Source organism: Caballeronia sp. GAFFF2, from assembly GCF_023631485.1.
Lineage (GTDB): Bacteria > Pseudomonadota > Gammaproteobacteria > Burkholderiales > Burkholderiaceae > Caballeronia.
The window spans coordinates 341104-398774 of sequence record NZ_JALQDA010000035.1 but is presented as its reverse complement, the minus strand read 5'-3'; the positions used below and the strand labels follow the sequence as shown (position 1 = coordinate 398774).

Sequence of the window (57671 nt, the reverse complement as noted above, 5' to 3'; positions counted from 1 at the left end):
CGTTCATCGTCGCGCTGCCGGCCGATTCTCCGCTGACGCAATCGGAAACCATCACGCCCGCGCAACTGCGTGGTCAGTCGTTCGTGCTGCCGGAGCAGGAGTCCGGCACGCTCGAGGTTGGAAGACGCGGGCGCTTCGAGCCGCAAATCGCCGGACAGCCGGGCACGCTGTCGGATGTGCTCGCGCATGTGTCGCTCGGCGGCGATGTGGCGGTCGTGCCACGATCGCTCGCGCAATGCGTGACGGTGCCGGGCGTTGAGTATCGCGAGATCGCGGGAAAGCCGGTGCCTTCAGAAGTCGCGGTGGTGTATCGGCGGTTCGAGAAAGGGGCGGCGGTAAAGGGGTTTTTGGAAATGGCTTCGAAGGCGTGAAGCGCATTTCCGGTTGCATTGTTGGCTTTGCTTGGATGATCGATACATATCAATGGGATTGGCCGATCGGGTTACTTTTCTGATCAGGCGTCAAGATCGAAAACTGGCTCGACGGTCCCGCTTGAGACGCGCGTCCTGACGCAAGAGCCTTGCGGCCTCACGCTTTCCTAACTCTTCGCGCCCAGACTTTCCCTCACACGCTGCATGACAGGAGGGGAAAATGAAGATCGAACCGACACCCATCGCAGGCGCATCGCTCGTCGACATCGACATCGACATCGACATCGGGCGCGACGCACCCGTGATCGATACCGCGCCCACCTTGCCCGACACGCAAGCGACGGCCATGTCTTACGAAGCGCTGCTGCCCTATCTGCTGTTGCCGATCGCAGGCGCTTACTAAGCGAACAAGCCATGTTCGAACGAGACGGCGTCACTTACGCGTTTCACCACGTCTGCATTCCGATCGCATTGCCATGAAGCCGTCGTAAAGACGCTGAACGAGGAAGACTCGGCGCGCCGCACGGTCGTGCATCGCGCTTGACCTGTGCTTTTTCAGCGCCTATACAGGACGTTCACCGCGCGCATCGCACGATGCCGCCTCGATCGAGACCGGAGTCCAGAGTGACGATAACCACAAGATTCAAGCCGCCAGTCCCGCTGACTTTCACATTGCCGCTCGCCCTGAGTCTCGCGCTCGCGGCCTGCGCAACCGACTCTTCCGCTCCGCCACCGCCCGGCACCGTCACGACGACGCTGCCATCGGGCGGCGTCTACAAAGGGACAATCGACAACGGTCAGGCCGATGCCACGCTGCTCGTGCTCTTCGATGGCTCGGCGTATCTCTTCTACGGCACTCCGAACGACACGCGCGGCACGAACCTGTCGGGCGTCGCCATCGCCACGGGCGGCACGCAGACGAGCGACGGCAAGTTCGCGAGCACCTCGGCGTTCGACTATCGCGTGGGCCGGGCGCCCGCCACCGCCGCCAACTTCAGCGCAAACTTCGCGCAAGCGCCGGCCGTAAGCGGCACGGTCGCAAGCAAGAACGGCGGCGCGGGCCTCGCCTTCAACGTGAATGCCGCGCCGATGCTCGACACCGGACCGAGCCTCGCCAACGCGGGCGGCCTTTACAGCGGCCGCGGAATGTCGCTCGGAGGCGCGACGACCACGCGCATCACCGTCGCCGCCGATGGCTACGCCGCCGGCACGACGAGCGCCGGTTGCATCTTCAAGGGAACGGTGGCGCCGCGTCCCGGCGCGAACGCCTACGACGTCTCGGTGACGTTCGGCCCCGCGCCCTGCCCGCTGCCCGACGCGACCGTCAAGGGCGCCGCCGTGCTCGACGGCCCGCGCCTGCTGGTCGCGCTGCCGAGCCCCGACCGTGCCAACGTCTTTCTCTTCGATGGCAGGAAATAGCTGCCGACGCTTTTTATCAGCGCGTGAAAAAAACCGGCTCGCTGCTTGCAGCGGGCGATTCGTATTCTAAGATTGTTGCTACCGTAGGCAGCGGCGTCGTGATACGCGTGCTTGGTCGAGGTCCGCGTGACGCCGTCTCCTTCGGCGAGAGTCATCAGTCGTGTTGTTCAGTGAGGTTCAATAAGCCGTAACAACAAGGAGACAACCAGATGAACGCAACGCTCAAGCTTTTGCCGTTGGCGGTCGGCGCCATGCTCGCCTGCCTGCCGTATGCGAACGCCGCGCAAGACAATCTCAATTCGCTGTCCAACTTCAAGCAGACCGGCACGAGTCAGGCCGAAAAGGTGCCGCAAGGCGGCCAGACCGCCGACGCGCTGCGCGAAAATCTCAAGCAAATCAAACTGCCGCCAGGCTTCAAGATCGACCTGTATGCAATCGTGCCGGAAGCGCGGCACATGGCTATCGAGCCTTCGACGGGCGTGGTGTTCGTCGGCACGCGCAAGAATCGCGTATGGCAGGTGACGGATCGAACCAAGAGGCGCGTCGCGGATGACGTCGTTCAATTCGCCTCGTCGGTCACGTTCAAGGTGCCGAACGGCGTCTGCTTCTCGCCGGATGGCGTGCTTTACGTGGTCGAGCAGAATCGCGTGCTCGGTTTCCCGGCGGCACAGTTCTTCGGCGACGGCGGGCCGGACGTGGCCGCGGCGGTCGTCGTGCCGCAAGGCAAGCTGATCCCGGCGACGTTCGAGAGCTTCAATCACGGCGCGCGCGCGTGCCGTATCGGGCCTGACAAGAAGCTATACATCGCGCTTGGCCAGCCGTGGAACGTGCCGCCGAAAGACAAACTCGCCGATATCGACAAGAACGGGCTCGCGGGCATCATCCGTCTGGATCAAGACGGCAAGAACCGCGAAACCTACGCGCACGGCGTGCGTAATTCGGTCGGCCTCGACTTCAATCCGAAGGACAAGACGCTCTGGTTCACCGACAACCAGGTCGACGGCATGGGCGACGACATTCCTCCGGGCGAACTGAACCGCGCGACCAAGGCGGGCGAGAACTTCGGCTTCCCGTGGTACGGCGGCGGCAAGGTGCGGACCGTTGACTACAAGGATCAGAATCCGCCGGCGAACCTGGTGTATCCGCAAGTCGAATTCGCGGCGCACGCGGCCGACCTCGGCATGTCGTTCTATAACGCGAAGACGTTCCCGGACAAGTACCAGGGCGGCATCTTCGTCGCGGAACACGGTTCGTGGAATCGCACGAAGCCCATCGGCGCACGCATCATGTACGTGCCCGTCAAGGACGACGGCACGGCGGGCGAACCGGAAGTCTTCGCGGATGGCTGGCTCACTTCGAGCGGCGAGTACATGGGACGCCCGGTCGATGTCCAGGTATTGCAGGACGGCTCGCTGCTGGTATCCGACGACTATGCCGGCGCCATCTATCGTATTTCGTATTCGGGGTCGAAGTGATGCGGCCGGCGCAGACAGCCGTGGTGGCAAGCCTGATGCTGGCGGTATCCAGCGTCGCGCTCGCAGCGGGCGATATCAAGGCGGGGCGTGCGAAGGCGGCACAGTGTCAGGCGTGCCACGGGCTCGACGGCATGTCGAAGCTGCCGGAAGCGCCCAACCTCGCGGGGCAGACGGAGGAGTATCTCGTGAAGGCGCTGACCGACTTTCACACGGGCGCGCGCCAGAACGAAATGATGTCGATGGTCGCGAAACCCTTGTCCGAGGCGGATATCGCCAATCTCGCGGCGTACTACCACAGTCTCGGCAAGCAATGACCGAAGCAGACTTGCTTGACGATGCCCTTCCCCAGCGCAAATTTTTTGGTTTGGCGCTTGACTTGGGTGGGTAAGGGTTTATACTAAGCCTTGTCTCCTCCATGTCTCAACCGATATGGATTCAAGCCCGCTCAATGCAGCGGGCTTTTTTTTCGCCGGCTTGCGACGCTTACGCACGTCTCACCGCCGAAGCGCACCCCCGCGCGCCTCGTTCCCCGCATTGACTGTTGGTCTCCCCTGCGCTTTTCCGCGCGGTGAATTTACGTTCGTATCGAACCTCGAACCTGTTGGCCCCGCTCGCCTGGACGCCTTCGCGTCTCATCGTATGTGGTCTCCCCAGCGCTCCCCGTGCGCCGGTTGGGGTTTTCGTTTCCAGGGCGCCCCCGGCCCTGGTTGTCCACAGATCTTCTGCACAAGCCTGTGGATATCGTTATGGAAATCAGTGCAACGTGTTGATTCCAAACCGCTAACCGTGAGCGCCTTTGCATCGTGCGGCGCGCCTCGATTAGTGTCAGTCTGCGTCTGTCACGCACGACGCCAGCATCGTCGTCACGCGATTCAATTCGCTGCTGAAGAAAGTGTGCGGCGCGGTCGCTACGCTGAGTTCGTCGGCGGCCGAGCGCGGCATCGCGAATACAATCGTGCCCGTTGCCACGAGCGCGACGATCATCGATAAGAGCCAGGAGAAGACGTACATCGCCAGTTACCTCGTCTGTCTGATTTGCGCTCGCAAACGTGAGCGCCTGATGAGCAGATTAAGGTTCGATGGCGTTCTGCACAGCCCCGCGGATGGGGGGACGTGAAGGAGGGACGACGTGCGCCCGCCTTCACGCGTCGAGCCGGAAGGCTGTTAGCGCGAGCCGAACGGCCGCATATCCGGCGATGGATCGGGCGACACGCCCTGCGCGACAGCCGCGTCGTCTTGCGCGCGCATGGCTCGCTGGAAACCATCGCGTTCGCGCAATCGGGACCAATAGCGCGCGATCGGCTCCGCGAAGCGTTCGTGCAAACCGATATGCTCCGCGAGCATCAACGCATAACCAATCGAGATATCCGCGGCCGTGAACCGCCCCGCGCACAAAAAAGCCTCGCGCTCCAGCAGCGGCACGAGCGTGCGCAGACGCGCATGAAACCACTTGGCGTAATCCTCGGCGACTTGCGGCTGACGGCGCTCGGGCGGCTCCAGACGCGTGTAACGCAAGACGAGCGTCTGTGGAAACGTGAGCGTCGCCTCGCCGAAGTGCAGGAAGTTGAGATAGCGGCCGAAGTCCGCTTCGTGCGCAGCGACATCCAGCGCGCCGGGCGAATAACGCGCCGCAAGATACTGACAAATCGCAGCCGATTCGGTCATGAAAAGCGCGTCGTCATTGAAGGCCGGAATCGTACCGAGCGGGTTCACTTGCATGAACTCGCGCGCCACCACACGCGGCGGAAACGGCAGCATCTTCAGTTGGTACGGCACGCCGATTTCCTCGAGCGCCCAAAGCGGCCGGAACGACCGCGCGCTCACGCAATGATGCAGCGTGATCATCGCGTCACCCGAGCCATGACGGCTTGCGCTTTTCGAGGAAGCTCTGCACGCCCTCGCGCCCTTCGTCCGATGCCCGAATGCGCGCGACGCGTTCGGCCGTATCGGAGATCAACGAATCGTCGATGACCTTGCCCGCGAGTTCCGACACCAGCCGCTTGCACTCGCCCACGGCGTTCGGGCTGTTGGACGCGATGTTGTTCGCCATTGCATCGACGGTTCGGTCGAGCTCGCCGCTCGTCGTCAGTTGATGCACGAAGCCGATACGCAGCGCTTCCGTCGCATCGAAACGCTCGGCCGTCACGAAGTAGCGATGCGCGGCGCGCGCGCCCATCGCGCGAATGACGTAAGGCGCGATGGTCGCGGGCATGAGCCCGAGCTTCGCCTCCGATAGGCAAAAGTTCGCGCTGTCCACGCTCACCGCGATATCGCACGCGGCGACGAGGCCCATGCCGCCCGCGTAGGCATCGCCCTGCACGCTGGCGATCACCGGCTTCGCGCTCGTGTAGATGGTGTTGAGCATGGTCGCAAGCCCGAGCGCGTCCGCGCGGTTTTCCGCCTCCGAATAACCGGCCATGCGCTTCATATAGTTGAGGTCGGCGCCCGCGCAAAAGGCCGGGCCGTTCGCCGCGAGCACGATGACGCGCACGCTCGTGTCGTCGTTGAGCGCGCGAAAGGCGGCAGTCAGTTCGACGATGGTCGCGTCGTCGAAGGCGTTGCGTACATCGGCGCGATCCAGCGTCACGCGGGCGACGTGTCCCGTCACCGAGAGCTTGATGCGTTGCAGATTCATGGCGTCGGACATGTCCTTGTCTCCTTATGCTTGCCACCGAAAGTTGAGCCGTGCTCAGTTCCAGGCGGATGATTTGCAAAGTTTCGGCGAACATCGCGGCGGCGGTCAATCGATTTTCATGAGTCTCACTCACACGAAATCATCCGAGGAGACCCATACTCGTCATGTGATGCAGCGAGCATGCCCGAACGCAATATAGTCGTATATATTACGGTGCTCGCCGGATTCCATGACCGCGCGAAGATCCAAGACCAGCAGCGCGCAATCCGGTGCAGCCAATAAAACAGAACCCAAGGAGCTTTACGTGAAGACTCGTTTGTTGCGCACTTTGCTTTCGTTGGCGGTGGGCTTCGCCGCTTCGTCGGCGTTTGCAGGCGAAGTGCAGATTGCCGTGGCGGCCAATTTCACGGCGCCCGTGCAGGCCATTGCAGCGGACTTCGAAAAGGATACCGGCAACAAGGTCGTCGCTTCGTTCGGCGCGACGGGTCAGTTCTATGCGCAGATCAAGAACGGCGCGCCCTTCGAAGTATTCCTCGCCGCCGACGACACCACGCCCGCCAAGCTCGAAAGCGAAGGCATGACGGTGCCGGGAAGCCGCTTCACTTACGCGACCGGGGCGCTCGCGTTGTGGTCGGCGAAGGAAGGTTACGTCGACGACAAAGGCGAAGTGCTGAAGAAGAACCAGTTCACGCATCTGGCGATCGCCAATCCAAAAGCCGCGCCGTACGGACTTGCCGCCACGCAGACGCTCGACAAGCTCGGGCTCACGCAGGCGGTGGCATCGAAGATCGTCGAAGGGCAGAGCATCTCGCAAGCGCAGCAGTTCATCGCGACGGGCAATGCCGAACTCGGCTTCGTCGCACTCTCGCAAATCTACAAGAACGGCAAGATCACGAGCGGTTCGGCGTGGATCGTGCCGGAATCGCTGCACGAGCCGATCAAGCAAGACGCGGTCATTCTCAACAAGGGCAAGGACAATTCGGTCGCGAAGCAGTTCGAGGATTACCTCAAGGGACCGAAGGCCGCCGAGGTGATCCGCTCGTTCGGCTATCAGCTCTGATTGTTCGCGATGCCGCTCGATAGCGCCGATCTCCAGGCCATCACGCTGACGCTCGAACTGGCGTCGCTGGCGACGGCGCTTCTGCTCGTCATCGGCACGCCTGTCGCGTGGTGGCTATCGCGCACGCGCTCGCGGGCGAAGGGTGTCGTCGGCGCGGTGGTGGCGTTGCCGCTCGTGCTGCCGCCTACCGTCATCGGCTTTTATCTGCTCGTGCTGATGGGGCCGAACGGTTACATCGGCAAGCTCACGCAGGCGTCGGGCATCGGCCTCTTGCCCTTCACGTTCGCGGGGCTCGTAATCGGCTCGGTCATCTATTCGATGCCGTTCGTCGTGCAGCCACTGCAGAACGCGTTCGAAGCCATCGGCAGCCGTCCGCTCGAAGCCGCCGCGACCTTGCGCGCGGGACCGTGGGACACGTTTTTCACTGTCGTGTTGCCGCTTGCGCGGCCGGGCATCATCACCGCGACGATCCTCGGTTTTGCGCACACGGTCGGCGAATTCGGCGTCGTGCTGATGATAGGCGGCAATATTCCCGGGCGCACGCGCGTGGTTTCCGTGCAGATCTTCGATCACGTCGAAGCGCTCGAATACGCGCAGGCGCACTGGCTCGCGGGCGGCATGGTGCTGTTCTCGTTCATCGTGCTGTTGCTGCTCTATTCGAGCCGTCGATCGGCGGCGGTGCATGCCTGAAATCTCATCGACCGGTCAAGCCATCGAGGCGCGCTTTCTCGTCGAACAAGGCCGCTTCACGCTCGATGTCGATCTGCGCTTGCCGGGACGCGGCGTGACCGCGCTCTTCGGCCATTCGGGTTCCGGCAAGACCACGCTGCTGCGCTGTCTCGCGGGACTCGCACGGCCGCGCGCGGGAAGGCTCGTCGTCAATGGCGAAGTGTGGCTCGATACCGACCGCAACGTTTTTCTGCCGACGCACAAGCGTCCGCTCGGCTACGTTTTTCAGGAAGCCAGTCTTTTCGCGCATTTGAGCGTGCGCAAGAATCTTCGCTATGGACTCGATCGCGTGGCGGCACGCGAGCGACGCGTCGACCTGGAACAGGCGGCGGAACTGCTTGGCATCGGGCATCTGCTGGAGCGCGATCCGGGCGGATTGTCGGGCGGCGAACGCCAGCGCGTGGGCATTGCGCGGGCGCTGTTGACGAGTCCGCGTCTCTTGCTTCTCGACGAACCGCTCGCCGCGCTCGATCAGAAACGCAAGCTCGAAATCCTGCCGTATCTCGAACGTCTGCACGACGAACTCGATATCCCCGTGCTGTACGTGACCCACGCGCCCGAGGAAGTCGCGCGCCTCGCGGATCACCTCGTTCTGCTCGAAGCCGGCCGCGCGCTGGCGAGCGGCGCAATTGCCGATACGCTCGCGCGGCTCGATCTGCCGCTCGCGCTCGCCGACGATGCATCGGTGGTGCTGGAAGGCATCGTCGCCGATCACGATGCGCGTTATGGTTTGCTGTCGCTCGCGCTGCCGGGCGGCCGCGCCTCGCTCACCGTCGTGCATGCGCCAGTCGAACGAGGCCGCGCGATGCGTGTCGCCGTGAAAGCGCGCGACGTAAGCCTGATCGCCGGCAATGAACTGCACACGTCGAGCAGCGTTCTCAATCTGCTGCCCGCAGTCGTGTCCGACATCGCCGACGATGCGGACCCCGCGCAAGTCGTCGTGCGCCTCGACGTGGACGGCTCGCCGCTCCTCGCGCGCATCACGCGTTATTCGCTGGACCGGCTAGGGATTATCGCGGGCGTGCGGGTCTGGGCGCAGGTAAAGGCCGTCTCGCTGCTCGCCTGATCGCGGCGCTCTTTCAGCGCGGCGTATAGCAGCAGCATGATGGTCTTGCCGTCCGCGATTTCTCCGCTGTCGATCATGGCCAGCGCTTTCTCCAACGGCACCTCGATCACTTCGATTTCCTCGCCTTCGTCCTCCACGCCGCCGCCGTCACTGACGCGCATGGAGCCGTCGTATTCGCCGAGATAAAAGTAGAGTTTCTCCGTCACCGATCCGGGGCTCATGAACGCCTCGAAGATCTTTTCGACGTGCTGCACGCGATACCCGGTTTCCTCCTCGACTTCGGCGCGGATGCGTTCTTCCGGCGTCGAGTTGTCGAGCAGGCCACCAGGCGCTTCGATCAACATGCCGTCGTGGCCGTTGACGAAAGCCGGCATGCGAAATTGGCGCGTCAGGAGCACGTGGCCGTTATGCCGGTTACGCAGCAAGATGGTCGCGCCGTTGCCGCGATCGTAGGTCTCACGGCTCTGGCGCTGCCACGTGCCGTCGCGGCGCAGAAAGTCGAAAGTCACCTTTCTCAGCACGTACCAGTCGTCGGATAAAACAGCGGTATCGAGCACGCGTATTCGTTCCTTGGTCTCAGTCATTGCAGTCTTCCATGGCGTGGTGGTGCCTTCCATGGTAACGTGCAGTTTCGTGCAATTACAAGCAAAATCGTGCAACGATCATGCTCACGAGTCAACGCAAGAAAACAATCCTCGACGCCCTCGCGCGCGACGGTCAGGTGCTCGCCAGCGAGTTGAGCGCGAGCTTCGGCGTGTCGGAAGACACGGTGCGCCGCGATCTACGCGAGTTGGCTGCGGAAGGTCTGCTGCAACGCGTGCACGGCGGCGCCCTGCCCGCTTCTCCGGCCGTGGCGCCGTTTGCGCGTCGGCAGGAAATGGAATCGGAGGCGAAGCGCCGTATCGCGCGGCGCGCCGTGGAGATGATCGAACCGGGGCAAATCGTGATAGTCGATGGCGGCACGACTTCGGCCTTGCTCGTACAGCAACTTCCCGCGAGCCTCGCGGTTACGATCGTCACGCATAGTCCGAGCGTGGCCGTCGCGCTCGCCGAACACGCGACGGTGGAAGTCGTGCTGATCGGCGGCAAGCTTTTCAAGCATTCCATCGTCACGGTCGGCGCGGCGGCCGTCGAAGCGATGTCGCATATCCACGCCGATCTGTATTTCATGGGCGTCACGGGCGTTCATCCCACTGCCGGGCTGACCACCGGCGATTTCGAGGAAGCGCATATCAAGCGCGCGCTCGCGGCGCGCGCGGCGGAGACCGTCGTGCTCGCGTCTGCCGCCAAGCTCAACGCGGCATCGCCATACCGTATCGGCGATATCGAGCTTGCACAGACGGTCATCGTCGAAAGTGCGACGGATGCACGTCTCACCGATCCCATCGAACAAGCAGGCGTAACCATCCTTCGCGCCTGATCGATGCCGCAACTTGTTACGGGGTAACGCGCCGAAAGATTCATCGGGAGAGCCGTAATTGAATTTCCTCCGCAACTGGAATAGCGTAGAAAAATACGCCAAACGCGGTCCGGGCAGGAATTGTCCATGCTGTACGGGTAACGGGTCAGGCGAAATTTTTTGGAGAAATGTCGTGAATCGCGTGAAGGCTCTCATCGCGTTGTCGGCGCTTGCCGCGGCGGGTTTCGCCGCCACGGCGCACGCGGGCGGTCACGTCGGCGTGTTTATCGGCGGACCGCTGTACTACCCGTATCCGGTCGCGCCCGTGCCGTACTACTATGCGCCGCCGCAGGTCATCGTTCCGGCGCCCGCCGCGCCGACCACTTATGTCGAGCAAGGCCAGCCCGACCAATCACAGGCTCAGGCTCAGTCGGGCGGCACCTGGTATTACTGCGAGGGATCGCGCACGTACTACCCGTATGTCAAGCAGTGTCCCGGTGGATGGCGCGAAGTTCCGGCGCAACCCCCGCCGCCATCGAATTGAACCGAAGCTGGCTTTTATGAATACTCGCAGGCTCGTTATTTTTCTCGCGCTCTCAGGCTTGGGTCTGTCCGCGTGCACGGTCATGCCGACCGGACCCAGCGTGATGGCGCTGCCCGGCACCGGCAAGACCTTCGACCAGTTCCGCGCGGACGACGCGTCGTGCCGTCAGTTCGCGTTTCAGCAAACGGGCGGCGTCACCGCAGATCAGGCCGCGACGAACAGCGCGGTGGGGAGCGCCGTGGTTGGGACCGCCATCGGCGCGGCAGCGGGCGCGGCGTTCGGCGGTGGCACGGGCGCGGCTATCGGCGCAGGCGCGGGATTGTTGACCGGCAGCGCGGTCGGCATGGGTGCGGCGCAAACGTCGGGCTACGGCGTGCAGCGCCGCTACGACTACGCGTATCTGCAGTGCATGTACGCAGCGGGCGATCGTGTTCCGGTCGCAGGTCCGTTGCGCACGGCGCCACCGAACGGCGCGGCGTATTACGCGCCGCCACCGCCACCTCCGCCGGGCATGCCACCGCCTCCTCCGCCTTCGAGCTGACATCGACACGCGCCGCTTGAGCCTTCCTCAGCGGCGCTTTTTTCACGAAGGCATCGCAGCTCAGAGACGCGGTTTCCATTGATCATCGTCGGGGCGCGCCAGTGCCGGCGCCACGATTCCCGGCGCCACGAGCAGTCCGGTCACCCAGCCGATATAAAACCGCAGATCGCTGAAGAACTCGGCTGTGTCGTAAAGGCGAAACGACTGCACGTGCGCGAGCCATAGCACGCATTGCACCGCGCCCGAGAGCACGAGCCACGCAAGCGCGATCACCGCGAGTGCCCGTGCGCAGCGGCGAAACGTGTCCGCATCCCACTGTTCGCGCACGATGATGCATCCCGAGATCAGCACGAGAATCGCCGGAATCACGCTCGTGACCAGCACGTGCGTCTGCCATTCGAAGAGCACGCCGGTCAGGTAGCTGAAGATCACGGCGAGCCCGGCTGCGGTCCACATCATCCAGACTGCCCCGCGCGCCGACATCCACGCAATCGTGATGACGAACGGGATCGCCGCCCATTGCAGCGCCTGTCCCACCGCCTTCGCGAGGTTCTCGCTGGCCTGTTCGTTCGAATGGCTCGCCGCTACATACACGGTGATCGCTTCGTGCACGCACACCGCGACGACCGCGAAGCTCAACGCTTCGCACGCGGCGAAGGCGGGCGATTTCTCCGCGCGATGCACGTGTCCCTGCAACCCGCGCAAGCGCTCCAGCAGCGGCTCGACGAAGAACGCGAGAATCGCGCCGATGAGCAACGCGGCGGCGGCATCCCTGAAGGAGAAATGTCCGAAGAGCGAGAACAGCCCTTGCCAGAGAAACTCGGGCGCGGCGGCGCACACCGCCACCCACAGCGCAAAAAAGAAACCGTTCGAAGCGAGTCTGAACGGCATGATGACCTCGATGGTCGATGAGCGCTGCGTTAGAGAGGAGCTTGCGGCAAATCGGCGGCCACGACGCGCGCCGCGATGGCATTTCGCACGCGCTCGCGCAGCCCGGGCGGCATGCCGAAACCTTCGTAGGCGAGCGCTTGCGCCACGGTCACGACCTTCATCTCTTCATAGCGCCGCCCGCTGCCGATGAGCGCCTCGAACGCATTGGCGCGCTCGTTGATCTCGATGGGATCGGCATCGACGAGCAGAACGGCGTGAGCCAGCACGGCATGGCGCGGTTGCTCGTCGAGGGACGACGACACGCGCCGCCAGTATTGCGCCGTGCCGGCTATCTTGCGCGCATCGTGGCCGGGACCCCAGGCGAGATTGAAGCGGCCATCGCAGAACGAGCCTTCGACCGTTTGCCAGTGCGTGAGCACGCCGAGGGTGTTGAGCGCATCCGCGATGATGCCGCACAGATGCAGATAGACCGGCTCGGCAAGCGCGCCCATCGGCGCGTGCACTGGATACGCGAGACTCAGATTGAGAATGCCGGGACCTTGTGGAACCAGCCCGCCGCCCGACAAACGCAGCCAGACGGGACAGCCGCGTCGCGCGAATTCATCGCGAGCATCGGCCAAAGGCGCATAACGCTGATAACTGCGCGGCACGATCAGCGAGCGCGGCGCTTCCCACAGATGCGCCACCGCATCGCCCGCTTTCGCGCGGTCGAGCAGCGCTTCCTCGGCTTGCAGCGGATCGCCGGGCAGCGTTTCGAAATCGAGCAATTCGAAGGGCATGGAGTGGATGTCAGGACGCGCGGTGACAGCGACATCGCACATAGTAGCGAAGAAGCGGGCGCGCGGCTGAGAACGCGCCGCCGCGACGGCGCGTTGCCTCGACCCTGCGCGCGATCAGACGCCCTTGCCCACATGCTCCTTCAACAACGCGTTGACCTCGTTGGCCTTCTCCATCTGGCTCATGTGCCCGGCATCGTCGAATACGCGCACGGTCGCATGCTTCGGCGCGTTTTCGGCATGCGCGGCCGGGATGATCTGGTCTTTCGCGCCCCAGATCACGAGCACCGGCTTGCCGCTTTCCGCAAGCTTTCTTCCGGGCTGACCGCTCTGGCTGCCACCGCCGAAGAGCGCGCCACCGAGCGCAGTCAGTGCTTCGCTCACGCCATCCAGACGCTTGTACTTGAGCAAGTCGTCGAGCATTTGGCGGCTGACGAGCTCCGGATTGGCGAACAGCAGCTCGACCACTGGCTTCAGTTCGCGACGCGATTGCGCGCTCACGAAACCCTCGGTGTACGCGTTGTTCACTTCATCGCCGAAACCGGAGGGCGACACGAGCGCGACCGATTGCACGCGCGCGGGCGCATCGACGGCGAGTTGCGCGGCGATGCCGCCGCCCATGGAGTGCCCGACGAGATGCGCCTTTTCGATATCCACCGCGTCCATGAAGTGCGCGACGAAGCGCGCGAGATCGGCGAGCGTCGTGCCCGGCACCTTGGGCGTCGATTGCCCGTGGCCCGGCAAATCGAGCGCGAACACGCGATTGTGTTCGGCGAGCGCGTCGAGATTGAAGAGCCAGTTGTCGAGATCGCCGCCGAAGCCGTGGATGAACAGCACCGCGGACTTGCCCGCATCGTCGCCGCCGCGCGCGGCATAGCGCACGCGAATGCCGTCGACATCGACGAAGTGATACGCCGACGCCGCTTCGTCGCCCTCGCCTTCCTCGTCCGGCGGCGTTTCGTAGGACGACACGTAGGCGTCGATATCGGCGTCGCTGACCTCGGCCGGCGCGAGCACGCCGAGGAGCGCTTTCACCGGCAGCGTGTCGCCCGCCGACGCAACCCTGCGGCGCAACGTACCCGCGTCGGGCGCTTCCACCGCGTTGGCGATCTTGTCGGTTTCGACATCGAGAATCGGCATGCCGACGGCGATCTGCGCGCCCTCTTCCACGAGCCACTCGTTTACCGTGCCTTCTTTCATCGACAAGCCCCATTTGGGCATGACGATCGGTGTGATTGCGGGCATCAGTGCTTTCCTCCTTTCATCGTTTTACGCGCGGCGTCGGCGATTTGTGCAGCGCTCGGAATGTACAGATCTTCGAGCGTTGGCGAGAACGGCACGGGGGTGTGCGGCGGCGCGACCATTTCGATGGCTGCTTTCAGCGCGCCGAACGCTCGCTGCGCGACTTGCGCCGAGATATCCGTGGCGATGTTGCAGCGCGGACTCGCTTCATCGACGACGACGAGTCTTCCCGTGTTCTCGACCGTTTCGAGCACGGTGTCCATATCGAGCGGCGACAGCGAGCGCAGATCGACGATCTCGGCTTCGATGCCTTCCTTCGCGAGCGTCGCGGCCGCCTCCAGCGCGCGGTGCACCATCAACCCGTAAGTGACGATGGACACATCCTTGCCGTCGCGCACGATGTTGGCCTCGCCGAACGGAATGGCATATGAGTTCTCGGGCACTTCGCCTTCGAAACCGTAAAGGTTCTTGTGCTCGCAGAAGATGACCGGGTCGTTGTCGCGAATCGCCTGAATCAAGAGACCCTTGGTGTCGTAAGGCGTGGACGGACAGACGACCTTGAGACCGGGAATATGCGTGAAAAGCGGCGTCAGCATCTGACTATGCTGCGCGGCCGCGCGAAAGCCCGCGCCGACCATCGCGCGAATCACGACGGGCGTTTCGGCCTTGCCGCCGAACATGTAGCGGAACTTGGCGGCCTGATTGAAGATCTGGTCGAAACACACGCCCATGAAGTCGATGAACATCAATTCCGCGATCGGCCGCATGCCGCACGCCGCCGCGCCGATTGCCGCGCCCACGTAAGCCGATTCGGAGAGCGGCGTGTCGAGCAGCCTGTCGCCGTGCTTGGCGTACAGTCCTTTCGTGACGCCCAGCACGCCGCCCCACGCGTCTTTCTCGCCGTCCGCGCCGGCGCCGCCGACGATATCCTCGCCAAGCAGAATCACGCTCGGATCGCGGGTCATTTCCTGGTCGATGGCTTCGTTGATCGCCATCTTCATGCTCAGTTTTCGGGCCATGATGATTTGTCTCGCTAAGTGTTTTGAATGGGCGATCAATACTTCACGTACACGTCGGTGAGCAGGTCGGCCGCGGCCGGCAGTGGCGCGTCCTTCGCTTCCTGCACGGCGCGGTCGATCAGCGCGGCGACTTCGCGGTCGATGGCATCGAGTTCGCCGGGAGAGATCACGTCGGCTTGCGTCACGGCCTGCGCGAACTTCTTCAGGCAATCCTTGTTCGAGCGGATATCGTCGAGTTCGCCGGGCGCGCGGTACGTCTGCGCATCGCCTTCGAAGTGGCCGTAGAAGCGGATCATCTTGCATTCGAGCAGCGCCGGGCCGCCGCCTTCACGCGCTCGGCGGATCACTTCGCCCGCTGCTTCGTGCACCGCGAAGAAGTCGGTGCCATCCACCGTCACGCCGGGAATGCCGAAGCCCGCCGCGCGATCCACGTAGCTATCCACCGCCGTGCCATAATCGCGCGCGGTCGATTCCGCGTAGCCGTTGTTCTCGATCACGAAGGTCACCGGCAGATTCCACACCGCCGCGAGATTCAGGCTTTCGAGAAAGGTGCCCTGGTTCGACGCGCCATCGCCCGCGAAGGTGATGCCCACCTCGCCCTTGCCGCGAAACTTCGCCGCGAGCGCCGCGCCGCAGATCAATGGCGCGCCCGCACCGAGAATGCCGTTCGCGCCCATCATCCCTTTGGACAGGTCGGCGATATGCATGGAGCCGCCCTTGCCGTTGCACGAGCCGCCCTTTCTGCCGTAGATCTCTTTCATCATGGCGACGGGATCGACGCCTTTCGCGATGCAGTGCCCATGTCCGCGATGCGTGCTCGCAATGCGGTCGCCGTCGTTCAGGTGATGCATGATGCCGACGCCCGCCGCCTCTTCGCCCGCATAGAGATGGACGAAACCGGGGATGTCGCCGCGACCGAAATCGACGTGCAGACGCTCTTCGAAATCGCGGATCGTGCGCATCTTGCGGTAGACACTCAGCAGTTCTTCCTTCGATAACGGCAAGCCTCCCGCATGCTGCGGGGTTTGCGACGATGTCATGTCTGTCTCCTTCGATCGGGTTAAACGACGGTGCTGGCAGTGTTGCCGGATAAGCGCATGAGTCCGGCGCGCGCGGCATAGCGCATGCACGCGGCGACATCGATGCTGCGAAACGCGTTCTCACGCAAGGTGATGGTCACTTCGTCGCCGGGGCCGAAAGCAAGCTCGCGCTCGCCGTCCAGCGCGACGATGCCCGCGCGCTGCTTGACGCGTTGCGGCACGCCGTCGGCAAGGCGCTGCCAGCTTGCGATCGGCACGCGCTCCATCAAGCCCGGCGCAATGGGCGCGCAAAGTTCGAATTCGCCCTTGCCGGATGCGGCCAGTTCGACGGCGAGGCCGCCCGGCTCGTGACGGCCGATTGGTTCGAGCAAGCCCGCGATGGCCGACATGCCGATGGCCTGCGGATCGGCATAAGACACGTAGACGGCCGCGAGCGTGTCGATCTTCCAGAGCGCGCGTGCGCCGACGAATTTTTCGTGCGAGATGACGGCATCGACGAGCGCGATGTCATGGCGCACGGCGCCGTTCTGATCGCGTATGTCGATGTCGAGGCGCTTGTTCGACATGAGCGCCTGCGCAGCCGGAATGCGGCCGGTGGCGTAAAGACCCGTGGCGAGCCCGGAGATGGTCGGCTCGCGCATTTCCGGGTAGGCGTTGTTCGTGCCCGTCGATAAACCCGCGAGCGGCACCGCGCCGCACTCGCGCACCACCGCGCGATGCGTGCCGTCGCCGCCCAGCACGATGAGCGCCGCCGCGCCCGCGTCCTGCATCATGCGCGCCGCGCGAAAGGTGTCGTCGACCCGCGCGGTCACGGGCATATCGAGGAATTCGACACTCGCGAGATCCGCGTCGTGCCCGTGCTTGCGCGCGAGATGACGCGCGAGCATGACCTTGAGCCCTTCGCGATCCGGCATCATCAGGACGCGCTCGACGCCGCACGCCGCAAGCGACGACAAGAGCCGCAGCACGATATTCACGCGATCCGCGAGTTGCAGGCTGTTCGCGTTGGCGATCACGCGCCGGATGTCGCGCGCCGAAACCGGATTGGCGATGATGCCGACGAGCGGCTCGACGCTGTCACGCATGCTGGTGTCTCCGTTGACCCTGGCCGAAAGAAAGACGCTTCGTCGGGCGTTGGAATGGTTGTGAGGCGAGTAAAGGCAAGCGCTATGCCAATTGGAATAGCGAGGGATTACCCGGAAATAACGGGTGTTTTACGAAAGGAAGTGCACGTTGCACGCGTGCCGCCGTTACAGGTGTCACAGCGGCAGGTGTCTCATGGAGTACAGGCGTATCGCGAAATGCGGATGCTCAACGTTCGCCCGCGTCACGTTGATTCGGCGAACGAATGCCATAGCGCGCCATGCGCCGATACAGCGTCATGCGGCTCACGCCGATCTGCCGCGCCACGGCGCTCAGGTTCCAGCTCGCCGCGCGCAGATACTGCATCAGGAACATGCCCTCGGGCGGCAGGCGATGTGTATCGAACGCTTCGTCGGCCACATGTGCATGCGGCGGTTGCGGCGCGGCGTCGTGCGCGGTCCATTCGACGAATCCATCCGGCAGATCGTCGACCTCGATCACGCCATCCGCGCACACCGCGCGCGCGTAGCGCAGCACGTTGTTGAGCTCGCGCAAATTTCCCGGCCACTCATGCCGATGCAAACAAACCCGCGCCGCCGGCGACAACGCGACGGGACCATGCGCGGTATCGGCATCGAGGAACTTGCGGATCAGCCAGTCGAGATCGGATCGTTCGCGCAGCGGCGGCAACGCGAAGCGCGCGCCGTTCAGACGGTAGTACAGGTCTTCGCGAAAGCGGCCGTCCTGCATCAGCGCGTCGAGCGAATGATGCGTCGCGGAAATTACGCGCACGTCCACGGAAACCGGACGCGACGCGCCTATCGCCAGAACTTCGCCTTCGGCCAGCACGCGCAAGAGACGAGATTGCAACTCGCGCGGCATGTCGCCGATTTCATCGAGGAAAAGCGTGCCGCCATCGGCTTCCTGAATCAGGCCGCGCTTTGCTTTTGGACCCGCGCCGGAAAAACTGTTCGGCAGATGCCCGAATAATTCGCTTTCGATGAGCGTCTCCGGTATCGCCGCGCAGTTCACCGCGACGAATGGACCCGCGCGCCGCGCACTCGCGCGATGCAGCGCCTTCGCGAAGAATTCCTTGCCGCTGCCGGTTTCGCCGTTCACGAGCAGATTGATCGGCGAATCGACGAGTTTGGCGGCGCGTTCGAGTTGCCGCGCAAGCGCGGGATCGCCGCCGCCGAGGGCGGCCAGCGGCGCGGGAATGCCGGGCGCGCCTGCGAATTTTTCTTGCGTCGATGGCGCGAAACATGGCGCGGGCGGCATCACGCTCAGATATAGCAGCGCGCCGCTGCGCGCAAGCGGCAGCGCGCGCAGTTCGCTCGGCCGCGAATAGACGAAACGGCTCAAATCTTCCAGACGCGCTTCGAAGAGCGCATCGAAACGCATGGCGAGAAGCGACGCCGCCGTTTCTCCCGGCGCGATAGGCTTCCCGATCTCGGCCGCCAGCATTTCGTGCGCGCGCCGGTTATGTCCGACGATGCGCCCGCCCTCATCGAGCGCGATCAGATATTCAGGATCGACATCGACGAATTCGGGCGATGTGTTGAGCTTGAGAATCCAGTCCTGCCGATGCGTGCGCAGAAAAATCGCGTTCTCGATATGCCGCACGTAGATGCGCACGAGTTGCAGCGCGAGGTTCTGGCTGTCGCGCGCTTGCGGTGAAGTCAGCGCGGAGATGTCGAGGATCGCGGTGAGCGCGCCGCGCGAATCGAAGAGCGGCGCGGCCGTGCAAGTCAGCGGAATATGCGTGGCGTCGAAGTGATCGATCTGATGCACGGTCAGCGCCTGCCCCGTCGCGAGCGCAGTGCCGACCGCACACGTGCCCGCGCCGTCCTCGCTCCATTCCGCGCCGAGATAGAGCCCGGCACGACGCAAGGCCGTATCGGTGTTCGCGTCGCCAATGTAATCGACCGTCACGCCGAGCGCGTCCGTCAGCAGCACGACGTAACCCATCCCCGCGACCTGCTCGTAAAGTGTTTCCAGTCCATGTCGAGCGATGCGTGCGAAATCGTCGATCCGTTGCTGATGCTCGCGCAAGCGCGTCTGCGTCAGGATGCGCGCTTCCTGCATGCGCGACGGATCGAGCCCGTATTGATGAACGCAACGACGCCATGAAGTCTGAATGATGCTTTCCTGCGTGCGCGCAGGCGCCAGAACCTGCGCGCGCGTCGTCGCCGCGACGACTGCCTCGATGTGCTCGCGTTGCCGCATGTCCATGCGTGCTCTCCTGGGTGTCTCGTGCCCGGACGCTCGTTGGCTGGCGTCTTTTGTCGCTCGCGCACGGTCGTGCGACCGCGGGTAAACCGCTCCGCGCGCGGCGTCGTTCAGGCCATATGATGCTCGAATAGGCAGGACGCGTCATGCGGCGCACTGGTTGCGCCGCAGCAATCAACGTGGAAAAACAGGAGACGAGCGATGGCGAAAATCGCCTACGAAGACTTCGAGCGGCAAGTCGTGCAGCATCACCTGATCAAAGGCAACGTGTATGAGAACGGCGCGACGCTGGTCGAGCGCGCGAACCGGTGGATCAAGGAAAACGGTGTGGATGTACTGAACGTCGAGAGCCTCTCGACGTTCGGCGCGGGCGACGATACCAGCGTCAGCCATTGGTACTCGGGCATTCGCGTCTGGTATCGCACCACATGAAAGGCGCGTTCGACTGAATCAGCCGCGACCGACGAACGGCATCTTGGTCGCCATCACGGTATGGAACAGTACGTTGGCTTCGAGCGGCAGATTCGCCATGTAAAGCACCGATTGGCCGACGATCTTCACGTCCATCATCGGTTCGATGGCGGTCTCGCCGTTCGCCTGCGGCACGCCGCGCGACATGCGCTCGGACAGATCCGTCAGTGCGTTGCCGACATCCACTTGACCGACCGCGATGTCGTACTTGCGACCATCGAGCGATGCGGATTTCGTCAGTCCACCGACCGCGTGCTTGGTCGCCGTGTAGGCGGCCGAATTCGGACGCGGCGCGCTCGCCGAAATGGAACCGTTATTGATGATGCGGCCGCCTCGCGGTGTTTGTGCGCGCATCGTCCGGAACGCCTGTTGCAGGCAATAGAACATGCCGTTCAGATTGACGTTCACCACGCCTTGCCATTGCTCGGGCGTCCATTCCTCGAACGGTCCCGGCGGATTGCTCACGCCCGCGTTGTTGAACAGCAAATCGACGCGTCCGAAGCGCTCGACTGCCGCCGCAAAGAGCTTTTCGACCGATTGCGGATCGGAGACGTCCGTCGGAACGGCAAGCGCGCGTTCGCTTGCGTCGGCTTCGCCGATGACCGCTTCGAGCGGCGCCGCGCGTCGGCCCGCAAGCACGACCGACCAGCCGTCGCCGAGTAGAGCAAGCGCCGCCGCACGGCCGATGCCGCTCCCTGCTCCGGTGACGATGGCAATGCGCTTCTGCTGATTCACTGCGTCGGACATGTCGGCGTTCTCCTGTTGTGGTGCGCGCGCACCCTTGTGAGTGCGTCGCGCGATTGGAAGAACATTATCGACGAATGCGGAGACAAGCGCGGCGCATTTCAGCGAGCGCTTTCAAAGACGTTTCAACGATTACTCGATGCTTCCGTCGCCACCGTGCGCGCGGTGTTGCGCATGTTGCTGCCATCGCAGAAGACGACGGTCATCATCATCGGCACGACTTCATGGACGATTGCGTTGCTGCCGGATTCGCGCACGCGATCCTCGACCGTATCTTTCGCGCCGAGCACGACGACGCCGTAAGCCGAGTCGTTGATCGGACGGCCGTTGCCCTGCTTGAACATGGCATCGCCCTGTTCGTAGCCGAGCACGGCATATACGCGAAACCCGTAGGCCGTGAGTTCGCTGCCTTGGGTCGGCTTGAACGCGTTGACCGAGTTGGCTTCGACGCGCATCGGCGCAGCGTCGATCGAGCGGTCGTCGCGCAGTGGCGCGATGAAGCGATGCGCGCTGGATTGGCAGTCGAGCTGGCTTTCGAGCGGACGGGCAGTCGAGACGCCGGGTATCAGCGCGCCGGCGAGTGCGGCAAGGACGGTAAGCGTGGCGAAAGGGACGGTTTTCATGGCAGCAGCAATTCAACGGTTGAGTTGATCGACACGGCATGGACTACGTTTTGTGTAATGCAATAAGCAAGCCAATTTTTTAGTTTGTCTTTGTTTGCGGCTGCCTGGGGCGGTGAGTCGTGACGGCGGCGTGCGCTAACTGCTTGTCTTCGCTGTGGTTTTTACAATTGCGCGTGTAGTTGATTCGTGCGGTTTTGTAAGCGCGATCGAATTGCTTCGATACCCGATGTGTTTGGGTTTGGACGACAAAGTTGCATGTGCAACGACAGTCGGCCCGAGTGCGCTTCGGCGAAACAACGGGACCTTTGGATAGAAGTAATTGCAAGCGCCCAGGCCCGCTAATGATGCGAGCTGTTGATTACCATCGGCTATATTGAGCAATTCTTTTCTTCTGGAACCAGCATGACTTCTTTAGTTGATTTTCCGATCACCCAGAAGTGGCCAGCACAACACCCCGAACGCATTCAGCTTTACTCGCTACCGACGCCCAATGGCGTGAAGGTGTCGATCATGCTGGAAGAGACAGGGCTGCCTTACGAGCCGCATCTCGTGCGATTCGATACCAACGATCAAATGTCGCCAGAATTCCTGTCGCTGAATCCGAACAATAAGATTCCCGCGATCATCGATCCGAACGGTCCGAACGGTCAACCGCTGCCGCTTTTCGAATCCGGGGCGATTCTGCTTTATCTCGCCGATAAAAGCGGCCAATTCGTTCCGGCAGACCCGGCGCAACGCTACGAAGCCATTCAATGGCTGATGTTCCAGATGGGCGGTGTCGGCCCGATGTTCGGCCAGGTCGGATTCTTCAACAAATTTGCCGGCAAGGACTACGAGGACAAGCGTCCGCGCGATCGCTACGTCGCCGAAGCGAAACGCCTGCTCGCAGTCCTCGACAAACACCTCGCCGGCCGCGACTGGATTTCGGGGAATGAGTACAGCATCGCCGATATCGCGACGTTTCCGTGGATTCGCAATCTAGTCGGATTTTATGAAGCACGCGATCTCGTCGGTTTCGACGATTTCGCGAACGTAAAGCGCGTGCTCGATGTGTTCCTCGCGCGCCCGGCGGTTCAACGTGGACTAGAGATTCCGAAGCGCGTGTGATCGTTGGATTTTTGCTTGATCAACCGTCGCTGACGATATTGCCGAAATCGTGCGGAAACGGTTAAGGGCGAACGCGCGTGCCAGTCGCAGCTTTTTGACACGTTAGACGCGTTCGCTGGGACAGGTCCACAATGTGGGGCATCGCGCGAAAATCAGACGTCGGGTTTAAAGCCTTTCGCATCAATAGTTTGCCCCGGCGCTCAGGATATCCACAAGCTTGTCCAGTGCGGATGTGGATAAAAAGCGAAGCGCGCCTTTTCAATGCGACCGTTTCGGGAGCCGGCAACCCATGAATGTTATTTCCTGTTCCCAAACCGCGACGCGGCCCGGCCGCCGATTCGCCGTTGCCGTGCTTGCGTTGATTTGCGTGGTCGCTCATGCGGAAACGCAGTGTCCGGGTTACGTCGAAACCGGCGCCGGCAGCGCGTTCGATCTGGCTGGCATCATCAAGGACACCGGGTCGCCGCAACTTGCGCTGGATCGGGTGCGCAAAGCGGTATCGAAAATCGATGCGGGCGGCGGCTGCTCGATATTCGCCAACACTCGCGCGTGTGAGGAAACGCTCAACCTTGCGCATAAGGCAATCGACGCGTTGCAGACGTGTTCATCGACGTCGGCGCCGAAAGGCACATCGCACGGTTGAGAAAATCGCGGACGAAAAAAAACGCGCCGCCAAAACTGGCGGCGCGTTTCGATGCCTCAACAGCCCTTAAAACGATCAGCGATCCAGGAAAGGACGCAGCTTGTCCGCGCGGCTCGGATGCATGAGCTTGCGCATTGCCTTGCTTTCGATCTGGCGAATACGCTCGCGCGTCACATCGAACTGCTTGCCCAATTCTTCGAGCGTGTAGTCGGACGCTGTATCGATACCAAAGCGCATGCGCAGAACCTTCGCTTCGCGCGGCGAAAGCGCATTGAGCGCATCGTCGATTGCGGCGCGCATATTCGCGTGCACGGCCGCATCCGCCGGCGATGCCGCGCCTTGGTCCTCGATCATGTCGCCGAGCGTCGCGTCGGCATCTTCACCGACCGGCGTTTCGAGCGACACAGGTTGCTTCGCAATCTTCAGGATGCCGCGAATCTTCTCTTCCGGCATTTCCATGCGTTCCGCGAGCACCGACGGATGCGCTTCCTGTCCCGTCTGCTGCAGGATTTCACGCGAAATGCGGTTCAGCTTGTTGATCGTTTCGATCATGTGAACCGGCACGCGAATCGTGCGCGCCTGATCGGCAAGCGAACGCGTCACAGCCTGACGAACCCACCAGGTTGCATACGTCGAAAACTTCCAGCCACGACGATATTCGAACTTGTCCACTGCCTTCATCAAGCCGATATTGCCTTCCTGAATCAAGTCGAGAAACTGCATGCCGCGGTTGACGTACTTCTTCGCAATCGAAATCACGAGACGCAGATTTGCCTCGATCATTTCACGCTTAGCCTGACGCATTTTCAACTCGGCAGCCGTCATCTGACGATTGATCTGCTTGAGCTGCTTGAGCGGTAATGCAACACGCGCTTCGATGTCGATGAGCTTTTGCTGTTCAGCCTGAATGGCCGGCAAACTGCGCTCGAGCGACGCGCCGTATTGACGCGAAGCCGCCGCAGTGCGCGCCGTCCATTCGAGATCGGTCTCGTTGCCCGGGAACGATTCGACGAACTTGTCGCGCGGCATGCCGCAACGATCTACCGCGATTTGCAGCACGCGACGCTCGATCTCGCGAACTTGCGCAACCTGCTGCTGGACGTCCGCGCACAAACGGTCGATGGTCTTCGCCGTGAAGCGAATTGAACCGAGCTCGCGTTGAATCTCCGTGCGTGCCCGTTCGACGGCCTTCGAAGCGGCGGCGCCTGAACTCTTCGGACTGCTTGCTTGCTCGGCAAGCTCGCTCACGCGCGCGAAAACTTCCAGGCAATCCGCTTTGAGCTGCTTCAAACGCGCTTCATTCGATGCAGCGGAATCGCCGCCTTCGAGGTCGTCTTCGGAGTCTTCATCGTCGCCGGATTCGTCGGTGTCCGTATCAATCTCGGACGTTTCCGATGTATCGGATGCCGAAATATCTTCTTCCACCGTATCGTCTTCCTTCAGACCGTCGACGAGTTCGTCGATCTTGATCTCGCCCGATTCGACTTGAGCCGCGTCCGCCAGAATGGTGGCGACCGTGGACGGGCACGCAGCGATGGCCTGAATCATTTCATGCAAGCCATCTTCAATGCGCTTCGCAATGGCGATTTCGCCAGCGCGCGTCAACAGTTCGGTTGCGCCCATTTCACGCATATACATGCGAACGGGGTCCGTCGTGCGGCCGAACTCGGAATCGACGGTTTGCAGCGCGTTCTCGGCTTCTTCTTCCGACTGTTCATCGGCGACGACAGCAGGCGCGTTATCGCTCAAGAGCAGCGTTTCAGCATCGGGCGCTTGCTCATACACCGCGACGCCCATGTCGTTGAACGTGCTGACAATGGTTTCCATCGCCGCCGTTTGCGCGAAGTTGTCCGGCAAGTGGTCATTGATTTCGGCGTGGGTCAAATACCCCCGCTCCTTGCCCAACTGAATGAGCGCGCGCATTTGGCGCTGACGCTCCTCTTCCTGCTCCGCCGTCGTGGGGACATCGGGCTGCATCGTGCCGGTCTGGCCCTTACCCTTCCCTGCCCGTCGACCCGCGGACCTGCGCGCCGGCGCGACAATATCCAGCTCCGAATCTTCCCGATCAAAACTTGCCATACTTTCTCCTCGACAGGTTTGCTCGACGATGACAGGTCCGTGCGCGAGCGAAAAGGCTCGCTGACTTTGGTAGGCATTCGGCGCACGCTTTTCGCTGCCGAGACTGCTGACTCTATATGGACGGGTGGCTGAAAATCGCTTCGAGCAAAATGCACAGTCCCGTCTAGTTCGACGTACTGCACCTTCCATTCGCCCTAGCGGGCGCAACCTTAGACTATATCAGCATTCGTTACGATGTGGGCTGTTTTTTCAATATGCCAGCGTGGGCTCTAACATAGCCAGTGTCGGCGACAAGGCTCGAGATCCCCGTATGCGCTGGCACTTGTTCGATGCTCGCCTTTTCGATGACGGACGCACTATTCAACGCTCTTGGCAGTCCATTTGGCCCGCCGGCCTGTTTAGCAAGTATGAGCAATTTCAGCGCTTTCAAGCGCGACTGCGCCGCGTGTGAGCATGTCGACGTCTTTAGTTCATGTGTGTCATCGTTTTGAGGTTTGGAACGCGATGCTTGCGCTGGCGGCGCAACAGACGTGTGCGGAACGATCTTCCCGGCTTTGATGGCCGCGAGGAAGTCGGTCGCCCAGGCGCCTGCCCTAGTGCGGGGGTGTCGCTCGTCGCGATGATGCGTCGTGACGGATTTCGCGTCCTCAGAGACGAGGAATGTTCTTGCGCCGTCATGGCTCACAAAAGATTGACCGGCAAGCTGGGCAGATGCTCTTTGCAATTCGATGCCGCGAGCTATCCGAGTTTGCTTCTCAACGTTTCCTTCGTGAATGGTCCGCACGCGGTATGCAAAGTCGACGGGGGCACGAAGGAGTGCACGCAGATAGCTGATCGGATGCTTCGCCCGTTGGAGGTGTTTCCAGGAGGCTTCGACTACATCGGACAGACGCTTGGCGTGTTCGGACGCTTCGCGCATGAGCCGAAAGATCAGGAAATGACGAAAGCCCAGACCGCGTAGACGTTCGAGGTCCGCTGGGAGCTTTCCTGGTTGTCTCTTTTGATTAGTAGGGTATAGATCCTTATATATAGTGCGGTCTGCCACCGTGGCAGACGGTGAGATCAAGGAAGGAGATTGCTCGCGGTTTGCTTTCGGTTCGTTTGAATCTTGAGCCTGAGTTGTCGTATCGCTACCTGACTCAACAAGACCTAGAAGGGTAACGACCTTTGGTGTGAGATGTAGGTAGGCACGTCCGAACAGCCCAGCGGCGCCGTAGCGAGTCTGCGGAGGACGTGTAATTAAGGCCTCTTTCTCCAAATCCTCAAGGCTTCGATAGAACGTACGCATGGACTGCATTGCGCGGCCGGTTAGCAATTCACGGCGAGCGAAGATTGCCGCGTAGGGACGACGTGCGTCGACAGTGCGAGCCAGAGCGGCGAGTAAGGCTCGAGCGCGTGCAGGTAGCGCGGCGAGATGATTCGCTCGGTGAGCGGCTCGAAAGATGACCCAGGGAAGGTTGGATCGATCGCAAGCGTAATCATCGAGCGCTTGTTGGTCCGCAAAGTTCTCGGATGATTCGTGGTTTTCGAGGCGAGAAAAATCCTCGCCTGCAACGGAAAGTTGCGCGATATGCATGTCAAGTACATCCATTTTTGGAAATGGAGGACAAACGCTTGACTGCCGATCGCGATCCGCTAAACTTCGATCTGTGTACTTCGTGACCCGATTGGCGTCGGGAAGCGGACCGGGCGAGCAGCAGTTGAGCCCGAATTCAAAAGCCTTCGGTTGGCGCCGAAGGCTTTTGTCTTTCTAACGCAAATTACTTACATCGTTGCCTCGCGTTTATATTTTTCAAGTGATTGATTATTAACGAGTTTCTAGTAGGCTCATCGGTTGGCGCCATCTAAGCTTGAAGTAACTCGTTGATTTCAAACTAAAATCTTCTAGAGCCTTAGTTTCTTTCGATATCGGTCAACGTCTTGTTGATGAAATCCGCAATTCGTTGCCCCCATTGCTCGGCGTCACCTGCGTCGTTCTCGAAGAATCTAACTCCGACTACGCCGTTTCTCGTTGAGACCTCGCAGACCTTTCTCCGTCCCGCGCGAACAACAGTAGTACTAGGTGCGACCGCCTTAGGCTTCTCCGCCGCCAGCGCCACCGCTTTGTCTTGCGTAAAGTTCTCGTCATCAACCAATCGGCGAATTGCTTCAACGACTTTTTCCGCTTTGCCCGCCTCAGTTAAAGCGGCGAGCTTTTGCGCAGCATTGCTACCGAGTCTTTCCGGCTTTTCCGCAAGCGCCGCCTTTGCAGCCTCTGGCAGAGCGTCGAACGAAAAAATGCGGGTAACATGGCTTTTGCTGAGTCCCGCGCTCTCCGAAATTTCGGTGCGCGAAAGCCCGCTCAACTCCTGCAGGCGTTTGAAATTCCAATACTTCTCGAAGTCAGTCAGAGAAGGTGAAAGCAGGTTCGAGAAGAACGCCGCAAATTCAATTTCACCTTCTTCGATCGACGCCACGTTAGCGCGGATAGTGTTGCGACCAAGCTCGCGATATGCGGCCACACGGTTGTGACCAGCCACGATTTCATAACGCCCATCGGTAAGCGTGCGCACCAAAATTGGCGTTGCAAGAGCGTGCTGGGAAAGGTTGCTCTTCAGTTCCTGGAACTGTTCGCTGGTCAGCTTCCGCCGCCGCCCGCTGACCTCGATCAGCGCGTCAAGCGGTACTTCCAAGGCGGCTCGCTCTTCGAGCTGCGTTTCCAATTCTTTGATGCGCGCCTGCGCCGTGTTGATGCGATGCTGCGCGTCCATCAACCTTCCGGGTGACGTCCGCGCCTCCGTGCTCGTGGCACGCGGCTGATTTGGCTCGGCCGCCTTGGTTCCAATGTTTGCCGTCTTTGCCAGCAGTCTGTCGCCGATACCCATTTAAGCCTCCGATTGATTCCAGGCGCGGACGAACTGCGCGTCGAGATGTTCGGCGAGCCGATCGAGCGGCTCTTTGAACCGGTTGTACGCGGCAGTGCTTCCATCGGGCTTCGACAAGTCATAGACCGTGGACAGCTGAGCAGAAGCGCCCTTCGGTACCGTCGACTCGGGAATCTCAAACGGAAGGACGCGATCGCCATAAGCCTTCTGAAGCCAGCCGCGCACGACGCGCGACACATCGTCGGACTTTGCCTTGGTCAGAATCACATTGACGAAGTCGAAGCGCTTCTGTTCGAGCACGCCGGGCAGCTTCTTCGCGATGTCCGCGAATAGATGCCAGAATTGAGTCGAGCTGGCAAAGTCGAGTGCTTCGGGCGGGCAGGGCAGCAAGATTGCGTCGGAGGCGAGCAGAGCGTTGATCGTGAGGTAACTAAGCGCAGGCGGCGTGTCTATGACAACGGCGTCATACTCCGCCGTTAGCGGCAACAGGCCTTTGCGCAAAATCTCCCAAAACTCGAACGTGCTGTCGTTGAGAACCTTGGCAGGAATCTCGAACTCGGCGTCAAACAAGGACGATGACGCTGGGACGAGATCCAGGTTGTGCCAATAGGTCTCCTGCACCGCGTAGTGCAGCGTTTGCTGATCGCCGTATATAAGTGGAAGGAGCGTCTGATCGTCGGAGATCTCCGCATCCGGTGCCCAGCCGCAAAGCTGCGTAGTCGTGCCTTGCGGGTCGCAATCGATTACCAGCACGCGCCGGCCGAGCAGAGTGAGCGCTTGGGCGGCGGATACTGCAGTGGTGGTTTTCGCAACACCACCCTTGAAGTTCGCGACAGTAACGATACGTCCGCGTTTACCCTCGGGTCTTCGCGCTCGCTCCTTGGTCGCCCGAATCCACGTCAACGTTTCTTCAAGCGTGAACTCCTTGCTCCGGCCGGCGCCTTTCGACGTTCCAGCGGGAAGTTCACCCTTGGTCGTGAGGTACTGAAACCGCTGCTTATCGACTCCGCAAAGCGAGGCCACCTGAGCACTCGTGAAAGTCGGCGCGCTTTTGCGGGGATACGGCTCCAGCATTGCGTCGCGGATCTGATTAAGAATGTCAGTGGCTTGGGCGGCCACTCCCAAGAGCGTCTCGATTGAGACGGATTGATCGACTTCCGGAAGCCGAGCGCTTAGCATTGAATTCGCGGTCACTGGCGGGCCTAAGTAAGCTATAGATTCTTCGGTTTGTGGAAAACATGCTGCAAACCGAAGAATAAACGGCCAACCGGTAAACCTCAAGTAAACTCTGAAGTTGTTTTATCCCGAAATCGGGCGTTTTTACAACACGACGTTTACTTGACGGGCAGCGAATCAGTCGACAAGGGCCCTTGAGCGGCGAATGTTGCCCTCCGAATCAATCGTTCGACGCCTAGTAGTTTGGACGAATCCTGATTTTCCAGGTAAACCTTCGTCGTCGAAAGTTTCGAATGACCCAAGTTAGCGCTGACCTCCGGTAACGCAGCGCCGTGCGTCAGCGCATGAACGGAGTGCGTGTGTCGAATCCAATGAGTGCTGGCCTGTGCGAGGCGCTTGCCGGAGCCGGGAACATAACCCTCGGCGAGAGCGGCCGCATTTGCGAACACCCGCTTGAACAGTTTGCCGATGCCATCCGGCCCAAGTGCATTGCCGCCGCGAGTCTGCGCGAGAATCGGCGTGCCTTCTGGACAGGCCAAGGGATCAGACAAACCGCGAAGCGCCAGATTTTCGATCAGCGCTTCCGCAACGGCCGGCGGCAAAAACACTGTTCTTGGTTCGCCGCGCTGACGCGCGACGCGTACTCGCCAGATCGGACCGGCAACGCCGGAAAGCCGTCCGACCGATAGCGCTTCCGTAGTCGCTGCGGCTAGTTCTCCCCGACGCATGCCGGTGGCATACGCCAAAAGCAGCGCCAAGCGGTCACGATGCTCGGCGAAACCATAGACATCGCGCGATACCGACTGCAGCACAATCTGCCACTGATCCGTATCGAGTGAGCGGTCCACGGCGTCGAAGACCGGCGGCTCGGCCACACGCGTCTGTGCAATAAATGGGTTTGTCGCCAGATACCCCTGCGCCTCTAGCCACGCGCCCATCGCGCTTAAAATTGCGCGCGCGGATTCCCGGCTTCGATCAGAAAGTGGCCCGGCAAAAGGCCGCCAGCTCGAAAGGCATCGATCGACGCGACCTTTTGCCACCCAGCGCGCGGAAGGCTGCGGATTCGGTAAAAAAGCCGTGATGTACTCGTTGCAGTCGGCCTCGTCTAAAGACGACATCGGCTTGTGTTTTTCCACCACGGCCCAGAGCAGCAACCGTTCTGCTTCCCGGCGATAAGCCCTTTGCGTGTGCGCGCTGGCCGTTCGCGCGGCGAGCCACGCGTGGATTGCCTGCAGATCCGTGCCAAATTCTGACGGCCGTCGATTCGTCCCCTTCGACCCATCAAGCGCAGCAGGAACTCGCAGCGCTTCGAGCGGGGCAATCCGAAGCGTCTCGTCCCGCGACCCGGTCCATTCAGAACCTCGTGCCGATGCGTCACTCGGCCAATCGCGCCGCGGCACAAGGGCCAACGGTGAAAAAGTATGGCGAAGCGCGTTCGCGTGAAGTTGCAGCCAGTCCACGATTCGCTGCGCGCCTTTCGGCCCGAGTCGCGGAACCGCCGTGTACCAGCGGTGGCGCCGAGTTTCGATCAGCGAAACGACGTCCCCGACGGTGGAAAGCCCGACCGCCGCGAGCCGCGCGGTCACAGCCGGTTCGAACCAGCCGTCCAGCGGGTGATCCGGCCGTGGCTCTTGCGCGAGACTTGCCTCCATTCGCGAAAGCGCGTCGGTCTGCCGCCGTCGCAGCCGGAGATTGCGGGAAGCCCGCCGATCCAGCGCCGGTGTGGCGCCGGGTGGATATTCTTCCTCGTGGAGCGCTAGTAATTCGGCTTCGCTATAGACGCCGTCGGGGTCGATCCGCTCACGGTATTCATCGAGCGATGGCGTGTCTTGCGTCTGCGGCGGCTCGAAAAGCGGGATACTGCCCGGCCGCAACCGTAAGAGGTAAGCGGCGTCGGTATCGTGCGCGCGTCGGGCCAGCACGGAAAGCGTGTCGCGCAACGTGACGATAAGCCGACGCGTGGTGCGGACATCCGTACCGGCATCGCCATAAGACGCGTGAAGTTTTGCCTCGGAGACGCCATCTAAATAGCCGCGATACAGCGCAAAGTGTTGGCGAGTCAGGCGGCGCGTGAGCGAAAAGCGGGGCGTGTCCGCAGCCGGATTGGTTATACTCGCCGGGTTAGCTGTTGCCATCCTGCTTGATTTCCCTTTGTATTCAACAATTTGCGGGAAGGTTATCAACCAGCTTCGAATTTGACAAGGAAAATCGCACAGTCTGATAAGTGGATTAATCAGACTGTGCGATTCGAAGGCCGATGTCGAACGAACCGTCAGCTTGAATGTTCAATTCGCAAGGCGCATATTTCCAGCACGTTCATAGCGGACTTTCAGGAGAGACGTGCCGATGCGCGGACCCAGACGCCCCGAGTTGAAGCAATCGGGAGAGGACGACGCTCCCCGCCCGAGTCTTCCGGAGGTCTTCGCGTCGGTGCGCGTGCCGGTGGGCGGATGGTGGTTCAGGCGCTTTCTCGCTTTCGCCGGGCCAGGCTACATGATCTCGGTCGGCTATATGGATCCGGGCAACTGGGCGACGGACATCGCGGGGGGATCGCGCTTCGGCTATACACTGCTCGCCGTCATCCTTCTTTCCAATCTGATGGCGATTCTTCTGCAATCGCTTGCCGTGCGCCTCGGCGTGGCGACCGGCCGCGATCTGGCGCAGGCGTGCCGCGATCATTATTCGAAACCGGTGAATCTCGCACTTTGGCTCGCCTGTGAGGCGGCGATCATCGCGTGCGATCTGGCCGAAGTCATCGGCACGGCCATCGCGCTGAAGTTGCTGTTCGGTATTCCGTTGATCGCCGGCGCGCTCGTCACCGCGCTCGATGCTTTCCTGCTGCTCTTCCTGATCAACAAGGGTTTCCGCCTGCTCGAAGCGTTCGTCATCGTGTTGCTCGTCGTGATAGCAGGCTGCTTTGCCTTGCAGATCGCCGCAGCCGCGCCACCTTGGGGCGAGGTCATGCGCGGCTTCGTGCCATCGACGGAAATCGTGACGAATCGCGAAATGCTGTACGTGGCCATTGGCATCCTCGGCGCGACGGTCATGCCGCACAACCTGTATCTGCATTCTTCGGTGGTGCAGACGCGCGCGTTCGGCGATTCGATTCCCGCCCGCCGCGAGGCGATCCGTTTCGCGACCATCGACAGCACGATTGCGCTGACCCTCGCGCTCTTCGTCAACGCGGCGATCCTGATCGTGGCCGCCGCCGTGTTCCACGCGAAGGGCCATTTGGAAGTCGTCGAGATCGAGGAAGCGTTCCGGCTCTTGTCGCCGCTTTTGGGTTTCGGCATTGCATCGACCTTGTTCGCGGTCGCGCTGCTCGCGTCGGGCCTGAACTCGACCGTCACCGCGACGCTCGCCGGCCAAATCGTCATGGAAGGTTTTCTGCGACTGCGCATTCCGAACTGGGCGCGACGGCTCATCACGCGAGGTCTTGCTATCGTGCCGGTCATTGTCGTTACCGCGCTGTATGGAGAGAAGGGCACGACGCATCTGCTCGTCCTGAGTCAGGTGATCCTGTCGATGCAATTGCCTTTTGCCGTCATCCCGCTCGTCCGATTCGTTTCGGACCGACGCAAATTGGGTGTCTTCGTCGTTTCGCGCTGGACCGCCGCGCTGGCGTGGCTGGTTGCGGCGGTGATCGTCGTGCTCAACGTGAAACTGCTCGTCGATACCTTTTTCGTTTGAACGCGCCACGTCCTCTATATAGATAGAACGGCCGAGTAGTCGAAATGGCTTAAGGACGGAGTGATGGCACAAAGCCTTTCAACGACCATCCATCAAAGACGAAGTCCCTGAAAACGCCGCCGCGATAGATTCCTCAGCATGCTTTGCTTAAATGAAACCCGTGCACTAACCTGACCTTTGCACCGTGGTAGCAGGTGAGTCGGTCGTTGGCGTGCGTGCAACTCTCCGCATCCGCGCCAGGAAAAACGAAACAGTCGGGGCGTCGGAAAAAACATGAACTGCTTGAGGCCCGCTGTTCACCTGACGCCGCTCGTTCGAGGGTTATCGCTCGCGTTCGGTGTCTTTTGTCTTTCGCGCGCGCTGCCGGCTCTGGGCGCATGTGACAACAACGCACCGCAATCCGGCGAGACGGCTACGTGCGATACCCGCGTGCCCAATCCCTCGACCTCGCCGGTCATCGCGGTTTCAGGCAGCGTCAACGTAACGATCGAAGTGTTGCCCGGCGCCGAACTCGATGTCGGTAGCAACAACGGCATTCTCATCCGCGACACGAGCCTCGCAAGCAACAGCGGCACGCTGCGAATCAACGCTGGCGGCGCCAATGCCATGACCAGTCAAGGCATTGGCGCCGGTCGCAATACGCTGCTGAACCGCGGCGCCGTCTTTACCACCGGCTCGGGCGCAGCGGGCATCTTCAACTCCGCTGCCGCGGTCACGATCCACAACGAATCGACGGGCGTCATCCGCACGAACGGTGCGAACGCCGCAGCGATGATCGACTCTCAAAGTTCGGGCAGCGGCACGCTGATCAACGACGGAGGCGTCGCGACGAGCGGCGCGAACTCGTACGGCATGGCCGCCGTGACGCATGGCGATTCCCTCGTGAACAACGGCACGATCACGACGACCGGTGCATTGGCGCACGGCGTCTCTGTCAACGCCAGTGCGGGCGGCAACGTCATCACGAACAATGGCGCGATCGACGTGTCGGGCGATGGCGCGCATGGCATCGCTTCGCTCGATGCCTCGCCAGGCGCAATCACCAACACCGGCACGATCACCGCGCGCGGCGCTGGCGGAACGGGCGCCTCCGTCACCGGGCGCGTGTCCTTCGTGAATGCGGCGGGCGCGAGCATCGTGAGTCAGCAGGCAAGCGGGATCGCAGCGAACGGCGGCGGCACGCTCGACAACGCCGGCTCGATTCAAGGCGCGACCGGCGTGACGATTGCCAACGGAGCCGAGACGATTAGCAACTCCGGGACGATTCGCGGCGACACCGGTGAGGCCGTCGTGGCGAACGGGCGCATCAACGTGTCGATCAGCAATACGGGCGTGATTGCCGGAAGCGCGGGCGTTGCCGTGCGCACCGATACCGGAAGCGACACGTTCAACATGAACGGCGGAACGGTCACGGGACAGGTCCGCCAGGGCGATGGCATCGACGCCTTCACGATGACGGCGGGCCAGCTCGATTCGCTCGATCAAGGCGATGGACGCGACACGCTCACGATGTCCGGAGGACGCATCGTCGGCGTGTTCGCGAATGGCGATGTTGCGCAAATCACGGGCGGGCGCATCGGCACAGCGGACCTGAACATCGGCAACAACGTCTTCACGATGTCCGGCGGACAAATCGACGGCAACGTCACCGCCGCCCAGAACGACGACACTTTCTCGCTTTCGGGCGGGACGATTGGCGGACGGGTCGATCTCGGCAGCGGCACGAACAAGCTGACCATCACGGGCGGCACGATCGGTCAGGGCGTGACGACGACGAGCGGAGCGGACACGCTCGCCTGGAGCGGCGGCGCGATTAGCGGGCCGGTGTCGCTCGGCGCGGGCAACGACACTGCCACGATTCGCAATCTGACCGATGCGACACTCGCCGCGACGACGCGCATCGACGGCGGCGCGGGCATCGACGCTTTGACATTCGACAATTCGCAAGTGAGCGGGCTGAACCGCTTCGTCGGTTGGGAGACGATTACTGCATCGAATGCAACGCAACTCACGTTCGATGAAAACGGCCTGACGCTCGGCGATACCACGACCGGCGCCGGATTACTCGATCTCGATGCGACGAGCACGATTTTGGCGGGCGGGATCGGGCGCGTGGCGCTCCAGCCCGCCGTCGCCGGACAACTCGTTACGCTGAACAACGCGGGAACGATCGACCTGACGAACGGCGGCGCGAGTACGAGCGATGCGTTCGTCGTGAATGGCAACTACACGGGCAACAACGGCCGGCTGCTGGTGCAGAGCGTCGTAGGCGCGGACGGCGCGCCGAGCGACAGACTCGTGGTTGCGCAAGGCGTGGGCGCCGGGACGACTTCGATTGGCGTAACTAACGTCGGCGGCGCTGGCGGGCTCACGGCGAACGACGGGATTCAGGTCGTGCAGGCAACCAACGGCGCGACGACATCGGCGGGCGCGTTCACGCTGGCGCATCCGGTAGCGGCGGGCGCTTTCCAGTATTACCTGTTCAAGGGCGGTGTCAGTGATGGAACGGCTGACAACTGGTATCTGCGGTCGAGCGTGCCTCCGGCTCCGGTTACGCCCGCGACACCGACACCGGCACCGGCACCGACACCGACACCGACACCGACACCAACGCCAACGCCAACGCCAGCGCCAACGCCAGCGCCAACGCCAGCGCCAACGCCAGCGCCAGCGCCAACGCCAGCGCCAACGCCAGCGCCGACGCCAACGCCAACGCCAACACCAACGCCAACACCAACACCAACGCCAACGCCAACGCCAACGCCAACACCAACGCCAACACCAACACCAACGCCAACACCAACGCCAACACCAACGCCAACACCGACGCCAACACCAACACCAACGCCAACACCAACACCGACACCGACACCGACACCAAACCCACCGACTCCAACCTCCGCCGCCGGAACACCGCCGCTTCCGCCGCCGCCACCGCCAGGCGCGGCTCCGACGCCGCTTTATCGAACCGAAGTGCCCGTCTACACCGAAGTGCCGATCATCATGCGCGAACTGGCGATCCAGCAAATCGGCACATTCCACGAACGTCAGGGCGAGCAGTCATTGCTAGGCGAAACCGGCGCGCTGCCCGCCGCATGGGCGCGCGTCTGGGGCGGCCACGCGACGCTGCGCAACAGCGGCGCGGCGGACCCGGAATTCAGCGGTGGAATCGGTGGCGCGCAAGTCGGACACGATGTGTACGCCAATGCCAGCTCCACCGGTCATCGCAATCACTATGGCTTTTTCCTCGGCTTCGCGCGCGCAAGCGGCGACGTCAGCGGCTTCGCGCTCGGCTTCCCCAACTCAGCCGTGGGCCATCTCTCGGTCGATGCCTACAGCGCCGGCCTCTACTGGACGCACATCGGCCCCGGCGGCTGGTACACGGATGCCGTCGTGCTCGGCAGCACGCTCACCGCCGATCCGGTATCGAACCGCGGCGTCGGCGCCAGCACACACGGCACGACATTCGCCGCATCGTTCGAAGCAGGGCTGCCCATCGCGCTGCCCGCGGGCCTCGGCATCGAGCCGCAAATGCAACTGATCTGGCAGCACGCGAGTCTCGACGATATCGATGACGGCATCTCGCACGTATCGTTCGATGAAGCGAGCGGTCTGATCGGGCGGCTCGGCCTACGTTTGTTCGCCAACTTCGATGCGGCCGGGACTTCGTGGCAGCCTTATTTGCGCGCGAACCTCTGGCGCGACTTCGGCGCCACCGATACCGTGACCTTCGCCGCATCGACCGTGATTCCGACGAGCGTATCCGCCACGACCGCGCAACTCGGCGCGGGTATCGTCGCGAAGGTGAGCGCACGCGGCAGCGCGTTCGCCAACGTGAATTACACGACGAATATCGGCGGCGCGCGTCGCAGCGCGATCGAAGGCGGTCTCGGCGTGCGGTGGAAGTGGTGAGCGCTCGTTGAAACCTGTTCGCTCGCGTGACTCCATGCATACTATTGGAGACTAAAAGAGCACGAACACAGGAGACGAAGATGAGCAGCGCGCCGCAATGCCCCCTGCACGACGATGCCTCTCTCGCCCCGAACGGCTGCCCTGTCAGCTCGCGCGCGGCCAGTTTCGATCCCTTCGGCGACGGCTATCAGCAAGATCCGCCCGAATATGTTCGCTGGGCGCGCGAGCAGGAGCCCGTCTTTTATAGTCCGAAGCTCGGCTACTGGGTCGTCACGCGCTACGACGACATCAAGGCGATCTTCCGCGACAACCTCACGTTCAGTCCGTCGATCGCGCTCGAAAAGATCACGCCCACGGGTCCCGAAGCCAACGCCGTCCTCGCGTCCTACGGGTTTGCGCTCAACCGCACGCTCGTCAACGAAGACGAGCCCGCGCACATGCCGCGCCGCCGCGCGCTGATGGAGCCCTTCACGCCCGACGAGCTCGCGCATCACGCGCCGATGGTCCGCGCGCTCACGCGCAGCTACGTCGATCGCTTTATCGACGATGGCCGCGCCGATCTCGTCGATCAGATGCTCTGGGAAGTGCCGCTCACCGTCGCGCTGCATTTTCTCGGCGTGCCCGAGGAAGACATGGACACGTTGCGCCGCTACTCGATCGCGCATACGGTCAATACATGGGGCCGTCCGAAGCCCGAAGAGCAGGTCGCCGTGGCGCACGCGGTCGGCAATTTCTGGCAGTACGCGGGCAAGGTGCTCGACAAGATGCGCGAAGATCCGTCCGGTCCCGGCTGGATGCAGTACGGCATCCGCAAGCAAAAGGAGCAGCCCGAAGTCGTCACCGACTCCTATCTGCATTCGATGATGATGGCGGGTATCGTCGCCGCGCACGAAACCACCGCAAACGCGACCGCCAACGCCATGAAGCTGCTGCTGCAACATCCCGACGCGTGGTGCGACATCTGCGACGACCCGAGCCTCATTCCGAACGCGGTCGAGGAATGCTTGCGCCACAACGGTTCGGTCGCGGCGTGGCGGCGGCTCGCGACGAAGGACATGGTCATCGGCGGCATCGCGATTCCGGCGGGCTCGAAGCTGTTGATCGTGACCTCATCGGCGAATCACGATCAGCATCAGTTCGCCGACGCCGACCTCTTCGACATCCGCCGCGAAAACGCCAGCGATCAACTGACTTTCGGCTACGGCGCGCATCAATGCATGGGCAAGAATCTCGCGCGCATGGAGATGCAGATTTTCCTCGACGAACTCACGCGCCGTTTGCCGCACATGAAGCTCGCGGAGCAGCGCTTTACCTATGTGCCGAACACATCGTTTCGCGGACCCGAGCACGTGTTCGTGGAATGGGACCCGGCGATGAACCCGGAGCGCGCGGACGCGTCGGTGCGCGATGCGCGCGAAGTGGTGCGGATCGGCGAGCCGTCGGCGCATGCGGTGAGCCGGCCGGTGATCGTCGAAAGCGTAAAGGCGTGCGCGGATCGCGTCGTGCGCGTGCGTCTCGCTTCCGCCGATGGCCGCGCGCTGCCGCGCTGGACGGCGGGTTCGCATATCGATGTCGTCTGCGGCGACACGGGACTCTCGCGGCAGTATTCGCTGTGCGGCGACCCGGACGAGCGCGGCGTGTTCGAGATCGCCGTGCTGCGCGAGACGGAGAGTCGCGGCGGCTCGGCATGGGTGCACGGCAATGTGAAGCCCGGCGCGCATTGGCGCATTCGCGGGCCGCGCAATCACTTCCGGCTCGACGAGACCGCTGACAGGCTCGTGCTGATCGCGGGCGGTATCGGCATTACGCCGATCGGTGCGATGGCGCGGCGCGCGCGCGCCGTTGGCATCGAATACGAAGTGCACTACAGCGGCCGCTCGCGCGCGTCGATGGCGTTCGTCGATGAACTCACCGCGCTTCATGGCGACCGTCTGCGTGTGTATGTGTCGGCGGAAGGCGAGCGCATCGACTTCGCGTCGCTGCACGTCGATGGCGGCACGCAAGTCTACGCATGCGGTCCCGCGCGCATGCTCGATGCGCTCGCCGCAGTCAGCGACGCGTGGCCGGAAGACGCGCTCACCACGGAACATTTCGAATCGACACTCAGTGCACTCGATTCCGGCAGCGAGCACGCGTTCGAAGTGGAACTGAAGGACTCCGGCTTCACGCTGACGGTTGGAGCGGGGGAAACTTTGCTTGCGACACTGAGGCGCGCAAACGTCGATGTGCAAAGCGATTGCGAAGAAGGTTTATGCGGCTCTTGCGAAGTGCGCGTGCTCGACGGAGAAATCGATCATCGCGATGTGGTCCTGACTAGAGCAGAGCGGCAATCGAATCGCCGCATGATGACGTGCTGCTCACGCGCGAAAGGATCACGGCTTGTTTTGGAGCTTTGATAATCGGCTGGGGCGAACTTTATGTGCGGCGCTTGAGCGCATATAAAGAGGTCGCTCATACGCCCGATCTTTATCAATCGAAAAGCCGATTAACCCAACGGTGAAATGTTGATATTCCGCTCCGTCATCGTTCGTATAAGTTTTCGGAATGTTTTGTGATAACCAAAGCATATTTGTAACGATCCAAATAGTGAATTGTGATCACACAGCTTATCTGCAGATGCCCGTCCATATAGGACGGATTAATGTCATGCAAGATTTCGGCTGAATAAGATGATTAATGAACGGCCGTGCGGTCCTTTAGACAATGCACCCTGCCTGTAAGCCGAGGGACTTTTTACTTTAACTAGGGTTATTACCTAGTAATACGTAATTTATTGTCCACCTTTGTCGTTTAAAATCAGTCTCAATTGGTGCGACGCACAAGCACCATTCATCGAACAACTTCATGTCTCCGTTTGCGCATTCGCACGATATCCGTGCGACGGAGTCGCTTGCTCGCGATTCTTGCACAGCCGGAGGTACGCGAGGTCAAACGCTGAACCTGAGAGATTTTCAATAAGGTCCATTAAATGGACCACTAGATTTTTGCAAGCAAGTTGGTGCACCGTTTGGTGCAAAACTTTCTTAATCGACATTACTGAATTTGTCGTTGCGTCGACTGAATGCATAGGCGCAGCGCGCTAAAGGCTGCATCGCCGCGAACTGGAGGGCGCTTTCCGAACATTTCGGGCAAGCATGCTTTTGCATGACATTTTCGCGCCGCGAGACCGCAAACCAAAAGTGCGGCGCGAGAAGCAGTTGAACATCATCAATCTGAGAGAAACGTAACGAGGGCTATCATCAATGACCAAGCGAATTGCAGTGGTAACGGGCGGCATGGGCGGACTGGGCGAAGCCATCAGCATCAAATTGCACGATGCGGGTTTCGCTGTCGTCGTGACGCATTCGCCGGGAAACGCGTCGGCGTCCGAGTGGCTCGCGAACATGGATCGTCAGGGCCGCGCCTTTCGCGCCTACGAAGTGGATGTCGCCGATTACGATTCCAGCCAGCACTGCGTCGCGAAAATCCAGCATGAAGTCGGTCCCGTCGATATCCTCGTGAATAATGCGGGCATCACGCAGGACACGACTTTCAAGAAGATGAGCAAGGTGAACTGGGATTCCGTCCTGCGCACGAACCTCGATTCCGTCTTCAATATGACGAAGCCGGTTTGCGAGGAGATGGTCTCGCGCGGCTGGGGCCGCATCGTCAATATTTCGTCGGTCAATGGATCGAAGGGGCAAGTCGGGCAGACCAATTATTCGGCGGCGAAGGCGGGCATGCATGGCTTTACCAAGTCGCTCGCACTCGAAGTGGCGAAAAAGGGCGTGACGGTCAACACGATCTCGCCGGGCTATCTCGCCACCAAGATGGTGACCGCGATTCCGCAAGACATTCTCGACTCGAAGATCCTTCCGCAGATTCCAGCCGGGCGACTTGGCAAGCCGGAAGAAGTCGCGGCGCTCGTCGCGTTCCTGTGCTCGGAAGACGCAGGCTTCGTGACCGGCTCGAATATCGCCATCAACGGCGGCCAGCACATGCATTGATGAGCAAGGAGCGACGCGTCATGCGTTCAATCGCGCGTGGCGCGTCGATGACGTCCGACATGTCGATACGGGTGAGTCCATGAACCAACTCAGCGCGGATGCCGCCGTCTACAACATCGGTCATCTCGATTCCGCGATCGAGCATCTCGAACAGGTGCTGAATCTCGAAGGCGCGAATTCGCTTTTTTCGAAGACTTACTGGCGCAACCGCGTCGTGCAGGCGCTATCGACGCCGGGACTCGCGCCGAGTCAGCATACGCGGCTTCAGCGGCTGCTCGATCGCATCGCGCAATCCTGAAGCGCAGGCGCTGTGTTTCCTCTGACCCGTGAAGAAAATCGCGGGCGCTTGTAATATGCGGGCCGTACATCAATCACGGCTCATTTCAAGCGTATGTCTTTACCATTCTTCACACTCGCGCGTCTGTGCGGCGCGTTCGCGTTCGCTCTTTCACTCACCGCGTGCGGGACCACGAGCGAAGTCACGGCCGGCTCGCAGCCAGATGTCTACACCGTGACCGGCAAGGCGACCGGCACTCGCATGTCCTGGTCGACCGCGCGCAGTGCCGCAATGGACGCCGCCAACGACTACTGCAAGCAACGCGATCAACGCGTGTCGATCCGATCCGAAGCGACGAGCGGCATACGCTCGCTCGAAGAACAGACTTCGACGGTATCGTTCAGTTGCGTGGCGCGCGCGGAGCAAGCAGCGCGCGATTAAACTCCCGCACCCGAAGGCGCGGGAGCTTCACAGCGACTTACTGGCTTGCGCCTTGTCCGATGCCCGCTTTCTTCTGAGCGTTCTGGACGTCTTGCGGATACGTGGAATCATCGCGCTTCGCGGGGTTGTAGCCCGCGTCTTCGAGCTTCTTCAGTTCGGCATTCTTCTTCGCGCGTGCCTGCTTGCGGGCGGCTTTACGTTGCGCCTTGGTCGACGGTGCGGCTTGAGTCGCGTCCGTCGTGCTGCTGGTCTGAGCAAAAGACAGCGGCGCGACGGAAACACCGAATGCAGCCACGATGACGGAAACGACGAGCTTACTGGCAAGCGTTGCTTTCATATCCTCTCCAAAAGTCGATTGATTCGTGCGGCCGGGACCGGCCGCCGAGGTCGGTTATAAGCACAGTCACAATCAGAAGCACCAGCGAACAGACAAAGCCAAGCGACCGGCGTGCGCTCACCATTTGGATTGCGCCGCCCGCCGCTGCCGTGCATTGTAAGGTGGTCCGCGCAATTGTTCAGCAAAGTGAAAGAGCGCGAACGGACGTGCCGGTTTGGGCAACGTCGCGGGTCGAAAGGCGTGTTCGTATTGGGCGATGCGATCAAGCGCCGTCAAGCGTTTCCACGCGCCGACCGGTTATGATTCGCACCGGCCTGATTTGAAAAAAATCTTCACATGCGCGTCGGCCGAAGCGCGCAATTACGTGCGCCGCGTCCCGAGCATCATTCACGAAACCATATCCATCGGAGTTGTCCATGCCATTGCGGTCCGGTGTCGATGAAACCACGTTTCGTCGCATTCTCTTGCGAAATATCGCGCTGCCGTTGGGGACGGGCATCGTCACCGCAGTCGCGTTCGTCGCTCTCGTGTTGTATCTGCTCTCAGGCATCGACTGGGTCGAGCACTCGGAACGCGTGATCGGCAATACGCAGGAAATCGGGCGGCTCGTCGGCGAGAAGGAAAGCGCGGTACGCGGCTATCTGCTCACCGGCGACGAGAGCTTCCTCGCGCCTTACGAGACCGCCAAACCCAAGCTCACCGCCGATATCGATACGCTCGCCGCGCTCGTCTCGGACAACACGCCGCAAGTGGACCGCATGATCCGCATCCGCGCGTTGCAGACACAATGGGACAAGGTCGCCGATGCCGTGATCGCCGAGCGTCGCGCCAACGGCAATGCGCTCGCGCAGATGCGTGCCGGAGGCGGTGCGGCGGAACGCGCCGAGACGGTGCGCGAGCTGGACGCGTTTCTCAACATCGAGCAGACGCTGCGGATTCAGCGCGTGGAGTCGGCGAAGGAACTGACGACCATCACCGTCATCGTGTTTCTCGTGCTGAGCCTGTCGCTTTCAGTGATTCTGGCGGTCTTCGGCCGCCGCGAACTCTTGCAGCTTTCGAACGCGTATGGCCTGGCACTCAGCGAACACGAGAAGCAGACGCGCGCGTTGCAGGAGCAGGCGTGGCTGCGCGAGGGACAGACGCTGCTCGCGGCGCAGGTGATCGGCAGGCAGTCGCTCGACCAGTTGTGCCAGACGGTGCTCGACTTTCTGGCCGACTACCTCAAGGTATCGATAGGCGCGTTCTACGTCGTCGATGTCGACGGCGCGCTCCGGCGCACCGCGAGCTTCGGCTTCGACCCGGACAGCGAGACGTCGCCGCAGACGCTCGCGGGCGTGAAGAGTCTCGTCGGGCAGGCCGTGCATTCGAAGCGCCTGACGAACGTGGACGAAGTGCCGGCCGGCTATTGGAAGGTCACCTCTTCGCTCGGCTCGGCCACGCCGACGAGCCTCGTCGTCGTCCCGATCGAAAACGAGGGCGAGGCAAACGGCGCCATCGAACTCGGCGCGATGCACGCGCTCACGGAACGCGAGCGCCAGTTCATGTTGTCGGTGGCGGGGAATATCGGCGACTTCGTGGAGGCGGCGCAGTATCGCGAGCGCTTGCAGCAAGTGCTCGAAGAGACGCAGCAGTTGAACGAAGAGTTGCAGACGCAACAGGAAGAACTGCGCACGACCAACGAGGAACTGGAGCAACAGACCAACGCGCTGTCGCAGGCGCAGGTGTATCTCGCGAACCAGAAGGCCGAGCTCGAACAGACCAACGATCAACTCGCGGAACAGGCGCGCGTGCTCGACGAACGCAACGCGGCGCTGAACTCGGCGCAGGAAGTGCTGGAGCAGCGCGCCGAGGCCTTGCAGCGCGCAAGCCGCTACAAGTCCGAGTTCCTGGCGAACATGTCGCACGAGTTGCGCACGCCGCTCAATAGCTCGCTGATTCTCGCGAGACTGCTCTCGGAGAACAAGCACGGCAATCTCACGCAGGATCAGATCAAGTACGCGCAGACGATCTATTCGGCGGGCAACGATCTGCTCAATCTGATCAACGACATTCTCGACTTGTCGAAGGTGGAAGCGGGCAAGCTCGATCTGCACATCGAGCATGTGCCCGTGCAGCGCATCGTGGATACGCTTTCGCGCACCTTCGAGCCGCTCGCCCGTCAGAAGAAGCTGAAGCTCGAACTGCGCAACGACATCGAGCAGTATCCGACGCTCACGACCGACTTCCGCCGGCTCGAACAGATACTCAAGAATCTGCTCGCCAACGCGGTGAAGTTCACCGACTCGGGCACGGTCTCGCTCACGCTGAAGAACGCGGGCAAGGACGCGGTGCAGTTCGTCGTGACGGATACGGGCATCGGCATTGCGCCGGATCAGCAGGAAGCGATTTTCGAAGCGTTCCAGCAAGCCGATGGCACCACGAGCCGTCACTACGGCGGCACGGGTCTGGGCTTGTCGATCTCGCGCAGTCTCGCGCATCTGCTCGGCGGGTCGATTGCGTTGCAGAGCACGCCGGGCGTGGGCAGCACCTTTACGCTCACGATGCCGGTCATCTATGACGCCCTCACGCCGCCCGTGCAAAACGCGCTCGAACTCGTGGCGCCTGTGCCTGCACCCGCGCCCGTTCCGGTGGAGACGCCCAGTGCGCCACTCGATGACGTGGCCGCGTTGGTCACACCGACGCCCGTGATCGACGACGACCGGCTCGACGCCGCAGCCGCCGGCCGGCGCCTCGTGCTCGTCATCGAAGACGAAGCGAGCTTCGCCCAAGTGCTGCTCGATCTGGCCCACGAGCTGGGTTATCGCTGCATCGTGAGCGGCACGGCGGGCGAAGCGCTGCGGCTGGCGCAAGAACGTTCGCCGAGCGCGATTCTGCTCGATATCGGCTTGCCGGATCGCTCGGGGCTCGTCGTTCTGCAAGAGTTGAAGGCGAACCCGAAGACGCGGCATATTCCCGTGCATGTCGTGTCGGCGTCGGACAGAAGCGAGGCCGCGCTGCACCTCGGCGCGATCGGCCACGCGGTCAAGCCGACCACGCGCGAACAACTCATGGGCATCTTCCAGCGGCTCGCCGACAAGAGCAGTCAGAAGATCAAGCGCGTGCTGCTGGTCGAGGACGATGCGCGGCAGCGGCAAAGCATCGTCGAACTCATCAGCGATCAGGACGTAGAAATCACGCCTGTCGAGTTCGGCAAGGACGCGCTGGAGTTGCTGAAGACGACCATCTTCGACTGCATGATCATCGACCTGAAGCTGCCCGACATGCAAGGTGGCGATCTGCTGCGGCAGATGGCGTCGACGGATGCCTTGTCGTTTCCGCCGGTGATCGTCTACACGGGCCGCAATCTGACTCACGACGAAGAAGCGGAACTCATGCGTTATTCGCAGTCGATCATCATCAAGGGTGCGCGTTCGCCGGAACGTCTGCTCGATGAAGTCACGCTCTTCCTGCACAAGGTCGAATCCGACCTGTCGGCGGATCGCCAGGCGATGCTGCACGTCTCGCGTTCGCGCGACCGCGTGCTCGACGGACGCCGCGTGCTGCTGGTGGACGACGACATCCGCAACATCTTTTCGTTATCGAGCGCGCTGGAGCATCAGGGTTTGAAAGTGGCGATCGGCCGCAATGGTTTCGAAGCCATCGAGGCGCTCGACCGGCACGCGGACATCGACGTCGTACTGATGGACGTGATGATGCCCGGCATGGATGGACTGGAAGCGACGCGACGCATCCGCGAAGATGCGCGCTTCAAGAAGCTCCCGATCATCGCGATCACCGCGAAGGCGATGAAGGACGATCAGGAGCAATGCCTCGCCGCGGGCGCGAGCGATTATCTGGCGAAGCCGATCGATGTGGATCGGCTGTATTCGCTATTGCGGGTGTGGATGCCGCGGCGAGTCTGAGCGGCTTTAGATGTTGAGCGCGCGCTTGTTCACCGCAAGCGCCGCTTCCCGCATCACCTCCGACAGCGACGGATGCGGGTGCGAGATCATGCCGATGTCTTCCGACGCCGCCTTGAACTCCATCGCCACCACGGCTTCGGCAATCAGATCCGACGCGTTTGCCGAGACGATATGCACGCCGAGAATCTCGTCGGTCTTCGCATCGGCGATCACCTTGATGAAGCCGTCCGTTTCACCAATGCCCATCGCGCGGCCGTTGGCCATCATCGGGAACTGGCCGGCCTTGAACTCGCGGCCCTCGGCCTTCAGCGCCTGCTCGGTCTGACCGACCCATGCAATCTCCGGATGCGTGTAGATCACCCAAGGAATGCAGTTGTAATCGATGTGCGGCTTCTGACCGTTGATGATCTCCGCCACCAGCACGCCTTCGTCCTCGGCCTTGTGCGCAAGCATGGGGCCGCGCACGACGTCGCCAATGGCATAGACGTTCGGCACCTTGGTCGCGCAATGGCCATCGACGGGGATGAAGCCGCGCTCATCGGCGGCGAGCCCGATCGAGTCGAGACCGAGATTCGCCGTATTCGGCACGCGGCCGATGGAGACGATCAGACGGTCCGCATCCAGCGTCGCCGCGTTGCCGTCCTTGTCCTTGTAAGACACGGAGACGCCCGCGTCGCTCGTCTTCACGCTGTCGATCTTCACGCCGAGGTGGATCGTCAAGCCTTGTTTCTTGAATTGCTTGGCGGCTTCCTTTTGCAGCGCGGTGTCGGTCGAGCCTAGGAAGTCCGGCAGCGCTTCGAGTATGGTCACTTCCGCGCCGAGCCGCCGCCACACCGAACCGAGTTCCAGACCGATCACGCCTGCGCCGATCACGGCGAGCTTTTTCGGCACGGAATCGAAGGCGAGCGCGCCTTCGTTGTCGGAGACGATGCGGTTATCCACGGGCACGTTCGGCAAATGACGCGCCTTCGAACCCGTCGCGATGATCACGTATTTCGCCGTATGGCTGCCGTCCTTGTCGCCGCCGCTCACTTCAATAGTGAAGTTGCCGCCAGCCTTGCCCGCGAGCTTGCCGTGGCCCTTGAGCCAGGTGATCTTGTTCTTGCGGAAAAGGAACTCGACGCCGCCCGTGATCTTCTCGACGATCGCTTCCTTGCGGCCGATCAGCTTGGTCAGATCCAAACTCACGTTCTCGACGTTCACGCCGTGATCGGCCAGATGCAGTCGCGCATTCTCGAATTCTTCCGACGATGCGAGCAGCGCCTTCGACGGAATGCAGCCGACGTTCAAGCACGTGCCGCCGAGCTTCGGCTTGCCGGCCGGGTTGATCCACTCTTCGACGCACGCGACCGAATAGCCGAGTTGCGCGGCGCGGATCGCGGCGATATATCCGCCGGGACCGGAGCCGATCACGATGACGTCGTAGTCGGCTTTCTCGCTGGATTCGGCTTGAGGCGCGGGCGCGGGTGCTGCGGCAGCGGCCGGTTGTTCGGCGGCGGGCTTTTCAGGCGCGGCGGCCGGCTTCTCGGCAGCCGGAGCCGGCGCGGGCGCTGCTGCGGCTTTTCCTTCCGTATCGATGGCGGCGAGGATTTCATCCGCGTGGACGATATCGCCTTCCTTCTTGAGAAGCTCGCCCAGCACGCCGGACGACGGCGCGGGAACTTCCAGCACGACTTTGTCGGTTTCCAGTTCGACGAGGATTTCGTCTTGCGTCACCGGGTCGCCCGCTTTCTTTTTCCAGGGCAACAGCGTTGCCTCGGTGACGGACTCGGAAAGCTGCGGAACCTTGACTTCAACCCTTGCCATTCAGATTCTCCTTGTGAGCATGCTTGTGCGATGGAAACCGTGCGGCGGCGAAGGGCGGGGCGCTTGCATCCGTTTGGATCTGTTTGCATCCGTTTTGTCCGTCCCGGCCGCGCAGAAGCCACAGGATACGCCGTGTGCGGCACGCTCGCCGCACTGCCGCTTGCCGGACGGCCCTCGCTATATTCGGTGGTATATTGCGAAAACAGACGCGGACCGACCATTCCCGCCCGATCGAACATGAGGTGATCATGCAGGCCCCTCCGTTTCCACTTGCCCGCCCGACTCGCACCGGCATGCACGCGCACACGTCCGACGCATGTTGCGAGCCGCAGCCGCAGCCGCAACGAGTCGCGGCCGTGGCTGCCGACGCGCGCGGCGCGAGGAAGCGCGTGCGGCTCTCCGAGCTGGATTCGCATCTGCATTGCTCGATTATCGGTACTTGTCTCTCCACCAACGAGTTGCGCAAGCTGGTGCCGAAGTTCACGAACCTGGATCGTCATCACGCGAGCGATCTCGACATTCACCACGCGGCGGTCGAACTGGCGATTGCGGGCGGCGCGGGCGCGAAGGCGCTCAACAAGGCGCTCGACGAACGTTATTCAGGCGCGCTCCGCCGTTTCGATGCCGCGCGCAGCAGCGACGCACTCCTCGACCTTTGGTCCGATGCGCTCAAGTCCGGCGACATCCCGCCCGCCTACTGGGCGCTGATGACGCATCCGCACGCGAATATCGAAGTGCGGCAGTCGGCGTTTGGCGAGCTGCACATGCTCTCGCATCTCGTGGGCGCGGCGAATCGCGCGGATATCCGGCGTCTCGTGGCGCTCGAAAAAGAGAACGCGGAGCTGCGCGACAAGATCGAACGGCAGCAGGCGCGTCTGCTGGAAGTGAGCGGCGAGCGCGACGCGTCGCTGCGCCAGTTGAGCGAGTTCGCGGCGCAAGGCGAACGCAAGCCGGAGACGGACCCGAGCGAACTCGAGGAAGAAGTGCGACGCCTGCGCGAAAAGGCCGAGGAAGGCGAGCGCCGTCTCGCGCTGCATACGAGCCGTCGCGAAGCCGCGGAACGGCGCGCGCAGCAGGAAGAGGGCGAAGCCGAGACGCTGCGCGCGCGGCTCGCCGAGGCACAAGCGCTATTGAAAGTCGTGCAGGCGGAATGCGCGGCGCTGGAACGCGCGACGCTCGATAACGCCGAAGCGTCCGACACGCGTCAGCGCGCCTTCGACTGGGTGAACGGCAAACGCATCGTCTATGTGGGCGGCAGACCGAACTCGAACGCCGTGTTGAAGTCGCTCGTCGAAACGGCAGGCGGCGCGCTCACCGTGCACGATGGCGGTATCGAGGATCGCAAGGGATTGCTCGCCGCCGCGCTGCCGAACGCGGACGTGGTGCTGTTTCCGGTGGACTGCATCGACCATGATTCGATGAACACGTTGAAGCGCGTCTGCGACCGTCACGGCGTGGACTACGCGCCGTTGCGCACGGCGAGCGTGGCGAGTTTCGTGGAATTCGTCGCGCGGCTGGATGTCGACGAGCGCGTGACCCGCACGAGCGCGCCGCCGCGTTCGGCGTTCTGCCTGCGCCACGGTTAGGACTTGAGGAGCTTCGTCAGTGCGCCGATGTGTCCGGCGCACGCGGCGTGCGCTTCGGTTTCGATATCGCGGTAAAGCTGCACGATGCGTTCGCCCACGGGCGTCAACACGCAGCCGCCGCCGCTCTGGCCGCCTTGCTCCGAGACGGTCGCGGGCGACTTCAGCGAGCGGTTCAATTCGTCGATGAGCAGCCACGCGCGCCGATACGACATGCCGAGACTACGCGCCGCCGCCGAGATCGAACCGTGTTCGCGCACGGCTTCGAGAAGCACCACTTTGCCCGGCCCGAGCGCGATTGCTTCACCTTTGCGGATGCGCATGCGAAAGCGCACTTCGACGGCTTCTTGGGCCGTCGCCGCAGGTTTCGTTTTGAGGGATGTGGCCATGCCCGAGAGAATACACGAACGAGACCCTCCGAACGCTACTGGCGAAACGGATAGCAGAAGCGGTAATCCTCGCAACCCGGACAGCCCGGCGCGCAGGTCGGCGCAACGCCGTTTGCGCTCGCCACCTCGTACGCGAGGAACTTCTTCCAGCGCATTTCGTCGACGTTGCGCGCGGCGAGCGCGGCGAGCGCGGCGAGCGCGGGGTAATGGCGTTCGAGCATGGCGCTGACATCGGCGCGGCCATCGAGTCCGAGATCGCGCCATAAATGGTCGGGACGCAGGCACGCCGTGGCGATGATCATCGCGAGACAATGCGCGTCGTCGGGAGAATGTGTCAGCGTCACGTCATGGCGCATCAGAAGCGCATGAAGATCGTGTACGAAGACGCGGTGCGGCGTCCACGGCGGCGTATGATCGCCGTCGATCGTCTGCGTGAAATGGCGCGTGGTCAGGGCATCGAGTTCCGGCTTGTTAAGGCCGAGCAGCGATACATCGCCGGCTTCCATGCGCGCGCCGATCAACCGCGCGAACAACACCGTATCGGGCACGGCTGCATGGGCCGCGCGAGCGAGAAGGGCGCGCGCCGCCGCGTTCACGTTCATGGCGAGTGGCCGCTGCCGAGCACGTGGGCATCCACGCGTACCAGCCGCTTCAGGTGGCGCGGCGCGTGCACCGTATCCGCGCCGGACACCAGCACCGGCAGGCCATCTTCGACGCCGAGTTCGCGATCCGCACACGCATACGCCACGATCACTTGCTCGCCCACGGGCGTGTTGAAAAGCTCATGCCAGGAAAACGTCACCGCATAGCCATCGTGCGCATGCGCGAGAAACACGGTGCGCTTGAAATCCGTGCTGCCGGGACGGCGCACGCCAGCGGCGTCGAGCAGCACGCGCAACTGCACGCCCTGATATCGTTCCACTGGTCGAATATAACGGCCGGTCGAAAAGCAGACGAGATCGAAGGGATCGATGCTCGCGCTCGCAAACTCGCGCAAGGCGGCGACATCGAGCACGAGCGGACGTTCGACCGCGCCGCCAATCTGAACGACAGGTGAAAGGCTGAGCGAATGCGCGTGATTCATGGCGATGACCGGGCGGATGCGATGTATCGCTGAATATATTACGGCAGATTGTACGATGCCATGCCTTTCGCGGCATGATGATCATGGATGCGGCATTATTCACAACTATCGTTTCCGGCCTACAGGAGAGCCTTCATGAGCCGTCGTCCTGCGTGGATCGCGATTTTGGCGTTCGTCACCGCCGCATGCACTTCGGGCGGAGGCTCGGTCAGCGCGCCGCAGACGGTCCCGCTTTCCGGCTCGCCGAACGGCGTCGCGGTGCGCGCGTCGGATGGCGCGGTGTTCGTCACCGACGACAAGACCAACAGCATCGTGATGACCTCGAATCTCGACGATGCATCGCCCGACTTTTCGCTCTACGCGCGCATTCCCGCGCAGGAAGGCGAGCGCGGCGCGCTCAGTCAGATTGCGTTTGCGCCGAATGGACATCTGCTCGTCGAGCGCTTCGGCTTCGGCAAGAACAGCGCGGTGTTCGACATCGCCGCGAGCGGACAAGTCGCACTTGCCGCCGATGCAAACCCGTCGCGACGCCGCCTCGGGCTCGTCGTCCTGGACAGCGGCACGTTTTTGTCGAGCTGGTTCGGCAAGGAAGGCGATGCGCCGTCGATGGGCGGCGTTAGCCTGATCACGCGCGGCGCGACGCCGGGCAGCGTGACCGAGCGCGATCTCGTCATCGGCCTGAAGAAGCCGGTGGGCCTCGCGGTCGTCGGCGACACGCTGTTCATCAGCGATCAGGCGGCGAACCGCATCTTCAAGGTCGATCTGCAGGACGCGCGCACGGCGGGCGGCCCGGTGCAGGCCACCAATGTGTTCGCCACCGTCGATGCGCCCGATCTCATGGCCGCATCGCCCGATGGCACGCTCTACACGAAATGCGGCGCGCACGCGTTGTGCAGTGTGTCGAAGCGCGGTACGGCGGCGGTCATCGCCAGCGACTTCGACGCGCCTCGCGGCGTGGCCGTCGATGTCGCGCGCAAGCGGCTGATCGCGGTGGATCGCGCGGGTGCGTCGTCGGGCAAGACGAGCGCGCTGCGCGTGTTGCCGATCAGATGAGCGAGCCCAAGGTCGACCCAAAAAAAGAAGGCGACGCATTCGCCGCCTTCTTTCGCGCCTACGTCACGTCGAACCTCAACGCGGCGACGACCAGCCCTTGTAATTCGCCACGTTTTCGCGCGTGACGAGCGTCGACGGCATGAGGATCATCGTGCTGCTCGGCTTCTTGCCGTTCATCAAGTCATAACCGACGCTCACCGCCTGCTGCGCCATCGACCACGGGTCCTGACTCGCGGAAGCCTGAATCTGCGTATCGGTCTTGAGCGCGTTTTCGATATCCGGCGCGCCATCCACCGACGTGATCACGATATTGTTGCGACGCAGTTGCTTCGCCGCGAGATCGCTGCCGATGGCTTGCGGATCGTTGATCGCGAAGAGGCCGTCGAGCTTCGGAAACCGCGTGAGATAACCTTGCATCGCGTTCATGCCGCCTTCGCGCGAACCTTTCGCGTCCTGGTCGTCGGATAGCACCTTGATGCCCGGATTCTTCGCCAGTTCCGCCTTGCAACCCTTCACGCGATCCGTCACGGCCGAAACCTGCGGCCCGTTCTCGATCACCACGTTGCCCTTGCCGTTGAGCTTCTTCGCGAGGAAATCGCATGCGAGTTCGCCCGCCTGCACGTTGTTGGTCTGCACGGTGGCGTCCGTTCCGGCAGCGGCCACGTCGACCGCGACCACCACGATGCCCGCCGCCTTCGCCTTCTTCACGGCGGGTTCGATCGCCTTCGGATCGACCGCGTTGAGCAGGATCATGTCGACGTGCGCGGAGATGAAATTGTCGATCTGCGTGAACTGCTTGTTCATGTCGTAATCCGACGATACCGCCGTGACCTTGACGTTCGGATTGATCTGCTTGGCCTTGGCTTCCGCGCCGCGCGAGATGGTCACGAAGTACGGATTGCCGAGCGAGCCGACCGTGATGCCGACCGACTTCAGTTGCTTGTCGGCGGCCTGCGCGGCGGGCAGCGCCGCGCAAAAACCGACTGCGAGTGCGACGCTGGCGAAAAGCTTGTTGTGTTTGCGCATGTTGTTGTCTCCAGTGGGTCCATTCGAGTTGGACGGGCGCAGGCGGACCTGCATGCGCCCGGTGTTTTCAAAGCGAAACTTCAGGTTCGGGCCGAACCGCGCTGACGGTAACGGTCGAGCGCCACCGCGCCGATGATGACGAGCCCCTTTATGATGTACTGCCAGATATCCGACACGCCGAGCAGCACGAGTCCATTCGACAGCACGGCGATGATCAGCGCCCCGACCAGCGTCCCGACGATCGACCCCACGCCGCCCACGAAACTCGTGCCGCCGAGAATGACCGCGGCGATGGCATCGAGTTCATACGATTGGCCGAGTTGCAGACCGTTCGCCGCATAGAGCCGCGCCGCCGACATCACCGCGCCGAGACCGGCGAGCAGTCCCGACATCGCGTAGACGAAAAGCTGGATGCCCCACACCTTGATACCCGAGAGCCGCGCCGCCTCCGGATTGCCGCCGACCGAATAGATGCGCAGGCCGAGCACCGTGCGGCGCAGAATGAACCACGAAATGGCGACGACCGCGAGCGCGATGATCACGAGCCACGGCACGCCGAGCACCGTGTCGTTGCCGATGAACGCGAACGACAGCTGCGGGTTGAAGATGGTCGTATCGTTACCGATGAGCCGCGCAATGCCGCGCACCGCCGTGAGCGAACCGAGCGTCACGATGAACGGCGGCAGTTTGAGCAGCGAGATCAGCAGCCCGTTGACCACGCCGAAGCCGAGACCGACGGCAAGCGCGGCCGGAATGCCGAGCCAGCCTAGATGCGGCAGGTTCGACGCGAGCAGCGCGGTGACGGCCGCCGCGGACAGGATCGAGCCGACCGACAAGTCGATGCCGCCCGTGAGAATGACGAAGGTCATGCCCGCCGCGAGCACGATGTTGATCGACGCCTGCTGCGTGACGATCGACATGTTCTGCAGGCTGAAGAAGCCGTCGGTGACGATGCCGAAGCCGATGCACAGCAGAATCAGCACCGGCAACATGCCGGCGGTGCGCATCAGGACCTGCATGCGCTCGCGATGTTCGATGCGCGTCTGCCGTTCCGCCGCGCCTGGCCCGACGTTGTCCTGCTTGGTGGTGTTAGCCATGTCTCTCTCCAATGTGCTTTTATGCGGCCTGATCGAGCTTGACCTTCGAGCCCGTCGCCAGTTCGATGATCCCTTCCTGCGAAATCGGCTTGCCGGAATGTCCGCCGAGTTCGCCCGCTATCAGGCCTTCGCGCATGACGAGCACGCGGTCGGCCACGCCGATCACTTCCGGCAACTCGCTCGAAATGACGATGAGGCCGACGCCCGAGCGCGCCAGTTCGTTGATGATTCGATAAATCTCCGACTTCGCGCCGATGTCGACACCGCGCGTCGGTTCATCGAGGATCAGCACGTGCGGCCGCGTTTCGAGCAGACGCGATAGCAGCACCTTCTGCTGATTGCCGCCCGATAACGCGCCCGCGTTCACCCGCATGTTCGGCACGCGGATGGTGAGCGCGGCGATTGCCTCGCGCGCGCGGTTGTTGCCGTGCGCGATGTCCATCACGCCCATCTTGGAATCGCGTCCCGCGACCGCGACGTTGATGTTGTCGCGCACGCTCATGTCGAGAAACAAGCCCTGACCCTTGCGGTCTTCGGTGAGATAGACGAGGCCGGCGTCGATGGCATCGCGCGGCGTGCGCACCTTGAGCGGCTTGCCGTGCATCAGGATGTCGCCGCGCGTGCGTTCTTCCGCGCCGAAGATGAGGCGCGCGAGTTCCGTGCGTCCCGCGCCGACGAGTCCCGCGATGCCGAGCACTTCGCCCGCGTGCAGTTCGAGACTGCAGCCGCGCACGCGGCGGTCGTCGGCGATATCGCGCACCGACAGCACGATCTTGCCGGGATCGTAAGGCGCGTGTTCCTTCTTGTAGAAGCCGGAGATGTCGCGGCCCACCATCATCTTCACGAGGCTCTCGGCGGAGAGTTCGTCGCGCTTCAGCGTGCCGACGTAGCTGCCGTCGCGCAGCACGGAAACGCGATCCGACAGCTCGTAAATCTCCGCCATGCGATGGCTGATGTAGATGATCGCAATGCCTTCCGCGCGCAATGTGCGCACGAGCTCGAACAGCCGGTCCGTTTCGCGCGATGAGAGCGGCGTGGTCGGCTCGTCCATCACGAGGATGCGCGCGTGGGCGTGCACGGCGCGCGCGATTTCCACGAGCTGCCGTTCCGCGATGGAAAGATCGCCGACGAGCGTGTGCGGCTTGAACGACGCGCCCAGCCGCTTCAATACGTCCACGCAGCCGCGCTCCATGCCGGCGCGATCCACGACGGCCCACGGACCTCGGCCCTTGCGCAGTTCGCGGCCCGCGTAGATGTTCTCGGCCACCGAGAGATTGGGCGCGAGACTCAGTTCCTGATAAATCACGGCGACGCCGAGCGCACGCGCCGCGAGCGGACCGTCGATGACGACCGGCTTGCCATCGATGAGAATCTGCCCGCCTGCATCGGCCTGATATGCGCCCGACAGGATTTTCATGAGCGTGGATTTGCCCGCGCCGTTTTCGCCCATCAGCGAATGCACTTCGCCTGGAAAGACCGAAAGACGCACGTCGTTCAGCGCGCGCACGCCCGGAAACGTCTTGCTGATGCCGCGCATTTCCAGAAGCGGCGTACGTGGGTCCGCGGTGTCATGCGGCATGGTTCACCTCTTGCGTTTTGATGCCCGCGTGGCGAAAGCCGGCGCGCGGGGAGAAGTTGTAGAACATGGGCAACGTGGCGGCGCCGATCGCGCCCGCATCCGGGCCGAAGGTGCCGCGCACGAGCGCGGGCGTGCCGCGTGCCTCGGGCGCGTTGGCGGTCATCGTGGTCCGGAGGCGTGCAACGAGCCGGTCGAGCAGGCCGCCGTCGATGTCGGAATCGATCACGACCATCGGCACGTCGAGCACGCACAAGGTTGCGCGCAACGCGGGCGCGAGGGCTTCGATGCAGTCCTCGATCCATTCGTCGACGGCGGGCAGGCGTTGTTCGATGCACGCCTGCAAGTCGACGCGGTTGTCCGCCGCCGCGCCGCTGTAGTGCAGATGCCGCACGAGCGCATTGAGCGAGGCGCGCGACAGCAAAATGTCCCACTGCCCAGCGGGTTGCGGGGCGGAGGGCAGGCGGCTTGGCGGCACGGGAATCACGCCGATATCGCCCGCGTTGCCGGATGCGCCGCGCAGACAATCGCCGTCGATGGCAATGCCGCCGCCGATCGCCGAGCCCAGGAACAGGTAGATGAAGTCGTCGCACGTGCGGCCGTGACCGTAGAACAGTTCGGCGGTGGCGGCGGCGTTGCCGTCGTTTTCGCTGAAGACGGGCAGGTTGAGCGCGCGCGAGAGGGCGTCGGGGAAATCGGTTTCGTCCCAGGCGCGGAAGTTTTCGGCGGGCAGGCCGAGTTCGCGCAGCCAGCTGCCGAGATTGAACGGCTGCGCGATGCCGATGCCCGCGAGCCGTTCACGTTCGGACGCGCTAAGCAGCGCGAGCATCTGTTCGACATCGCGCCGCACGATTTCGAGCACGACCGACGGATGCGGCAGCACCATGTCGATGGCGCTGCGCCCGAGCACGTCGCCCGCGAAATTGACGAGCACCGTCTCGATGCCGGTGCGGTCCAGCCGCACGCCGATACCGAACGCGCCGCGCGGATCGAGCCGGATCAGCGCGGCCGGCTGACCGCGCTGGCCTTCGATCCGGCGTCCGGTGTACTCGATAAGCCCGGCCTTGCCGAGCGATTCGATGATGCTACCAACCGCTGTGCTCGTCAGATTCGCGTGACGCGCGAGATCGGCCTTCGATGCGGGCTCGGTGCGCCGCAGCGCTTGCAACAGCAGGCGTTCGTTGTAGCGCCGGACGTTCGCGGAGTTGCTGCCTCTGCCGCTTGCTGGTTTCACGCGCCTGTCTCCTGTCGAGTCAGCGCACGAAGCGCCGCTCGTTGTCTCGTATCGCCCTCATGCGGGGCATTAATTAAATCAAGTTGATTTATTTAAAGACGGCGGCGCGTTCTTGTAAAGTGAGGGAATTCCCCAAGCCTGCTTTTAAGCAGCGAATGAAAACCATCCGTGGCATGCGATGCAAGCAACGCTCCCGACGAATGTGCGCCTTTCACACTAGGCGATAGACCCTTCAGTTCCAAGTTTCGGGCGTCCGTGCCTTTGCCTGCGTGGCGATGAGCGTTGTGCTATCGTCGGCGACACTTTTCGACATTGCGGTTGCGCCATCATGTTTTCGATCTCTCAGTCGGCCCACGCGAGTAAAACTGCCCAGTACGACGATCTGCTTCAACAGGTGCGCTCGCTGCTGGCGGACGAAAGCGATTTCATCGCCAACGCGGCTAACTTTTCGGCGCTGGTTTTTCACTCGCTGCCTGATTTGAATTGGGCGGCCTTTTATCTTTTCGACGGCGCCGAGCTCGTCGTCGGGCCGTTTCAAGGCAAGCCGGCGTGCGTGCGAATTGCGCTTGGACGCGGCGTGTGCGGCACGGCGGCACGCGACCGGCGCACGCAAGTCGTGCCGGATGTCGAGGCGTTTCCGGGTCATATCGCGTGCGACTCGGCGTCGCGTTCGGAGATCGTCGTGCCGCTCGTCGATGCCGCTGGCGCTCTGATCGGCGTATGGGATGTGGATAGCCCGATTCCCGGCCGCTTCGACGATGAAGACGCCACGGGCATGGAAGCGCTGTGCACGGCGTTCGTAGCGATTGCGTGGAGCAAGCGCGCGAAGGGTTGGTGGCGGACATCGGACAGCGCGCAATCGGCGCGGTACGCGCTTGCAGTTTCCGTTTAGCTCGACGCGAGACACGCTCTCGGTCGAGATCACGCGGTAGTTCGCTGGACGCCTGCGGCGCTACTCCGCTCAACGCACCTCACGCAGTGGGAGCGATCACGCAATAGTTCGCTGGCCGTGCGCGTCATCACTCCGCTCAACGCAATCCATCCGTCGAACG

General features: G+C 62.3%; 51 protein-coding genes and 1 pseudogene (1 of these 52 running past the window's edge). 24 read left to right on the top strand and 28 right to left on the bottom strand.

The window, feature by feature from the left end:
- From NCT04_RS27945 to NCT04_RS27925, 5 genes are all read left to right on the top strand, one after another.
- Positions 1-371, top strand: the 3' end of a protein-coding gene (locus NCT04_RS27945) for a LysR substrate-binding domain-containing protein (RefSeq protein WP_250469008.1). Its footprint begins 502 nt before the window's first position; 371 of the gene's 873 nt are visible here — the last part of the coding sequence; the start codon falls outside the window, past its left edge; the stop codon is at positions 369-371.
- A 220-nt stretch (positions 372-591) separates the two neighbouring features.
- Positions 592-774, top strand: coding sequence for a hypothetical protein (locus NCT04_RS27940; protein WP_250469006.1), 183 nt, complete (start codon positions 592-594; stop codon positions 772-774).
- A 221-nt stretch (positions 775-995) separates the two neighbouring features.
- Entirely contained in the window at positions 996-1790 is a 795-nt protein-coding gene (locus NCT04_RS27935) for a hypothetical protein (RefSeq protein WP_250469004.1), read from the top strand.
- Positions 1791-1999: 209 nt separating this feature from the next.
- The gene (locus NCT04_RS27930) at positions 2000-3265 is read left to right on the top strand and encodes a PQQ-dependent sugar dehydrogenase (protein WP_244829851.1); all 1266 of its coding nucleotides are present in this window, start codon (positions 2000-2002) and stop codon (positions 3263-3265) included.
- Between the two features lie 20 nt (positions 3266-3285).
- Positions 3286-3579, top strand: coding sequence for a c-type cytochrome (locus NCT04_RS27925; protein ID WP_350030047.1), 294 nt, complete (start codon positions 3286-3288; stop codon positions 3577-3579).
- A 511-nt stretch (positions 3580-4090) separates the two neighbouring features.
- Here the strand turns inward: NCT04_RS27925 and NCT04_RS27920 are convergent.
- From NCT04_RS27920 to NCT04_RS27910, 3 genes are all read right to left on the bottom strand, one after another.
- A complete protein-coding gene (locus NCT04_RS27920) occupies positions 4091-4276 on the bottom strand; it encodes a hypothetical protein (RefSeq protein ID WP_250468994.1) in 186 nt (61 codons plus the stop codon).
- Between the two features lie 153 nt (positions 4277-4429).
- On the bottom strand, positions 4430-5110 hold the full coding sequence (locus NCT04_RS27915; RefSeq protein ID WP_250468992.1) for a glutathione S-transferase family protein: 681 nt from the start codon (positions 5108-5110) through the stop codon (positions 4430-4432).
- 4 nt (positions 5111-5114) lie between these two features.
- Complete coding sequence (locus NCT04_RS27910) at positions 5115-5900, bottom strand: enoyl-CoA hydratase/isomerase family protein (RefSeq protein WP_404989403.1); 786 nt, start codon at positions 5898-5900, stop codon at positions 5115-5117.
- A 304-nt stretch (positions 5901-6204) separates the two neighbouring features.
- Here NCT04_RS27910 and modA point away from each other — a divergent pair, with 304 nt between their 5' ends.
- From modA to modC, 3 genes are read left to right on the top strand one after another with little or no spacing between them, the layout of a single operon-like run.
- Entirely contained in the window at positions 6205-6960 is a 756-nt protein-coding gene (gene modA, locus NCT04_RS27905) for a molybdate ABC transporter substrate-binding protein (RefSeq protein ID WP_250468988.1), read from the top strand.
- A 9-nt stretch (positions 6961-6969) separates the two neighbouring features.
- Complete coding sequence (gene modB, locus NCT04_RS27900) at positions 6970-7650, top strand: molybdate ABC transporter permease subunit (RefSeq protein WP_250468986.1); 681 nt, start codon at positions 6970-6972, stop codon at positions 7648-7650.
- Positions 7643-8755 (top strand): molybdenum ABC transporter ATP-binding protein, encoded by a 1113-nt coding sequence (gene modC, locus NCT04_RS27895; protein ID WP_250468978.1) that lies wholly within the window; start codon positions 7643-7645, stop codon positions 8753-8755. Before modB ends, modC begins: the two co-directional genes overlap by 8 nt.
- On the opposite strand, the gene NCT04_RS27890 is transcribed toward modC, so the two are convergent.
- On the bottom strand, positions 8677-9339 hold the full coding sequence (locus NCT04_RS27890; protein ID WP_250468969.1) for an NUDIX domain-containing protein: 663 nt from the start codon (positions 9337-9339) through the stop codon (positions 8677-8679). The two genes, modC and NCT04_RS27890, sit on opposite strands and share 79 nt — an antisense overlap.
- A gap of 80 nt (positions 9340-9419) precedes the next feature.
- On the opposite strand from NCT04_RS27890, the gene NCT04_RS27885 reads away from it, so the two are divergent.
- The 3 genes from NCT04_RS27885 to NCT04_RS27875 all read left to right on the top strand — a co-directional run bounded on the left by NCT04_RS27885 (position 9420) and on the right by NCT04_RS27875 (position 11239).
- A complete protein-coding gene (locus NCT04_RS27885) occupies positions 9420-10175 on the top strand; it encodes a DeoR/GlpR family DNA-binding transcription regulator (protein ID WP_244829860.1) in 756 nt (251 codons plus the stop codon).
- 172 nt (positions 10176-10347) lie between these two features.
- A complete protein-coding gene (locus NCT04_RS27880) occupies positions 10348-10698 on the top strand; it encodes a hypothetical protein (protein WP_244829861.1) in 351 nt (116 codons plus the stop codon).
- A gap of 16 nt (positions 10699-10714) precedes the next feature.
- Positions 10715-11239, top strand: a complete 525-nt coding sequence (locus tag NCT04_RS27875; RefSeq protein WP_244829862.1) for a YMGG-like glycine zipper-containing protein — start codon at positions 10715-10717, stop codon at positions 11237-11239.
- A gap of 60 nt (positions 11240-11299) precedes the next feature.
- On the opposite strand, the gene NCT04_RS27870 is transcribed toward NCT04_RS27875, so the two are convergent.
- From NCT04_RS27870 to NCT04_RS27840, 7 genes are all read right to left on the bottom strand, one after another.
- The gene (locus tag NCT04_RS27870; RefSeq protein ID WP_244829863.1) at positions 11300-12130 is read right to left on the bottom strand and encodes a hypothetical protein; all 831 of its coding nucleotides are present in this window, start codon (positions 12128-12130) and stop codon (positions 11300-11302) included.
- A 29-nt stretch (positions 12131-12159) separates the two neighbouring features.
- Positions 12160-12909: a lipoate--protein ligase family protein gene (locus NCT04_RS27865; RefSeq protein ID WP_250468967.1), complete on the bottom strand. Its 750-nt coding sequence runs from the start codon at positions 12907-12909 to the stop codon at positions 12160-12162.
- A 114-nt stretch (positions 12910-13023) separates the two neighbouring features.
- Positions 13024-14151 (bottom strand): acetoin dehydrogenase dihydrolipoyllysine-residue acetyltransferase subunit, encoded by a 1128-nt coding sequence (locus tag NCT04_RS27860; protein ID WP_250468959.1) that lies wholly within the window; start codon positions 14149-14151, stop codon positions 13024-13026.
- A complete protein-coding gene (locus NCT04_RS27855) occupies positions 14151-15167 on the bottom strand; it encodes an alpha-ketoacid dehydrogenase subunit beta (RefSeq protein WP_244829866.1) in 1017 nt (338 codons plus the stop codon). The genes NCT04_RS27860 and NCT04_RS27855 overlap by 1 nt, the downstream gene beginning before the upstream one ends.
- Positions 15168-15202: 35 nt before the next feature.
- A complete protein-coding gene (locus NCT04_RS27850; protein ID WP_250468957.1) occupies positions 15203-16207 on the bottom strand; it encodes a thiamine pyrophosphate-dependent dehydrogenase E1 component subunit alpha in 1005 nt (334 codons plus the stop codon).
- A gap of 20 nt (positions 16208-16227) precedes the next feature.
- Positions 16228-17292 (bottom strand): ATP-NAD kinase family protein, encoded by a 1065-nt coding sequence (locus NCT04_RS27845; protein ID WP_250468948.1) that lies wholly within the window; start codon positions 17290-17292, stop codon positions 16228-16230.
- A gap of 226 nt (positions 17293-17518) precedes the next feature.
- Positions 17519-19522, bottom strand: coding sequence for a sigma-54-dependent Fis family transcriptional regulator (locus NCT04_RS27840; protein ID WP_250468946.1), 2004 nt, complete (start codon positions 19520-19522; stop codon positions 17519-17521).
- Between the two features lie 198 nt (positions 19523-19720).
- Here NCT04_RS27840 and NCT04_RS27835 point away from each other — a divergent pair, with 198 nt between their 5' ends.
- A complete protein-coding gene (locus NCT04_RS27835) occupies positions 19721-19951 on the top strand; it encodes a hypothetical protein (protein WP_250468944.1) in 231 nt (76 codons plus the stop codon).
- Between the two features lie 18 nt (positions 19952-19969).
- Here the strand turns inward: NCT04_RS27835 and NCT04_RS27830 are convergent, their stop codons facing one another.
- Positions 19970-20737, bottom strand: a complete 768-nt coding sequence (locus NCT04_RS27830) for an SDR family oxidoreductase (protein WP_244829871.1) — start codon at positions 20735-20737, stop codon at positions 19970-19972.
- A 122-nt stretch (positions 20738-20859) separates the two neighbouring features.
- Entirely contained in the window at positions 20860-21357 is a 498-nt protein-coding gene (locus tag NCT04_RS27825; protein ID WP_250468942.1) for a hypothetical protein, read from the bottom strand.
- A gap of 402 nt (positions 21358-21759) precedes the next feature.
- Here NCT04_RS27825 and NCT04_RS27820 point away from each other — a divergent pair, with 402 nt between their 5' ends.
- Both NCT04_RS27820 and NCT04_RS27815 read left to right on the top strand, forming a co-directional pair.
- A complete protein-coding gene (locus NCT04_RS27820) occupies positions 21760-22464 on the top strand; it encodes a glutathione S-transferase N-terminal domain-containing protein (RefSeq protein WP_250468940.1) in 705 nt (234 codons plus the stop codon).
- A 289-nt stretch (positions 22465-22753) separates the two neighbouring features.
- On the top strand, positions 22754-23107 hold the full coding sequence (locus NCT04_RS27815) for a hypothetical protein (protein WP_250468939.1): 354 nt from the start codon (positions 22754-22756) through the stop codon (positions 23105-23107).
- Positions 23108-23182: 75 nt separating this feature from the next.
- On the opposite strand, the gene rpoD is transcribed toward NCT04_RS27815, so the two are convergent.
- The 5 genes from rpoD to NCT04_RS27790 form a co-directional block, all read right to left on the bottom strand.
- On the bottom strand, positions 23183-25186 hold the full coding sequence (rpoD, locus tag NCT04_RS27810) for an RNA polymerase sigma factor RpoD (protein WP_250468930.1): 2004 nt from the start codon (positions 25184-25186) through the stop codon (positions 23183-23185).
- 229 nt (positions 25187-25415) lie between these two features.
- Complete coding sequence (locus tag NCT04_RS27805; RefSeq protein ID WP_250468928.1) at positions 25416-26762, bottom strand: replication protein O; 1347 nt, start codon at positions 26760-26762, stop codon at positions 25416-25418.
- A 316-nt stretch (positions 26763-27078) separates the two neighbouring features.
- Positions 27079-28050: a ParB/RepB/Spo0J family partition protein gene (locus NCT04_RS27800; protein ID WP_250468926.1), complete on the bottom strand. Its 972-nt coding sequence runs from the start codon at positions 28048-28050 to the stop codon at positions 27079-27081.
- Positions 28051-29229: a ParA family protein gene (locus NCT04_RS27795; RefSeq protein WP_309848244.1), complete on the bottom strand. Its 1179-nt coding sequence runs from the start codon at positions 29227-29229 to the stop codon at positions 28051-28053.
- Positions 29230-29384: 155 nt separating this feature from the next.
- Positions 29385-31409, bottom strand: a complete 2025-nt coding sequence (locus NCT04_RS27790; protein ID WP_250468924.1) for a site-specific integrase — start codon at positions 31407-31409, stop codon at positions 29385-29387.
- A gap of 163 nt (positions 31410-31572) precedes the next feature.
- Between NCT04_RS27790 and NCT04_RS27785 the strand changes: the two genes are divergently transcribed.
- The 6 genes from NCT04_RS27785 (at position 31573) to NCT04_RS27760 (ending at position 41532) form a co-directional block, all read left to right on the top strand.
- Positions 31573-32916: an Nramp family divalent metal transporter gene (locus tag NCT04_RS27785; protein WP_250468922.1), complete on the top strand. Its 1344-nt coding sequence runs from the start codon at positions 31573-31575 to the stop codon at positions 32914-32916.
- A gap of 273 nt (positions 32917-33189) precedes the next feature.
- On the top strand, positions 33190-36828 hold the full coding sequence (locus NCT04_RS27780; protein WP_250468911.1) for an autotransporter family protein: 3639 nt from the start codon (positions 33190-33192) through the stop codon (positions 36826-36828).
- Between the two features lie 80 nt (positions 36829-36908).
- On the top strand, positions 36909-39224 hold the full coding sequence (locus NCT04_RS27775) for a cytochrome P450/oxidoreductase (protein WP_250468909.1): 2316 nt from the start codon (positions 36909-36911) through the stop codon (positions 39222-39224).
- A gap of 846 nt (positions 39225-40070) precedes the next feature.
- Complete coding sequence (phbB, locus tag NCT04_RS27770; RefSeq protein ID WP_244829882.1) at positions 40071-40814, top strand: acetoacetyl-CoA reductase; 744 nt, start codon at positions 40071-40073, stop codon at positions 40812-40814.
- 79 nt (positions 40815-40893) lie between these two features.
- Positions 40894-41112: a hypothetical protein gene (locus tag NCT04_RS27765; RefSeq protein WP_244829883.1), complete on the top strand. Its 219-nt coding sequence runs from the start codon at positions 40894-40896 to the stop codon at positions 41110-41112.
- 93 nt (positions 41113-41205) lie between these two features.
- Complete coding sequence (locus NCT04_RS27760; RefSeq protein ID WP_250468907.1) at positions 41206-41532, top strand: hypothetical protein; 327 nt, start codon at positions 41206-41208, stop codon at positions 41530-41532.
- A 37-nt stretch (positions 41533-41569) separates the two neighbouring features.
- Here the strand turns inward: NCT04_RS27760 and NCT04_RS27755 are convergent, their stop codons facing one another.
- Positions 41570-41869 carry a DUF4148 domain-containing protein gene (locus NCT04_RS27755; protein WP_244829885.1) on the bottom strand — a complete coding sequence of 100 codons (300 nt, stop codon included), beginning with the start codon at positions 41867-41869 and terminating at the stop codon, positions 41570-41572.
- A gap of 416 nt (positions 41870-42285) precedes the next feature.
- On the opposite strand from NCT04_RS27755, the gene NCT04_RS27750 reads away from it, so the two are divergent.
- A complete protein-coding gene (locus NCT04_RS27750; protein WP_250468899.1) occupies positions 42286-45771 on the top strand; it encodes a response regulator in 3486 nt (1161 codons plus the stop codon).
- A 6-nt stretch (positions 45772-45777) separates the two neighbouring features.
- On the opposite strand, the gene lpdA is transcribed toward NCT04_RS27750, so the two are convergent.
- The gene (lpdA, locus tag NCT04_RS27745) at positions 45778-47187 is read right to left on the bottom strand and encodes a dihydrolipoyl dehydrogenase (RefSeq protein ID WP_250469500.1); all 1410 of its coding nucleotides are present in this window, start codon (positions 47185-47187) and stop codon (positions 45778-45780) included.
- Positions 47188-47358: 171 nt separating this feature from the next.
- Positions 47359-47577 (bottom strand): annotated as a pseudogene (locus tag NCT04_RS27740) (biotin/lipoyl-containing protein); the annotation flags it as partial.
- Between the two features lie 248 nt (positions 47578-47825).
- On the opposite strand from NCT04_RS27740, the gene NCT04_RS27735 reads away from it, so the two are divergent.
- Positions 47826-49163, top strand: a complete 1338-nt coding sequence (locus NCT04_RS27735) for a DUF2325 domain-containing protein (protein ID WP_250468897.1) — start codon at positions 47826-47828, stop codon at positions 49161-49163.
- Here the strand turns inward: NCT04_RS27735 and NCT04_RS27730 are convergent.
- Genes NCT04_RS27730 through NCT04_RS27720 form a run of 3 tightly spaced genes read right to left on the bottom strand, consistent with a single transcriptional unit; the run spans position 49160 to position 50633 of the window.
- Positions 49160-49549 (bottom strand): winged helix-turn-helix domain-containing protein, encoded by a 390-nt coding sequence (locus NCT04_RS27730; RefSeq protein ID WP_244829888.1) that lies wholly within the window; start codon positions 49547-49549, stop codon positions 49160-49162. The two genes, NCT04_RS27735 and NCT04_RS27730, sit on opposite strands and share 4 nt — an antisense overlap.
- Before the next feature lie 35 nt (positions 49550-49584).
- Entirely contained in the window at positions 49585-50151 is a 567-nt protein-coding gene (locus NCT04_RS27725; protein WP_250468895.1) for a nitrogen fixation protein NifQ, read from the bottom strand.
- Entirely contained in the window at positions 50148-50633 is a 486-nt protein-coding gene (locus NCT04_RS27720; protein ID WP_250468894.1) for a molybdopterin-dependent oxidoreductase, read from the bottom strand. Before NCT04_RS27720 ends, NCT04_RS27725 begins: the two co-directional genes overlap by 4 nt.
- 135 nt (positions 50634-50768) lie before the next feature.
- On the opposite strand from NCT04_RS27720, the gene NCT04_RS27715 reads away from it, so the two are divergent.
- Entirely contained in the window at positions 50769-51686 is a 918-nt protein-coding gene (locus NCT04_RS27715; protein ID WP_250468892.1) for an NHL repeat-containing protein, read from the top strand.
- Positions 51687-51761: 75 nt separating this feature from the next.
- Here the strand turns inward: NCT04_RS27715 and NCT04_RS27710 are convergent, their stop codons facing one another.
- From NCT04_RS27710 to NCT04_RS27695, 4 genes are all read right to left on the bottom strand, one after another.
- Positions 51762-52712 carry an ABC transporter substrate-binding protein gene (locus NCT04_RS27710; RefSeq protein ID WP_250468890.1) on the bottom strand — a complete coding sequence of 317 codons (951 nt, stop codon included), beginning with the start codon at positions 52710-52712 and terminating at the stop codon, positions 51762-51764.
- 80 nt (positions 52713-52792) lie between these two features.
- On the bottom strand, positions 52793-53809 hold the full coding sequence (locus tag NCT04_RS27705) for an ABC transporter permease subunit (protein ID WP_244829893.1): 1017 nt from the start codon (positions 53807-53809) through the stop codon (positions 52793-52795).
- A gap of 19 nt (positions 53810-53828) precedes the next feature.
- Positions 53829-55388, bottom strand: a complete 1560-nt coding sequence (locus NCT04_RS27700; RefSeq protein ID WP_250468888.1) for a sugar ABC transporter ATP-binding protein — start codon at positions 55386-55388, stop codon at positions 53829-53831.
- On the bottom strand, positions 55378-56619 hold the full coding sequence (locus tag NCT04_RS27695; RefSeq protein WP_250468886.1) for an ROK family transcriptional regulator: 1242 nt from the start codon (positions 56617-56619) through the stop codon (positions 55378-55380). Before NCT04_RS27695 ends, NCT04_RS27700 begins: the two co-directional genes overlap by 11 nt.
- 328 nt (positions 56620-56947) lie before the next feature.
- Here NCT04_RS27695 and msrC point away from each other — a divergent pair, with 328 nt between their 5' ends.
- The gene (gene msrC, locus NCT04_RS27690; protein ID WP_250468884.1) at positions 56948-57511 is read left to right on the top strand and encodes a free L-methionine (R)-S-oxide reductase MsrC; all 564 of its coding nucleotides are present in this window, start codon (positions 56948-56950) and stop codon (positions 57509-57511) included.
- Positions 57512-57671: the final 160 nt, after the last annotated feature.

Coding starts and splice junctions, on each gene's coding strand:
- NCT04_RS27930 (WP_244829851.1), top strand. CDS start 2,000: ATGAACGCAACGCTCAAGCTTTTGCCGTTGGCGGTCGGCGCCATGCTC.
- NCT04_RS27765 (WP_244829883.1), top strand. CDS start 40,894: ATGAACCAACTCAGCGCGGATGCCGCCGTCTACAACATCGGTCATCTC.
- NCT04_RS27870 (WP_244829863.1), bottom strand. CDS start 12,130: ATGCCGTTCAGACTCGCTTCGAACGGTTTCTTTTTTGCGCTGTGGGTG.
- NCT04_RS27875 (WP_244829862.1), top strand. CDS start 10,715: ATGAATACTCGCAGGCTCGTTATTTTTCTCGCGCTCTCAGGCTTGGGT.
- NCT04_RS27840 (WP_250468946.1), bottom strand. CDS start 19,522: ATGGACATGCGGCAACGCGAGCACATCGAGGCAGTCGTCGCGGCGACG.
- NCT04_RS27750 (WP_250468899.1), top strand. CDS start 42,286: ATGCCATTGCGGTCCGGTGTCGATGAAACCACGTTTCGTCGCATTCTC.
- rpoD (WP_250468930.1), bottom strand. CDS start 25,186: ATGGCAAGTTTTGATCGGGAAGATTCGGAGCTGGATATTGTCGCGCCG.
- NCT04_RS27865 (WP_250468967.1), bottom strand. CDS start 12,909: ATGCCCTTCGAATTGCTCGATTTCGAAACGCTGCCCGGCGATCCGCTG.
- msrC (WP_250468884.1), top strand. CDS start 56,948: ATGTTTTCGATCTCTCAGTCGGCCCACGCGAGTAAAACTGCCCAGTAC.
- NCT04_RS27720 (WP_250468894.1), bottom strand. CDS start 50,633: ATGAATCACGCGCATTCGCTCAGCCTTTCACCTGTCGTTCAGATTGGC.
- NCT04_RS27785 (WP_250468922.1), top strand. CDS start 31,573: ATGCGCGGACCCAGACGCCCCGAGTTGAAGCAATCGGGAGAGGACGAC.
- NCT04_RS27815 (WP_250468939.1), top strand. CDS start 22,754: ATGAATGTTATTTCCTGTTCCCAAACCGCGACGCGGCCCGGCCGCCGA.
- phbB (WP_244829882.1), top strand. CDS start 40,071: ATGACCAAGCGAATTGCAGTGGTAACGGGCGGCATGGGCGGACTGGGC.
- modC (WP_250468978.1), top strand. CDS start 7,643: ATGCCTGAAATCTCATCGACCGGTCAAGCCATCGAGGCGCGCTTTCTC.
- NCT04_RS27850 (WP_250468957.1), bottom strand. CDS start 16,207: ATGACATCGTCGCAAACCCCGCAGCATGCGGGAGGCTTGCCGTTATCG.
- NCT04_RS27705 (WP_244829893.1), bottom strand. CDS start 53,809: ATGGCTAACACCACCAAGCAGGACAACGTCGGGCCAGGCGCGGCGGAA.
- NCT04_RS27760 (WP_250468907.1), top strand. CDS start 41,206: ATGTCTTTACCATTCTTCACACTCGCGCGTCTGTGCGGCGCGTTCGCG.
- NCT04_RS27780 (WP_250468911.1), top strand. CDS start 33,190: ATGAACTGCTTGAGGCCCGCTGTTCACCTGACGCCGCTCGTTCGAGGG.
- NCT04_RS27860 (WP_250468959.1), bottom strand. CDS start 14,151: ATGCCCGCAATCACACCGATCGTCATGCCCAAATGGGGCTTGTCGATG.
- modB (WP_250468986.1), top strand. CDS start 6,970: ATGCCGCTCGATAGCGCCGATCTCCAGGCCATCACGCTGACGCTCGAA.
- NCT04_RS27915 (WP_250468992.1), bottom strand. CDS start 5,110: ATGATCACGCTGCATCATTGCGTGAGCGCGCGGTCGTTCCGGCCGCTT.
- NCT04_RS27710 (WP_250468890.1), bottom strand. CDS start 52,712: ATGCGCAAACACAACAAGCTTTTCGCCAGCGTCGCACTCGCAGTCGGT.
- NCT04_RS27735 (WP_250468897.1), top strand. CDS start 47,826: ATGCAGGCCCCTCCGTTTCCACTTGCCCGCCCGACTCGCACCGGCATG.
- NCT04_RS27775 (WP_250468909.1), top strand. CDS start 36,909: ATGAGCAGCGCGCCGCAATGCCCCCTGCACGACGATGCCTCTCTCGCC.
- NCT04_RS27940 (WP_250469006.1), top strand. CDS start 592: ATGAAGATCGAACCGACACCCATCGCAGGCGCATCGCTCGTCGACATC.
- NCT04_RS27885 (WP_244829860.1), top strand. CDS start 9,420: ATGCTCACGAGTCAACGCAAGAAAACAATCCTCGACGCCCTCGCGCGC.
- NCT04_RS27755 (WP_244829885.1), bottom strand. CDS start 41,869: ATGAAAGCAACGCTTGCCAGTAAGCTCGTCGTTTCCGTCATCGTGGCT.
- NCT04_RS27800 (WP_250468926.1), bottom strand. CDS start 28,050: ATGGGTATCGGCGACAGACTGCTGGCAAAGACGGCAAACATTGGAACC.
- NCT04_RS27700 (WP_250468888.1), bottom strand. CDS start 55,388: ATGCCGCATGACACCGCGGACCCACGTACGCCGCTTCTGGAAATGCGC.
- NCT04_RS27920 (WP_250468994.1), bottom strand. CDS start 4,276: ATGTACGTCTTCTCCTGGCTCTTATCGATGATCGTCGCGCTCGTGGCA.
- NCT04_RS27825 (WP_250468942.1), bottom strand. CDS start 21,357: ATGAAAACCGTCCCTTTCGCCACGCTTACCGTCCTTGCCGCACTCGCC.
- NCT04_RS27795 (WP_309848244.1), bottom strand. CDS start 29,229: ATGCTAAGCGCTCGGCTTCCGGAAGTCGATCAATCCGTCTCAATCGAG.
- NCT04_RS27845 (WP_250468948.1), bottom strand. CDS start 17,292: ATGCGTGACAGCGTCGAGCCGCTCGTCGGCATCATCGCCAATCCGGTT.
- NCT04_RS27820 (WP_250468940.1), top strand. CDS start 21,760: ATGACTTCTTTAGTTGATTTTCCGATCACCCAGAAGTGGCCAGCACAA.
- NCT04_RS27890 (WP_250468969.1), bottom strand. CDS start 9,339: ATGACTGAGACCAAGGAACGAATACGCGTGCTCGATACCGCTGTTTTA.
- NCT04_RS27715 (WP_250468892.1), top strand. CDS start 50,769: ATGAGCCGTCGTCCTGCGTGGATCGCGATTTTGGCGTTCGTCACCGCC.
- NCT04_RS27910 (WP_404989403.1), bottom strand. CDS start 5,900: ATGAATCTGCAACGCATCAAGCTCTCGGTGACGGGACACGTCGCCCGC.
- NCT04_RS27830 (WP_244829871.1), bottom strand. CDS start 20,737: ATGTCCGACGCAGTGAATCAGCAGAAGCGCATTGCCATCGTCACCGGA.
- NCT04_RS27855 (WP_244829866.1), bottom strand. CDS start 15,167: ATGGCCCGAAAACTGAGCATGAAGATGGCGATCAACGAAGCCATCGAC.
- NCT04_RS27805 (WP_250468928.1), bottom strand. CDS start 26,762: ATGCATATCGCGCAACTTTCCGTTGCAGGCGAGGATTTTTCTCGCCTC.
- NCT04_RS27725 (WP_250468895.1), bottom strand. CDS start 50,151: ATGAACGTGAACGCGGCGGCGCGCGCCCTTCTCGCTCGCGCGGCCCAT.
- NCT04_RS27835 (WP_250468944.1), top strand. CDS start 19,721: ATGGCGAAAATCGCCTACGAAGACTTCGAGCGGCAAGTCGTGCAGCAT.
- NCT04_RS27730 (WP_244829888.1), bottom strand. CDS start 49,549: ATGGCCACATCCCTCAAAACGAAACCTGCGGCGACGGCCCAAGAAGCC.